This is a genomic window from Pseudomonadota bacterium, from assembly GCA_016195085.1.
Taxonomy (GTDB): Bacteria; Pseudomonadota; Alphaproteobacteria; order SHVZ01; family SHVZ01; genus JACQAG01.
In genome coordinates, this window is the sequence record JACQAG010000039.1 from 115,344 (window position 1) to 172,091 (window position 56,748).

The following is a 56,748-nucleotide window of genomic DNA, read 5'->3' on the forward strand; positions in this document are numbered from 1 at the left end:
AGGACGTGCCCGTCGTCTGGCTGCTCGAGCTCGAATTCCCGACCATCCACGACAAGCGCCTGAAGCACGTGGTGAGCGAAGGCGTCGGCACCAACGCCTCCTTCGAGGACGTGTATTTCGCGAAGTGAGAATCCAAGCCCCCACCCTAGCCCTCCCCCGCTGATGACAGCGAGGGAGGGGACAAGAGCGCATCTCGTGCTCCCTCCCCCGCGCGCGCGGGGGAGGGTCGGGGTGGGGGCACACGTTCTGCCAGAGATTGCTGCCCATGGGTAGGCTCGACTACCTCGCCAAGCGCGTGTTGAAGGCGCTGGTCATCCTCCTTGCCATCGCCGTCATGAATTTCTGCCTCATCCGCTTGGCCCCGGGGGATCCGGCCTCGGTCATCGCCGGCGAGGCCGGGGCAGCGGATGCGAAGTACATGGAGCAGCTCCGCCACCAGTTCGGCCTCGACCTACCGCTCTCGAGCCAGCTCTGGATCTATGTGAAAAACGTCGTCGCCCTCGATCTCGGCTTCTCCTATCGCAACCAGCGGACGGTGGCGGCGATGGTGTTCGAGCGCCTGCCGGCAACCTTGCTCCTGACCCTGACTGCCTTCGCGCTGGCGCTCGCCGGCGGGATATTTCTGGGTGTGCTCGCCGCCACCCATGCCGGCAGCTGGGCCGACAGCCTGATCACCGTCTTGGCGCTGGGATTCTATGCCACGCCGCTCTTCTGGGTCGGGCTCATGCTGATCCTCTTGTTCTCGGTCAATCTCGGCTGGGTTCCGGCCTTCGGCATGGAGCAGGTGGGCCAGGGCCTCGTCGGTATCGAGCGATCCCTCGACATCGCCCATCATCTGATCTTGCCGGCGATCACGCTCGGCCTCTTCTTCGTCGCCATCTATGCCAGGCTGACCCGCGCCTCGATGCTGGAGGTGCGCGACATGGACTTCGTGCGCACCGCTAGGGCGAAGGGCCTCTCCGAGCATCGGATCGTGCGCGTGCATATGCTGAAGAACGCCATCCTGCCGGTCATCACCTTTGCCGGCATCCAGGCGGGCCAGCTCGTCGGCGGCTCGATCGTGGTGGAGACGGTGTTCGCCTGGCCCGGCATCGGCCGGCTCGCTTTCGAGGCCTTGCTGCAGCGGGATTACAATCTGCTCTTGGGCGTGTTTTTCCTGACCTCGGTCATGGTGGTCGTCTTCAACCTCTTGACCGATCTCGTCTACAGCCTGGCCGATCCCCGCATCGAGGTCGCGGCATGAACGAGTTCTGGCGCCGCTATCGGCAGAACCGCGGCGGCGTCATCGGCCTTGCCGTGCTCATGATCGTGATCCTGGTGGCAGCGCTGGCGCCCATCGCCTACCCCGCGGGCCCGTGGGAGATGGCCGGCGCACCCTTCGAGCGTCCCTTCGGCCGGGAGTTTCCGCTCGGCACCGACATGCTCGGCCGCGACATCACCGCCGGCATCGTCCATGGCGCGCGTGTCTCCTTGATGCTGGGCGTGATCTCGACCTTGGTGGCGGTCAGCCTCGGCATCGTGCTCGGCGCCTTTGCCGGCTATTACGGCGGCGTGGTCGACGATGCCCTGATGCGCTTCACCGAATTCTTCCAGACCATTCCCAGCTTCGTCTTCTCGGTGGTTCTGGTGGCGATCTTCCGGCCCTCGATCCGCTCGATCATCGCCGCCATCGCCATCGTCAGCTGGCCGCCGGTCGCCCGCCTGGTGCGCGGCCAGTTCTTGAGCCTGCGGTCGCGGGAATTCGTCGAGGCGGCGATCATCATCGGCCAATCCAATCTCCGCATCATCTGGACGCAGATCCTGCCGAACGCGATCTCCCCCATCATCGTCACCGCCTCGCTCAATGTGGCCTCGGCGATCCTGCTCGAATCCGCCTTGAGCTTCCTCGGCCTGGGCGATCCCAATCTCATGAGCTGGGGCTACATGATCGGGGCGAGCCGCACCGTCATCCGCACGGCCTGGTGGATGAGCACGTTTCCCGGCATCGCCATTTTCCTCGCCGTGCTGGCCCTCAATCTGGTGGGCGAAGGCTTGAACGACGCGCTCAATCCGCGCCTGGCAAGGCAGAGCCGGCCATGACCCAGCCCCTCCTCGAAGTCGACGGCCTCACCGTCCGGCTGCCGCCGGGTGCCGACCGGCTCAATGCGGTCGAGGACGCGTCCTTTACGCTCTCGGCCAACGAGATCCTCTGCATCGTCGGCGAGTCGGGCTCGGGCAAGTCGCTGACCGCGGCCGCGGTCATGGGCCTCTTGCCGCGGCCGGGTGTCAGCGCGACCCAAGGCCGCATCCAATTCGAGGGCGAGGATCTGCTGGCGCTCTCCGAGTCCCGCATGCGCCAGATCCGCGGCCAACGCATCGCCATGATCTTCCAGGAGCCGATGAGCGCGCTCAACCCGGTCATGCGCATCGGCGAGCAGGTGGCCGAGGTCCTAGAGGCCCACGGAAATCCGAGTGCGGCCGAGGCCCATGCCCGCGTCCTCGAGCTCCTGGCGGCGGTCGGCTTACCGGACCCGACGCTGCTGGCGGAAACCTATCCCTTCCGCTTGTCCGGCGGGCAGCGGCAAAGGGTGATGATCGCCATCGCTCTCGCTCTCAATCCGGCGATCCTCATTGCCGACGAGCCGACCACGGCGCTCGACGTCACCACCCAGGCGCAGATCCTCGACCTCATCCGCAGCATCCAGGCCGAGCGGCAGATGGGCGTCCTGTTCATCACCCATGATTTCGGCGTGGTGGCCGACATCGCCCAGCGCGTGGCTGTCATGCAGCACGGGCGCATCGTCGAGCAGGGCGACAAGCGGACGGTCCTCGACCATCCGAGCCATGCCTATACGCGCTCGCTGATCGCCGCCGTGCCGCGCCTGAAGCCGCCGGCACCCCGCATGCTCGACGGCGCGCCCGTCGTCTTGTCCGCCCAGGGTTTGCGCAAGATCTACCGGTCCGGCGGCGGCTTCTTTCGCCCGCACCGGGTGGTGGAGGCGGTCAAGAATGTGAGCCTCACCATCCGCAAGGGCGAGACCTTGGGTCTGGTTGGCGAGTCGGGATCCGGCAAGACCACGGTCGGGCGCTGCCTGGTGCGGCTCATCGAGGCCGATGGCGGCGCCATCAGCTTCCATGGCGTCGATCTCCGCCGGCTCACGCGCCGGGCCCTTCGCCCCTATCGCCAGCGCATCCAGATGGTCTTCCAGGACCCCTATGCCTCGCTCAATCCACGGCACAAGGTCGGCCACATCATCATGGCCGGCCCCCGTGCCTTCGGCGCCACGCAAGCCGAAGCCTCGATCCGCGCGGCCGAGCTGTTGCGGCTGGTGGGCCTCGATCCGGCCTCCGCCGAGCGCTATCCCCACGAGTTCTCCGGCGGCCAGCGCCAGCGCATCGGTGTCGCCCGGGCATTGGCCCTGGATCCGGAGCTGTTGGTGGCGGACGAGCCCGTCTCCGCCCTCGACGTCTCGGTGCAGGCGCAGATCCTGGATCTCCTCGACGACATCCGCCGCCGGCTCGACCTCGCGATGCTGTTCATCACCCATGACCTCCGGGTGGCGGCCCAGATCTGCGACCGGGTGGCGGTCATGCACAAGGGCGAGATCGTCGAAGAGGGACCGACGGCCGGGATCTTCGGCGACCCGCGGCACGCTTACACGCAGACGCTGATCGCGTCCATTCCAGGCAAGGACTGGACGGCCTCGGCAGCGACGAATGGGTAAACTCACATTAGCCGAAATGAGCAAGCCGCGAGCCTTGCTCCCACCACGCCGCAAGGCGTATCAACCCAAAGAGCTCCAATCGCCGCTGGATGAAACGTCAGCGGCAAGTCAGCTTGATCGGACAAATCAGCGTTAGGAAAGACGATGGCCAGCGACGATAAGAAAGTTAAAACGGACACCGCTCCAAAAAATGAAGCCCCTGCGAAGATCGAGAGCACTTCAGGTGCAGACTCATCCAAGTCTGAAGGGGGCGGCGAGACAGCGTCCGCCCAACCCTCCGGCTATAGCAGGGGCGAGGGTCAGAAACCGGTTTCCGAAGCCTATAAGGGTAACTGGAACGCGATATTCTCGAAGAAGAAGAAGCGATGATTCGAGCAAGGGAGCGGGTGTAGCCCGCGTGAAGGCTCGTGCATGCTGCCTTCAGGTCAATCGCGTCGAAACCCTGACATTGCAGGTCTGTCCGCTTGACTCCTCATGGCGGGACAAGCGGCCCGCTGCGGCTCATGCCGCGAGCGAATATTTTGCGTGCCGGGCGATGCCCCGTGAACTGAGGGTTATCTAGTGTCCCGCCCCAGAAATTCGTCAGCGAATTTCTGGGACAAGCGGGCCACTAATCTATTGAATCTAGTGTGATTCAGATTCCGAAGTTCGGATACGAACTTCGGAATCATCACACTAGCCGCTATTGCGCAATCCGGCGGCAATTCCATTGATCGAGAGATGGATGCCCTGCACGACGCTCTCGTCGGATACGCCGGCGCGGTGGCGTTGGAGCAACTCGATCTGAACATGATTGAGTGGATCGATATAAGGAAATCGGTTGCGTATTGAACGCGCGAGCAAGGGGTTTCTCTCGAGCAATGTCTTTTGTTCCGTTATCTCCAGCACCCCCCGTATGGACTCATCCCACTCGGTGCGAAGGCGGTCGAAGATCCCCTCACGCAGGTCCGAATCCGACACCAACTCGGCATAGCGAGAGGCGACCGCGATATCGCTCTTGGCCAGAACCATGTCCATGTTCGATAACATGGTCGTGAAAAATGGCCAGTCGCGATACATAGCCTTGAGCGTCGCCATGCCGTCGTCTGGATGGCTATTGACCCAACTCCTGACCGCCGACCCAAAGCCATACCAGCCCGGAAGCATCAGGCGGCATTGCGACCAGCTAAATACCCAAGGAATCGCCCGCAAGTCCTCGATGCGCTTGGAACCCGTGCGCGACGCCGGGCGACTTCCGATATTGAGATTGGCGATCTCGCCAATGACCGTCGCCTCGCGGAAATAGCGCTCGAAGCCCTCCGTCTCATAAACCAAGCTGCGGTACTCTCGGAAGGCATGGTCCGAGAGCTCATCCATCGCCCTGAGGTATTCAGCTCGGGGACCGGGCCGCTGCGAGGCCAGCAGCGTCGCCTCCAGCGTGGCTGCGGCCAAAGTCTCCAAATTGCGTCGGCCGACCTCGGCATTCGAATATTTGGCGGCGATCACCTCACCTTGCTCGGTGATTCGGATGGCCCCCTGCATCGCACCGGCCGGCTGAGCGAGGATTGCCTGGTAGCTCGGCCCGCCGCCGCGTCCCACGGAGCCGCCGCGGCCATGAAACAGCCGCAGGCCGACGTTGTGGCGCCGATAGGTATCGATCAGCGCGAGCTCGGCCTTGTACAGCTCCCAGGTCGAGGTCAAATAGCCGCCATCCTTGTTGCTGTCCGAGTAGCCGAGCATGACCTCCTGGACGTTGCCGCGGGACGCAAGCAGCCGGCGATACTCCGGCTGCTGGAACAACGTCTCCATGACATCGCCGCACCTCCGGAGATCACCGATCGTTTCGAACAGCGGGACGACGTCGACATCCAGCCTGCCTTCACGGGGACGCAACAGCCCCACTTCCTTCAGCAGCACCGCCACTTCGAGAATGTCGGACGCGCTATCCGCTTTGGAAATGATGTAATGGGGAACCGACGCCCTTCCGTACAGAAGCTGCCCGTCGGCCGCGGCCCGAATAATCGCAAGTTCCGCCACCGTCTCATCCGAATAAGGCAGATGCGCCGACACGAGCGGCCGGGGAGACCCGATCTCCGCAAGCAGAAGCGGGACACGGTCGTCTTCGTCGAGCGCCCGATAGTTCGCGCTCAATCCAACCGTAGCGAAGAGCTCGCTTATCACGCGCTCGTGCACGTCGGAGTTCTGGCGCAGGTCGATAGGCGTGAGATGAAATCCAAAGACATCGACAGCGCGGCGCAGCAGCCGCAGCCGGCCCCGGGCTAAACTTGAAGAACCGTTGATGGTCAGCGAGTCAGAGAGGACATCCAGGTCCTCCAGAAGCTCCGCGGCGCTCGCATAAGCTGAGGCGACGCCGACGACGGGCCGGGTCGCCTCGATCCCGCCAAGCGCTCGGGCAGTTGGAGCCAAGCGGGCATAGATACCGGCGATGGCGCGTCGATAGGGCTCGTTCTGGCGATGTGGCGAGCGATCAGGAGATATTTCGGCCAACCGACGCACGGCGTCCGAGACCCGCACCATCCGGCCATCGAGCGACAGTTCCCCGCCTAACCGATGAACCTCCTCTAGATAGAACAGGAACACCCGTTCGCTCTGCATGCGCAGGGCTTGGCTCAGAACGTCGGCCGTCACGAACGGATTCCCGTCGCGATCGCCCCCGATCCAGCTGCCGACCCGCAGGAACGAGGGCACGTCGAGACCCTCCCACGCGGGATCGATCGCCCCGAATTGGTCTTCGAGGTCGGCATAAAAGCGCGGCAGCTCGCGAAGAAACGTGTGGTCATAATAGGCGAGGCCGTTCGCCACCTCGTCAAGGACCGCGAGGCGCGTCCCGCGTAGAATGCTGGTCTGCCACAGGCTGAGGACTGCCCGGCGCAGCGCCCGGCGGTTTGCCGTCAGCTCCTCCGGAGTGAATTGCACGCGATCACGCTCATCGAGCAGCTTCGCGATCTCCATTTCACGGTCGATGGAGCTTTGACGGCGAATTTCCGTTGGATGGGCCGTCAAGACCGGGCTGCAAAGAGCGGCCTTGAAGAATGCTTGCAACGCCGCCCGTGAGAGGCGCGTGTCCTTGGCGTGGGCGAGCGCGTATGCCATCGTGCCTTCGCGAGGCGCTGCGTTGGCCATCGCGTACGCCCGGCTCCGGCGGATGTGGTGCTGGTCTTCGGCGATGTTGGCCAAATGCGAGAAATAGCCGAACGCGCGGATGATCCGGATGGCTTGATCGTCCGGCAGGCTGCTGATGATCGTCTGGAGTTCCTTGCGCGCCGTGTCGTCGGCATCGCGGTGGAACCGAAGCGCGGTCTGGCGGATGCGCTCGATGAACTCGAATGTCTGCTCGCCTTCTTGGGCGCGCACCGTTTCGCCAAGGATACGGCCAAGGAGCCGTATATCGTACCGGAGCGGCGCATCCTTGTCCGACGTCTGAATCGACTGTTTCATAGTATGGGTAGTTGTAGCGTGGCGATCGGCGCAGGTCGATCCGAACCAATTCGCCCGTTGCGAGGCTGATGCCCGCCGAGGGTCAACCGCGTCGATTCACGGACTTTGCTGGTCTGGCCGCTCGCCTCTCAAAAGCGGAATGGTCGGCACGCTGCCGGTGCTGCAGCTTGGTGCTCGATGCAGACGGAACGGCCTGCTGCCGCAGATGTGCGGGTATTCGATTGGCGCAATAGGAAAAGGCTCGTCCGAGACCGACAGGGCTATTGCACGCCGTAACCGTGACCCCTGCGGCGCCGCAAATTGTCGTGGAAAAGCTGTCGGTTAGAAAGCATCATGTCGTCGGCGACCGGTGCGTGGAAGCACGGCGGTCTCATCGGGTGGTGAGGGGGGGACCCGGTGGCAGATTGGCAAAAATCGGAAGACGCCGCTCGTCACAAGGAGGCGCAGCTTCGCGAGATTCTCGCGGCGAGTCCGATCGGCGTAATGATTTCCGGGCGCGGCGGGCGCCACCTATTCTCAAACGCGCGCTGGCGCGAACTCGGCTGCGTTCCGGACCATCTGGTCGAAGACCTCGACGTGCGGGTGTTCTTCAAATCCGATGAGGATCGCAAGCGCATCGCCCGGATGCTTCGCGAGCAGGATCATGTGCGCGACGTTGAGATCGAAGTGCGGGCGCTTGATGGAACGCCGCGCTGGCTGCTGCTGACAATGGAGCGGGTCGCGTTCGAGGGCCAGCCGGCGATTCTGTCCTGGTATTATGACTACTCGGAACGCAAGCGCGTGGCGGAGGAGCTGCGGCTCGCAAAAGAGACCGCCGAGGCTCAAGGCGAAATCCTACGGGAGCGAACGCGGGCACTGTCCGCAGCGCTGGCGCAACAGACCGCGACGGGCGGGATCCTGCGCGCGATCGTCGCTTCCCCGACCGACAGCCGGCCGGTATTCGATACCATTCTCCTGAGCGCCGTCTCGCTTTGCGAAGCCGCCGCGGGCGCCCTATTCCTGTTCGATGGCGAACGTCTGCACCTGGCCGCGGACCGAAACTATCCTGCCGCGGCACGGGCGGCGATGCAGCGCACGTTCCCCGTCGTGCCGAATCGCACCTCGCCCTCCGGCCACGTCATTCTTGATGGCGCGATCCACAACATTCCCGACCTCACCCTGGAGGCCGGATACGCGATGTCATACGATCCGCAGACGCTCGGCGTGCGCGCCTGGCTCGGGGTGCCGATGATGCGCGACGGCGCACCCATGGGCGTGGTCGCCGTGCACCGCCCCCAGCCGGGTAGGTTTCCCGATACACAGGTGGATATGCTCCGAACCTTCTCCGACCAGGCGGTGATTGCGCTGGGTCATGCCCGCCTCTTCGAGGAGCTGCGCGTGGCCAAGGAGAAGGCCGAGGCGGCGACGCAGGCGAAATCTACTTTCCTTGCCACCATGAGCCATGAGATCCGCACGCCGATGAACGGCGTGCTCGGCATGCTCGAGCTCCTGCAACAGACGCCGCTCAACACCGAGCAGCGCGAGCTCGCCGATGTAGTCCGTGATTCCTCCTCGTCTCTCCTCAAGATCATCGACGATGTTCTCGACTTCTCGAAGATCGAAGCCGGCCGGATCGAGATCGAGCGTGTGCCTATGTCGCCGCTCGTCGCCGTCGAAGGCGTCGCGGACGCGCTGGCGCCCCATGCGCAAAAGAAAAAATTGCTGCTCATCACCTTCGTCGACGCCTCGGTGCCGCCGACGGTCGAAGGTGATCCGGTGCGCCTGCGACAAGTCCTTTTCAACCTTGTCGGCAATGCGATCAAGTTCACCGAGCAGGGTGAGGTCGTCGTAAGAGTATCGGTCGACTCGTCGGCGCCCGGTGGAATGATGCTGCGCGCGGAGATAAGTGACACCGGCGTGGGGCTCTCCCAGGAAGCCAGCGCGCGGCTGTTCCAGCCTTTTGTTCAAGCCGACGGCTCTACCACACGCCGGTACGGGGGCACCGGATTAGGGCTGTCCATCTGCCGGGGGCTGATCGAGCGCTTGGGTGGCGAGATTGGCGTCGACAGTATGCCGGGCGAGGGATCGACCTTCTGGTTCACGATGCTGGTCGGTGCAAGCACGGCCCCGGCTCCCGAAGAACCGGACCTCTCGGGCCTCACCATCCTGGTTATCGAAGACAATTGGACGGTTCAAGACGTGCTCAAGGCCTACCTGTCGATGGCCGGAGCACAAGTCGAAATCGCTCATAGCGCGGAGGCGGCACTCGACCTCCTCCGGCGCTATGCCGCGGCAGACATCGTGATCGATGCGCTCATCGCCGATCTGCGGCTTCCAGGCATGGACGCATTCGCCTTCCGTCGCGCCCTGGACGCAGAGCCCGGCCTGGGGCTGCGGCCTTGCCTCATGCTCACCGCATTCGACGAGCCCGGCCAGCGCGGTCGGGCGCTCGACTCCGGTTTCGCCGCTTACATGACAAAGCCGGTCAGGCGGGCAACGCTGCTTCGCGCCATAGCGGCGGCCTGCGGGCGTGGCCAAGGACTTGCCGACCACGGTCGTCTGGGTCTCGACCCAATAAAAATCGAGCCGCCGAGCCGGGACGAGGCTCTGGCATCGGGCGAGCTCATTCTGGTCGCCGAGGATAATCCGACTAATCAGTTGGTCATTACGCGCCAGCTCGCCCAGTTAGGCTGTGCTGCGGATCTAGCGGAGGACGGGATTGCGGCGCTCGCGCATTTCCAGGCGATCCGTTACGGCCTCGTGATCACGGACATTCACATGCCGAAGATGGACGGTATGGAGCTCACCGCTGCGATCCGCCGACATGAGCACGCCGAGGGCCGGTCGCGCGTGCCCATCCTTGCCCTCACCGCCGATGTGCTCGTCAGCGAAGCCGAACGATACCTGGCGGCCGGTATGGATGATCACCTCAGCAAGCCGATCTCGCTTGCTCAGCTCCAGGATGCGCTTGCTCGTTGGCTGCCTAGAGCCTTGCCGCCGGCGGCTGCCTCGCCGACGCTCCCCGGTCCGCGGGCGGTTCTGCCTGGCGACGCCAAGATCCTCAATCTCGAGCAGATGCGCCAGAACTTCGGGGTGATCGATGGCGCCGTGATTGCGTTGCTCCGTCGTTACGTCGAGACCACGGCATCACTCCTTGCAGAAATCGAGCGCGCACTGTCCACGCGCAGCGTCGCCGAGGTTCGACACGCGGCGCATTCGGCCCTTGGCGCATCGCGCACGGCAGGGGCTGACGAGCTCGCCGCCATCTGTCGCGATCTGGAGATCGCAGTGGATGGAGAGGCTTGGGACGACGCGCGGGCATTGCAAGCGCAGCTTCGACCGGCTCTCGCGCGGGTGAAGGAGGCGGTGGTGGGTCTCGGCGCCTGATCCGCAATGATCTCGCTCCGAATGAGAGGAGACTGAGTATGGGCGTTGCAGTAGGGTCGATTCGCGTGCTGTTGATCGATGACAATGACTTCATGCGGGAGACGGTTGCCTCCATGCTGCGCGATATCGGGTTCCGGGACATTTCACAGGCTCGGGACGGAGACGACGCGCTCCGCCAGCTCAAGCAGGCCAACCCCGGACTGATCATCTGCGACATCGCCATGCAGCCGATGGACGGCCTGCAATTCGTCGAGGCCCTCAGGAAGCACAGCTGGCCGAGAGCGGCAGAGATTCCCGTTATCCTTCTCACCGTCCACACCGAGGCGCCGATCGTCAAGCAAGCGGTGAAGCTCGGCGTCGAGGCTTACGTCGTCAAACCCGTGCAGAGGAAGGAGCTTGAGGCGCGCGTTGTGACCGTCTTGGAGAACGCCTTGGTGCGGCGCCGGTGAAACGCCCATCCCACGGTCCTTGCCAACATCGTGCGCGAGACCATGGGCCGTTTTCGGAGGCTATCGCAAGCGCGCGGCGCTGATGGCGCCGGCACGGACCTGACTTCATGCGCCCCGACCGCTTCATGCTGTTCATCACCCATGACCTGCGGGTGGCCGCCCAGATCTGCGACCGGGCGGCGGTCATGCACAAAGGCGAGATCGTCGAGGAAGAGCCGACGGCCAGGATCTTCGGCGAGCCGCAGCACCCCTATACGCAGACGCTGATTGCGTCGATCCCGGGCAAGAACTGGACGGCCTCGGCGGCACCGGATGCGTAGACTCACGCTTCGGGGCTGATGGCCGCGCGGACCGCGTTCGCTTCGGGACCGAGATCCGCCGCCGTCGCCTTCGACCCTTCCTACCGAGCCAGCCAGTTGTCGCCGGACTTGAGCGGCCAGCGGTATTGCTCCTTCGGAGCGACCTGGCGCGCCCATGCGGCGAGGAGCGCATGCTCCTCCCGTCGCTGCCTTTGTAGGCGGGCAATGGCCTCCGGATTCCAGTCCGCCAGCAGCTTCTCCAGGAGAGCGCCGCGGACCGCCGCATGCGATCCCCGCTCCGCCAGATCGGTCTCTTCCCGCGGATCGTCGACGAGATCGAACAGCTCGGGCCGGTGCCCATGGTGGTAGACCAGCTTCCAGCGGCCGCTGCGGATCATCCGCTGGACCACGACCCGGCCCCCGGACCATGAGGGGGCGCCGTCGCTGACATATTCGCTGAAGGTCTCATCCACCCAGGCTGCATTCGGATTAGTGAGCAAGGGGAGAAAACTTCGCCCTTGGCTATAGGGAATGGCCGGCGCCTCGAGCGCTTGCAAAAGCGTCGCCGTGAGATCGATGGAGTTGAGGATCTCAGGGCGCCGCTGGCCGCCGGCAAGACGGCTTGGCCAGCGGATGATGAGCGGAATCCGTGCGGATTCGTCGTACATCGTCGACTTCCACCAGAGGCCGCGATTGCCGAGATGGTCACCATGATCGGTCGTGTAGACGACGATCGTGTCCTCGGCGAGCCCGGCATCCTCCAGCGCCTTCAGAATGCGCCCGATCATGGCATCGAGGGTGGCGACCAGCCCGTAATAGGCGGCCCGCGCCCGCATCGTCTCGTCCATGCTCACATCGGCGATGCCGCGGTCTTCCCGCCACCATTTGAGGTAGGGATGCTCATCGCGCGGCACCGGAATGTGCGGCGGTGCCACCTTGTCCTTGAAGCGGTCGAAAGCGTCCAGTCGACAGACATAGGGCGGATGCGGCAGCAGCCAGCCGACCACCGCGGCGAACGGCGCCTTATCGCCACCCGCCCGGCGCCGCCCCAGCTCGGCCAGGAGCTCGCAGGCGGCCCGGGTCACATCGTGATCGTGCAGCTCGTAAGAGCATTGCCCAGGGCCGGAATTGCGCACGCTCTCGCGATAGGGATCATTCGCCTTCTCGAGGACGCCGAGATCGTGCATCCGCCCCCCGATCCAGTTGGTGCTGTGGTCGCCGACTTCCCGTTGCGCAAAGCCGCGCAGCTGATCGGGGCCGAGGGAATGCATGCGACCGATGAGAGTCGGCCGGAAGCCGACGCTGCCCAGAGAATGCGCCAGGGTGGGAATGCCCGAAGGCAGAATGTCCTGGTTCGTCCAGCAGGACTGCGCATAGGGATGCCGCGCCGTCAGCAGCGACATGCGCGAGGGCAGGCAGATCGGCGACGGGCAATAGGCCCCCTCGAAGGTGATCCCTTCGGCGGCGAGGCGATCGAGGTTGGGGGTCTCGGCAATGGCGTCGCCATAGCAGCCGGCAACCGACTGCGCATGCTGATCGGACCAAAGGAAAAGCAAGTTGGGAGGCACCGTCATGCTGTAATGGCCTCGGCGAAGGGGGATTGATGCCGCGCAGAACACCGGCGCGAGCAGTATTGACGTCGAGGTGTGGCGGGTAAAGGATATTGTATTTATCGTGTGTATTAAGTGATGACACTGGCTAAGCCCCACATTAAGGGCGTCAAGCCGCCGATCGAAACGCGAAAAACGGGAGGAACCCTCATGCAGACCAAACGGCGCGTCCTGGCGGCGCTCGTCGCCACGCTCCTGCTTCTCACCGCGGGGGCTGAGGCGCAGGAGAAGATGGATATCAAGATCGGCGCGGGTGTGGCCAGCGATCATGCGCCGGCCTTCGCAGCACTCGAGCGCGGCATCTTCGCCAAGCACGGCCTCAACGCCAAGCTCGTCATCTATCCAACCGGGGTCGAAGAGATCAACGGCATGCTCGCCGGCGCCCAGGAAGTCAGCGTCATGGGCACGATCCCCTTCCTCGCCGGCGTGTCCAACGGCCTTCCCTTGATCCTCATCGGCCATCTCCATAGCGATGCGACCCAGGATAACTACTCGACCGGCCACTCGATCGTCGTCGGCGCCGGAACCGGCATCAAGGACATCAAGGGGCTGAAGGGCAAGAAGGTCGGGCTCCCGCGCGGAACCGGTGCGGAGGCGTTCCTCATCGGGCATTTGCAGGCGAACGGGCTCAATGCCAGCGACGTGTCGCTCATCAACGTCAAGCCGGCCGATCTCGCGACGGGCCTGGTGAACAAGGACGTGGACGCGATCGCCATCTGGGAGCCGTGGCCGAGCGCTGCCGTCGTCAACATTCCGGGCACGGTCAGGATCGCGTCGGGCGGCTGCCCAACCTGCTACATCCCGGCGGCGTTGCTGACGACGAAGAAGATCGTCGCCGAGAAACCTGAGCTGCTGCGCCGATTCATGGCCGCCTTCGCCGAGGCCGAGCAGTGGGTCCGCAACAACTCCGACGCGGCGGCGGAGATCGACATGCGCTGGGTCCCGGGGATCGAGCTCGCGGTCATGAAGGAGGCGGTCAAGCAGGCCAACTACGATCTCCGCATGTCGAAATACACGGACGAGATGTTCAAGGCGAAGACCATTCCGAGCCTGGTCTCGGCCGGCAACGTGAAGGCGGCCTTCGATCCGGCACCGAACATCGATCCGCAATTCTATCTGGCGGCGGAATCGAAATATCCGCAGTTCTTCTCCGACCTGAAGCCGATTCCGGCCGAGAAGCGGCTGAAGTAACCGGCTTGCCGACGCAAGCTGTGGGCGCGCCCGCCAAGATCGAGATGCGGGGTCTGTCCATTGACTATGTCAATGAGGACCAGGGCACCCGCCACCAGGCCGTGGATGGTCTCGATCTCGACATCTACGCCCATGAATTCCTGTGCGTGGTGGGCCCCAGCGGCTGCGGCAAGTCCACCCTGATTTCGGCGATCTCCGGCTTTCTCCGGCCGACATCGGGCACGCTCCTCATGGACGGCGTGCCGATCCGGGGGCCCGGCGCCGATCGCGGGGTGGTCTTTCAGGAATACGCGCTTCTGCCTTGGAAGACCGTGCTGGACAATGTCGGCCTCGGCCTCAAGCTCCGCGGCATGCCGAAAGCCGAACGCAACCAAACGGCGCGCCGCTATCTCAAGCTCACCAACCTCGAAGCGGCCGAGGCGAAGTACCCCTACGAGCTCTCGGGCGGCATGAAGCAGCGCGCCGCGGTCGCCCGCACGCTTGCCAATCAGCCGCAAATCATGCTGATGGATGAGCCCTTCGCTGCCGTCGACGCGCAGACGCGAATGACGCTGCAGGAGGAGCTGCTGCGGATCTGCGCCAGCACCAAGGTCACCGTGCTGTTCGTCACCCATAGCGTCGAGGAGGCGGTTTTCCTAGCCGACCGCGTGGCGGTGCTCTCGCCCGGACCGGGACGGCTGCGCGAGGTGCTCACCGTCAATATTCCCAGGGCGAACCGCAGCTGGAACCAGCTCAACAACGATCCCGACTATGTCGCCATCCGCGACCGGGTCCTTGCTCTCGTCCGCACCCATTGAAGCGATCGGCATGACGGCAACGGCGCGGCGCTCCTGGCTCGGGCTTCCCGCCGTCTGGGTGACCGCGGTGTTGCTGGTTCTTTGGCTCGGGTTCGAGACCTGGTCGTCCTTCGAGGCCGAACGCAAGCTGCGTGCGGCCGGCCTTGCCGATGCCGGCGATCCGGTCAATGTCGAAGTCATCCTCGCCATCAGCGCCGAGCAATTCCACATGACCTTGCTGCAGGATGTCGGCCGTTTGGTCGGCGTGGATGCGCGCCATGTGCTGCTCATGGACGTCCCCCGCGAGGCCTTGCGCTCGCTTGCCCGTAACTATTGGGTCCTCGCCGTCCGACCCTGGGCCGGGCGGTAGCGCCATGACCCTTCCCGCTGTAGCGTCGTCGCAGCCGCCGCTCATGCTCTACCACGATAGGCTGAACCGAGCCCTGCGCCGGCACGCCCGACTGTTGAAGGGCATTGCCGGATTGGTCTTGTTCTTCGCGCTCTGGCAGCTCTCGGTGCCGCTCATCGGGCTCTCCGAATACTTCTATCCCTCGCCCAGGCGCGTCGCACAGAGCTTCGTCGAGCTCATCGAGAAGGGGATTCTACCCGTCTATGTCTTGGACAGCATCGGCCGCTACGCATCGTCCGTCGCCATCGGAACCCTGATCGGTGTGTCGCTCGGCCTGATGATCGGCCTCAGCCGCGCCGTATCCCGAGTCCTCGGACCGCTCATCAATTTCATGTATGCGATCGTCGAGGGGGCGTGGATCCCGCTCTTCGTCGTCTGGTGGGGCTATGGCTTCAAGGTGATCATCGTCCTTCTCATCTACATCATGGTCTTTCCGCTGCTCTACAACACGATTGTCGGCGTCCGCGCGATTCCGCAGATCTATATCAACGCTGTCCGCACCCTCGGCGCCTCGCCGTTCCAGATCCTCATCAACGTCATCCTGCCGGCGGCGCTGCCGAACATCATCACGGGATTTCGTGTCGGTGCCGGCTTCGCGTTCCGTGGCTTGATCTTCGCCGAGATGCTCGCCGCCAAGACCGGCATCGGCTACTTGATCTACGAGGGCGCCTCGGCGCAGAACACGGCACGCACCATCGTCGGCATGCTGTGCATGGGCGTCTTGTGGCTGGCCATCGATCGGATCTATCTCAGACCCTTCGAGCGGGCCACGGTCGAGCGCTGGGGAATCGTCGTGACCGCGGCCAGGCAGGGATAGCGCCATGAGCCGACGCAGCGTCAATGACGGGCTTCTGGGGGCACTCCCCTTCGCCGCCCTCATCCTCGCCTGGCTCGCAGCCCCGCATTTGATCGTCTATCCCCCCTACATGCTGCCCTCGATCGGTGCGATCGGTGAGCGGCTGCTGCAGGCGCTCGGCGACAACAGCCTCGTCAATCACACGATGACGAGCCTCGGCAGGCTGCTGCTCGGGTTCCTCATCGGCAATGCCATCGCCATCCCGCTCGGGATCGCCATCGCCCTCAATCGGCATGTCGCCGACCTCCTGATGCCGCTCCTCACCTTCCTGCAGTCGATCGCCGGCATCGCCTGGATTCCCCTGGCGATCATCTGGTTCGGAATCGGCAATGGCGCCATCGTGTTCGTGATCGCGAACATCATCTTCTTCAGCGTGATCTACAACACCGTCATCGGCGTCCAGACCATACCCGTTTCCCTCCGGCGCGCCGTCCTCAGCCATGGCGGCAGCGGGCTCCAGCTGCTGACCGAGCTGATCGTGCCGGGTGCCTTGATGCAGATCATCCTCGGGCTCAGAACCTCGGTCGCCCTGGGATGGCGGGCGCTGGTGGCAGGCGAGATGCTGGCCGGCGCCAGCGGCCTTGGCTACATGACCCTGGAAGCGGTGCAATGGTACAAGACCGACACGGTGATCCTGGGCATGCTGCTGATCGGCCTGCTGTGGCTGCTGATCGATCGCTTCGTATTCACCCCGCTCGAGCGGATCACGGTCATCCGCTGGGGTCTTGTCCAACGATGACGATCGTCGAGGAAGGACCGACGGCCAGGACTGGGCGGCGCCGGCGGCGCGGAGACCTCACGCGGGTCCGGGTGGCCCTTTGAGCTCGACCGTGTTGCCGTCGGGATCGGCGAGGTAGATCGAGGGGCCGTCGCCCTCGGCACCATAGCGGCGGACGACGGGGCCGGGCTCGACGCCATGGGATTTGAGATGCGCTTGGATCGCCGCCCCCTCGAAGGGCTCCACCCTGATGCAGAGGTGATCCATGTTCCGGCCTTCGGCGCCGGGTGCCGCGCCGCCCTCGCGGCCGAGCTTGCCCGCGATATCGACGAGGTCGATGAGCGAGCGTCCGGCGCGGAGCTGCACCAGGCCGATCGCCTCCTGGCACTTCTCCACATGGCAACCCAGGACATCGCAATAGAACGTGATGGCGCGGGTGACGTCGCCGACCCTGAGCACGACGTGGTCGAGGCCAATTGGATTTATGATCGTCAAAGCTGTCCTCCCCAGTCGTACGACACGTCTAAAAAAGCGTCTTCATAAGCTTCTCTGCACCGTCAATCAGCTCGGAGACTTCGTCCTCTCGTGGTTCTCGACCCTTGTTATGGGCGCAGACGTTTCGAATGTCTGCCCAGCGTTGGATTGATCTCCAGGTTGGAGTGTCGACAACGCTCACGTCCTTCAGGGCATTGTTCAGGTCAGCGACGGTGGGCGCCTTCTTTCGAATGACAATCTGATGAGCCACGCACACTTCGGCGAGATGCTTCTCAACTACAACGCCGGCAACGACCCCGGCCGCTCTGCCAAAGCCGTTCTTTAGAAGTTCACGCGCAACATCAATTTCCGAGTCGAACAGATCTGCCTGAACGATGCGCCGAATTTCAAATAGGCTGCTCTCGAATCGAGACTGGAGGGCACGCAGCATATGAATTTGTATCTGTAACCGCTTTGCAACAACCGTCGGCTCATCAAAGATTTTCTGACTGAATGGGTCTGTGGGCGATGCAAGCCCTAGAATCCAATCTTGGATCGTGTATGTGCCTGCATCGAAATCCCGCGTTCTACGTTTCGGGTCAGGGCGATAGTGGGACTCAAACTCATCGAGACGTTCCGGCATTATTTGACGAAATGCCGCACATCCTTCGCTGAACCATCCTTGATAAGTGCTCTCGAAATTGACCGCTGTTTTCGTAAGTTTCTTTATCCCAGGAGGCACTTTCTCCCCGGACTCTTTACGTGCCCGAGCAACGATGTCGAAGAACATCTTGCTCCCGATATCAATGAGCCGAGCTATGTCGTTCTTATGTCTATCGAGATTCGATGGCATGAGGTGCCATCCTAATTCTGTGTCATGTCTAGCCTAGAAACTTTCACCCTCGCGGCATCTTGAACGGGCGCGCCTCCTCGAAGGCATAGCTCGCACGCAAGACCAGATCCTCCCGGTGGAGCGGTCCGACGATCTGCATGCCGACCGGCAGTTCCTGGTCGTTGAAGCCGCAAGGGCAGGAGGCCGCCGGCTGCCGGGTCATGTTGAACGGCCAGGAGAACGGGCTCCAATCGTACCATTGCGGATACTTCTTGCGGTCGGGCACCAGGAGGCCGGCGTCGAAGGCGACGATGGGGAGCGTGGGCGTCACCAGGAGATCGTATTTCTGGTGGAAGACCTCCATCGCCTGGCCCATGCGGCCCTTCTCGTTCAAGGCGGCGAGATAGGTAATCGCGCTCACATCCATGCCCGAGCGGGCGCAGGCGAGGAGCTCGGGCTCGACCAGCTGCATCTGCTCCGGCGTCATCGTCATGAGGGTGCGAGCCAGGCCGGCGCGCCAGAGAATGTCGAGGGCCCAGCGCGGATTGTCGAAGCCGGGATCGGCCAGCTCGACATGGGCGCCCAGCCTTTCGAACACCTTGACCGCTTCTGCCACCTTGGCCGCCACCTGGCGGTCGACCTCGGCATAGCCGAGAGCGGGGCTGAAGCCGATCCGGAGCCCCTTCACGCCCTTTTTCAGGAGCGCCAGATAGTCGATGTCCTCCGGCGGCAGCGCATAGGGATCGCGGTGGTCGGGATAGGACAGCACCCTGAGCATGAGGGCGTTGTCGGCGACATGGCGGCCGATGGGGCCGGGCAAGGACATATTGTGCAGGAGCTGGCTCGGCATGTTCGGGACCCGGCCAAAGGTCGCCTTGATCCCGTAGACGCCGGTGTAACCCGAGGGCATGCGGATCGAGCCGCCGCCGTCTCCCCCCAGCGCCAAGGGCCCGATGCCGGTGGCGACCGCGACCACCGCACCGCCCGAGGAACCGCCTGAGGTCTTGGCCGGATTCCAGGGATTGCGGGTGATCCCGGTCAAGGGCGAGTCGGTGACGCCCTTCCAGCCGAACTCGGGCGTCGTGGTCTTGCCGAAGAAGACCGCGCCGTGCTCGCGCAGCCGTGCCACCGCCGGGTAGTCGTAGTCGGCCGGCTCCGGCGAGGTGGTGCGCGAGCCATAACGGAAAGGCCAGCCCTTGGCGGCATTGGTGTCCTTGATCGGGATCGGCACGCCGTCGACGAGGCCCTTGGGCTTGCCCTTCATCCAGCGCGCTTCCGAGGCCTTGGCCATCTTGCGGCCGGTCTCCTCGTCGATGTGGCAGAAGGCGTTCAGCTTCGGATTTTCGATGTGGAGCCGCCGCAGCACCGCCTCCAGAACCTCGACCGGCGACAAGGATTTGCGGCGATAGAGCTTGAGGAGATCGATCGCCGAGAGGAAAGCCGGGTTCGTGGCCATGGCTAGCACCAAGTCTCGGGGATCGGAGCATGCCCCCACCCCAACCCTCCCCCGCCGGTGACGGCGGGGGAGGGAGCATGAGGCGCGTGCTCCCTCCCCCGCGAATGCGGGGGAGGGTTGGGGTGGGGGCACGCGAAGGTTCGAGTTCTCACCATGTCTAAACCGCCCGCGGGATGCGGCCTTCGATCGGATAGGCCGGGTCGTTGTAGCCCGGAGTCGAGGGATGTCCGGGCGGCACCAGCTTGTCGACCAGCGCCTCGTCTTCCGGGGTGAAGCGATAGTCGAGCGCGGCCAGGTAATCGACCCATTGCTCCATGGTGCGCGGGCCGGCGATGGAGCCGGTGATGAGCTTGTTGTTCAAGACCCAGCCCAGCGCCAGGGCGGTGGTGGTGATTCCCTTCGTCTCGCAATGGCGCTTCAGCTCCTGGGCGATCACCAGGGATTCGTGCCGCCATTCCGTCTGCATCAGGCGCTGGTCCTGGCGGGCGGCGCGCGTGCCCTCGCCGGGCTTGACGTTGGGGGCGTATTTGCCGGTGAGCACGCCGCGCGCCAGCGGGCTATAGGGCACCACCCCCAGCCCGTAGAAGCCGCAGGCCGGCAGATGCTCGACCTCGGGCATGCGGTTCATCGCGTTGTAGTAAGGCTGGCTCACCACCGGCCGATCGATGCCGAGGCGGTCAGCGATGTTGCAAATCTCCGCGACGCGCCAGGCACGGAAGTTAGAGAGGCCGAAATAGCGGATCTTGCCCTGGCGGCAGAGATCGGCGAGCGCGCGCACGGTCTCATCCAAGGGCGTGTCGTGGTCCTCGCGATGCAGGTAGTAGATGTCGATGACGTCGGTCCCGAGCCGCCGCAAGCTCCCTTCCGCCGCGCGAAACACATAGCCCCTGGACAGACCGCGGTCATTGGGCCCGGTGCCGGTCGGATTGGAGAGCTTGGTCGCCACGATCCAGCGGGAGCGTTCGGATTTGATCGCGCGGCCCACCACCTCCTCGGACCCGCCGGCATTGTAGGCATCTGCCGTGTCGAGGAAGTTGACGCCGGCGTCGCGGGCATGCGCCACGATGCGCGCCGCACTCGGCTCGTCGGTGGGGCCGCCGAACATCATGGTGCCGAGGCAGAGAGGCGAAACCTTGAGGCCGCTCCGGCCGAGCTTGCGGTATTCCACTTGCGTTCTCTCCGGCTCATCCAGACTGGGTTTGGGGGTTGACTTGCTAGCCCCGGTGTAGCGCAAATGCCGGCCCATGAGCAGCCCCTATCATCCTGGACCGGGCGCGGATTGGGCCAAGGCCGATCCAGCATCCGCCGGCTTCGATCCTGAAGGACTCGAGGCCGCCATCGACTACGCCAAGACCCACGAGACGTCCTGGTCGCGCGACATCAGAAGCCAGCTGATAGCGGGGCTGTTCGAGCCGCCGCCCTATAACGAGATCATCGGCCCGGTCGAGCCCAGGGGCGGGCCCAACGGCATCGTGCTCAAGGGTGGGCGCATCGTCGCCGAATGGGGCGAAACGAATCGCGCCGACATGACCTTCAGCGCGGCCAAGAGCTACATCTCGCTGACAGCCGGGCTTGCCGTCGATCGTGGCCTAATCCCTTCGATCGATGCCCCGGTCCGCGATCTGGTCCGGGATGGCGGCTTCGAGCCGCCGCACAACCACGCCATCACCTGGCGGCACCTGCTCACGCTCACCAGCGAATGGGAGGGTACGCTCTGGGACAAGCCCGACCTCATCGACCGCAACCGCAACCTCGCGACCGAAGGCGGCAGCGCGCTCAAGGGCAAGCATCGCGACCTGAAGCCCCCCGGGCGCTACTGGGAATACAACGACGTGCGCGTGAACCGGCTGGCCCTGGCCTTGCTCCGGGTGTGGCGGCGGCCGCTGCCCGAGGTGCTGAAGGAGAAGGTGATGGACCCGATCGGCGCCTCATCCGATTGGCGCTGGCACGGCTACCGCAACTCCACCGTCGAGATCGACGGCCAACCGATGCAGTCGGTTTCCGGCGGCGGCCACTGGGGTGGCGGCATGTTCATCTCCAGCCGCGACCACGCGCGCGTCGGCTTGCTCATGGCTCGGAGCGGCCTCTGGCAGGGACGGCGCTTGATTTCCGATGCCTGGATCCAGAGCTCGCTCGAGCCCTCTCCGCTCAATCCGAGCTACGGCCTGATGTGGTGGCTGAACGGCCCGGGCCAGCAATGGCCGAGCGCGCCGAGGTCGAGCTTCGCTGCGGTCGGCGCCGGCCAGAATCTCCTCTGGGTCGATCCCGAGCATGATCTGGTCGCGGTCGTGCGCTGGATCGACAAGGCCCATGCCGACGGCTTCCTCGCCCGCCTCCTCGGTGCGCTTCGCCTCAGCGCCGTGGGCCGCGTCAGCGCGGCTTGACGACGACGTCCCGTCGTCCTTAGCGTTCGACTGTCAACGCGGCGCCGACAAGAGCCCACGATCGGAGGAAGCGATGCTGGGGTGCCAAGCCAAGGGCAAGCCGGTCCCCGACCAGATGGTGCAGGCGCTCGCGGACAGCTCCGGCCTCATCGCCGATCCGCCGGCGCTCCGGCAGCGCTTCCAGGATGACGGCTATCTCTTTCTCAAAGGCGCCCTCGACCGCGACGAGGTGCTGGCGGCCAGGGCGGAGATTCTGGCGCGGCTGACCGAGGTGGGCGAGGTCGTGCCCGGCAGCGACGGCGTCTTCACCGGCACCAGCCGGCGCAAGGAGATCGTGGGCGATCTCGGCCGGTTCTGGAAATCGGTCAGCGAGGGCGAGAATCTGCGACGCGTCAGCCATGGCCCGGGCCTGAAGCGCGTGCTCGAGCGGTTGATCGGCGCCCCGGCGCGGCCGCAGGACTATCTCTTCCTGCGCGCCGGCGTCGTCGGCCGCGCCACCGGCCTCCATTACGACTACCCCTTTTTCACCCGCGCCCATGACCAGGTCTATACCGTATGGGTTCCCATCGGCGACGTGCCGGTCGCCGATGGTCCTCTGGTGGTGGTCGAAGGCTCCAACCGCTTCCGCGATCTCATCGATCCGATGATCGGCTTCGATGTGGTCAAGGACACCTCGCGCAAGGCCGATCTCGGCGAGGACCCCGTCGCCTTGGCGATGAGCCGCGGCACACGCCTCCGAACGGCGGATTTCGAGGCGGGCGACATCGCCCTATTCGGAATGTTCACCGCCCATGGCTCCTTCGACAATCATTCGCCGGAGAACCGGGTGAGACTCTCCTGCGACGTGCGCTGGCAGCCCGCCGACCTGCCGGTGGATGCCCGCTATTTCGGCCCCGACCCGGCCGGCACCACCGGCGCCGGCTACGCCGAGCTCAATGGCGCCAAACCGCTGGATCAGCCCTGGCATATCAGGTGAGCGAGCTATTTGTCGTCACCCGCGGGCTTGACCGCGGGTCCACGTCGTGAGGATGCGCCGGTGAGGACGTGGATGCCCGGATCAAGCTGGGGGTGGACTTTAGGAGGGGGTGAGGATCACCCCCTCCTAGAACCTCCCCGGGCATGACGAGTAAAGAAGCGTGACCGCGGAGAGCGCGGAGGAGCGCAGAGACCGCGGAGACGAAGAGAACTCATTAGCGCGAAGCGCGCCTTCTTTGCGCTCTCTGCGCTCCTCCGCGGCCTCTGCGGTTGCCTCCTAAAATCTTCTCACCGTCCTCCCGACACATCGATGATGGCGCCGTGCACGTAGGAGGCGGCGTCCGAGCAGAGCCAGATCGCGGCCTCGCCGATCTCTTCGGGAGTGCCGGCGCGGCCGAGAGGAACGAACGGCGCGATCTGTGCGATCAGCTTGTCGCCGCCTATGGGACCCAGGATGTCGGTCTTGATCATGCCCGGGCGGATGGCGTTCACCCGAATGCCCTCCTTGCCGACCTCCTTCGCCAGCCCGATGGTGAAGCTGTCGACGGCCCCCTTGCTGGCGGCATAGGCGACGAGCTTCGGAAGGCCCCCCAGCCTGGCGGCGGCGGACGAGATGGTGACGATGGCCCCACCCTTGCCGCCCTGCTTCCTCGACATCCGCCGGATCGCCTCGGCGGCGCAATAGAAGCAGCCGAAAGTGTTGGTGGCGAAGAGCCGGGAGAGACTCTTCTCGTCATGCTCATCCACCCGCTTTAGCGGGCCGCCGATGCCGGCATTGTTGACGAGGGCGGTCACCGGCCCAAGCGTGCGGTCGACGGTGGCGAAGAGCCGCGCCACCTCCTTGGGCTTCGCCACGTCGGCCTTGACCGCGATCGCCCGGCCGCCGGCCTTTTCGATGGCGCGGACCACGCTCAAGGCTGCGTTCTTGGCCTTGGCGTAGTTGACGCAGACGGCATAGCCCTCCCTGGCGCCGATCCGCGCGGTGGCGGCCCCGATGCCGCGGCTGCCGCCGGTGACGATGAGCACTCCTGGCATCGATCAGCTCCCCTGGTTCCTAGCGTCGCTTCTTCGGCCTAGCGCCTGTCCGCCGCTCGTTCACCGTCGAGGCCGCAGTCTTCAGGGTCTGAATGCCCTGGCGGAGTGCTCCTTGGAAGAGCGTGATGTCCATGCCATAGCCCATCAGCCGGAACCCCCTTGCGGTGTAGTCGCGGGCCCAGGTGTCGTCCAAGGCAAGGAAACCCGGCGTTTTGCCGTGCTTGTCGCAGGCGGCGACGATGCGGCTGACCGCATCCAGATAGCGTGGATGCTCGAACTCGGCCGGAATCCCCATGAAGTTGGTGAGATCGAAGTGGCCGAGCCAGCAGACATCGACGCCGTCCACGGCAGCGATGCGATCGACGTTCTCCACGCCCTTCGGCGTCTCGATGAGGCAGATCACCAGGGTGCGTTCATTGGCCTTGGCGATCTTGCCGACCACCGAGCCGCCTTGATAGTCGTCATGGGCGACGCCGAAGGCGGCACCGCGGCGGCCCGCGGGCGGGTAGCGGGTGGAGGAGACGATCAGCTCCGCCTGCTCCACCGTCTCCACCATGGGCACCATGATGCCCATGGCGCCCGCATCCAGGAGCCGGGCGATGAAGTGGTATTGGGTGGCTGGTACGCGCACCATGGGTACCAGATCGATGCCGCGGCAAGCGGCGATCTGTGCCTTCATCGTGTGGATGTCGACGCCGGAATGCTCCATGTCGAAGATCACGAACTCCGCACCAGTCGCCTTGATGATCTGCGGCAGGCCGGGGGTGAAGAACTCGAAGGCCATGGTGCCGTAGGCGCGACCGCCCTCGGCAATCCGGCGCTTGATTGGGTTGTCGCGCATGAGCCTCTCCCTTAGCCGCGGAGCGCCGCCAGCCGCTTATGGCCGAGCGCGTCCCTGTTGACGAGATGCGGCGGCACCTTGCCGTGGGCAACATCGAGTGCTGCCCCGAAGGCACTGCGGGCGAGACCGGCGAGGCACTCATCGGTGAAGCAGATGCCGTGCGGCGTGACGATGACGTTTTCCATGCCGAGGAGAGGATTCGAGGACGGCGTCGGCTCCGTCTCGAACACATCGAGCCCGGCTCCGGCGATGCGCTTGTCGCCGAGCGCTTCAATCAGCGCCGTCTCGTCCACGATCGGCCCGCGGGCGATGTTGACCAGATAAGCGCTGGGCTTCATCAGCGCCAGCGCTCGGGCATCGACGATTCCGCGCGTGCGCTCGTTCAGGGGACAGGCGACCACCAGGAAATCGGCCCGGCGGAAGAGCATGTCGAATTCCACCAGCTCGGCGCCGAGCAAAGCGGCATGGGACGGCGTGGCAAAGGGATCGTGCGCGATCGGCGTCATGTCGAAGGGGCGGATGAGGCGCAGCACCTCGGCCCCGATATTGCCGATGCCGAGCATGCCGAGAACGCGGCCGGAGAGCCCGGTGCCGATATGGTCGAGCTTGTCCTGCCACCGGCCGGCGCGGGTCAAGCGATCCTTGATCAGCAGCTTCTGCGCCAGCGCCAGCACGAAGGTGACGGCGGCCATGGCGACCGGCCGGCGCACCCCGTCGGGAGCGATGGTCAGGAGAACGCCGGCCTCGGTCAAGGCCGGCACGTCGATGCTGTCGTAGCCGACGCCGAAGCGCGCGATGAGCTTCAGGCGCTGATTGCCGGCGAGCGATTTCCGCGTGATGCGGGTCAGCATGGCGCAGATGGCGTCATAGCGCTGGGCATCACCCGGCGAGACTTCCATCTCAGGGCTCTCCATGAATTCCCATTCGACGATCGGGTCCGCCAGCATGTCGAGCACGGAGGCATCGAAGATCGGCTTGCCGTCGGCGCGGAGATTGTCGCGGGTGATGCCGATGCGGAACTTGTTCCCGCCCATACAGGTGCGTCCGTTCTTTGTTTTGCGTCACCCCGGCGTCAAGCACGGCAATGACGAATGAGATGCACCACAGAGGCACAGAGGACACGGAGAAGATCAGAAAATCTTGTGCGCTTTGCGCGCGCGAGCGTCATCTCTTCTCTGTGTCCTCCGTGTCTCCGTGGTAAATCTTTCCTTTCCTGAGGCTAGGGCTAGCTTGCCCCAACCGTCAAAGGCTTTCATCCCTATTGGGCTTCGCCTTAGTCTCGGGACAGAAGCAATCGGGTCATGGGAGGCCGCGCGATGGTTGAGACGTTTTCCTTGGCGGGCAAGGTCGTGTTGTTGACCGGCGCGTCCCGCGGACTCGGCTGGGAGATGGCGGAGGCCATGGCCGAGGCCGGCGCCACGGTGGTGCTGAACGGCCGGCAGGAGGCGACGTTGCGGCCCCGGGCCGAGGCGCTCGTCAAGGCCGGGCACAAGGCCGATGTCGCCGCCTTCGACGTGTCGGAGGAAAAGACCGCCCGCGACGGAGTCGATGCCGTGGCCAAGCGCCATGGCCAGCTCGACGTGCTGGTGAGCAATGCCGGCATCCAGCACAGGAAACCGCTCGTCGAATGGGAGCTCGCCGACTGGAACCGGGTGATCAACACCAATCTCAGCGCCTGCTTCGTCCTGGCCCAGCAGGCCGCCCGCCACATGCTGCCCCGGCGCTCGGGCCGCATCATCATGACCGCATCGGTCATGTCGCTGTTGGCGCGGCCGACGGTGCATGCCTATGTCGCCGCTAAAAGCGGGCTGTGGGGGCTCACCCGCTCGCTCGCCGCCGAGCTCGGCCAGCACAACATCACCGTGAACGCGATCGCGCCGGGCTTCTTCGCAACCGAGATGAACACCGCCCTCCTCAAGAACCAGGAGTTCATGGCCTGGAGCACCGGCCGCATCCCGATGCAGCGCTGGGGCGAGCCGAAGGAGATCGGGGGTGCGGCCATCTTCCTCGCGTCGGCCGCCGGCGCCTATGTCAACGGCCACCTCTTGACCGTCGATGGCGGGCTGGTCTCGGTCATGTGAAGGAGATGCACCACGGAGGCACGGAGAACACGGGGAAGAGTCGGATCGTGGCGCGCTTTGCGCGTAGAAGATTTCTCGTCGCTCCGTGCCCTCCGTGTCTCCGTGGTGAATCCTTGAAAACCTACCGCAGCTGATGCGGCAGCCAGAGCGCCAGGATCGGCACATAGGCGACCAAGAGGATGAGCGTGCACCACACGCCGACGAAGGGCAGCAGCATGGTGAAGACCCGGGCATAGGCGATGCCGCCGATGCGGCAGCAGATCATGGCGACGATGCCGACCGGCGGCATCACGGCACCCACCACCAGGATCATCAGCACCAGACAGCCGAAATGCACGGGGTCGTAGCCGAGGGTCTTGACGATCGGCTGCAGCACCGGCGCGCTCAAGATGAGCGCCGGCACGGTTTCCACCAACGAGCCAAGGAACAACAGGAAGGCGAGGATGATCAGGAGCGCCAGCTGGGGATCGGTGGTGACGGTGGCGAGTGCCTTGATCGCGACCTCCGCGGTGCCGGCCCGCGCCAACACCCAGCTGAAGAGCCCGGCGCCGGCCAAGGTGATGAGCGCGCTGGCCGAGACCAAGGCGGCATTGGAGAAGATGTCGTAGAGGCTCTCGCGGGTGAAGCGCCGGCTGATCAGGCCGAAGACCAGCCCGTAGAAGGCCGCAACCGCCGCCGCCTCGGTCGGCGTGAAGGCGCCGGTGACGATGCCGCCCAGAATGATCGTCGGCATGACCGCTGCCGGCAGCACGCGAAGCGTGGCATGGACCAGCTCCTTGAGCGTGGCGCGCTTGGAGGCGCGCCCACCGACCCGGTCGGCCATGAGCCAGGCGACCAGCATCATCAAGAAGCCGGCGATCACCCCCGGCACCGCGCCGGCCAGGAGTAGCGCGCCGATGGAGATGCCGGTGATCGAACCATAGATCACCGCCACGATCGAGGGCGGGATGATCGGGCCCATGAGTGCCGCCGAGGCGGTGACGGCGACGGCGAAATCCGTGCGGTAGCCGTCGCGCTTCATCGCCGGGATCATCATCGAGCCGATCGCGGCGGCATCGGCGGCGGCCGAGCCGGAGATCGCCGCCATGAACATGTTGGTGAGGATATTGGCGTGGGCGAGACCGCCCTTGATATGACCCAACAGACTTCGGGTGAAGCCGACCAGGCGCTCGGTGATGCCGCCGACATTCATGAGCTCGCCGGCGAGGATGAACAGCGGCACCGCCAAGAGCGCGAAGTTGTCGAGGGAGCTGTAGAACTGCTGGGCCAGCAGAAGTGGGGGAATCTGCCCCTCGACCAGGAGGGTGACGATCGCCGACAGCCCCATGCAATAGGCGATCGGCAAGCCGAGGGCGAGGAAGGTGAAGAACAGCACGACCATGAGACCGACGGGCAAATCATCGCCTCCGGAGCGGCCGCGGCCGGCCGGCCGCGCCACCACGCGGAAAGCGTGAAGATCGTCTCCAGCGCGGCAGCGGTCGGCACCGCGCCGTAAACCGCCCACATCGGCGCGCCGAGCGAGGCCGAATGCTGGAAGATGGTGCGCTCGACGAATTGAATACCGGTCACCATCAGGATCAAGATGAAAGCGAGCGTCAGCGCATCGGAGAGAAAGTGCACGACGCGCCGGGCTGCCGGCGGCAGCAGCAGCTCCAAGAGCTCGATGCGGATATGAGCGCGCTGATAGGCGACGACCGCGGAACCCAGGAGCACGCTCCACACCAGGCTGTAGCGCACCACCTCCTCGGCCCAGAACAGGGACTCGTTCAGCACATAGCGGAAGAACACCTGGGTCAGCACGAGGGCGAAGTAGAAGGCGAGCAGCAGCACCAGGAGCGTGCGCAGCCCTTGATGCAGGCGGTCGCAGAAGGCGAGCGCCCTATCGATGTGCGTCGAGCTCATGATGCCCCCACCCCTGCCCTCCCCCGCCGATTACGGCGGAGGAGGGTGTCAACATAAGTCTGAGCTCCCTCCCCCATGCCTCGCATGGGGGAGGGTTGGGGTGGGGGCATTCGCATGCCAGGAAGGCGACGAATGACGCGGTCTGCCGCCTCACTTGCCGGCGGCGAGCACGGCGTCGACGTATTCGCGGCCCTTCGGGCCGACCTTGGCGACGAAGCTGTCGATGACCGGGCCCATCTTGGCGCGGAAGGAGGCGATGTCGGGCTTCTCGTCCATCTTCAGCTTCCCTCTCAGGATCTGCATCGACGATTCCTGGGCCTTCAGATTCTCCTGCTTGTACCAACCCTGCACCACCTCGACCGCGGCATCGCGCACCGCCTTCTGATGGGCCGGCGGCAAGGCGCCGAGCCGCTTGGCGCTCGCCATCAGCGAGACCTCGGTCATGATGTGGTAGGTGCGGGTCGCATAGCCGCCGACCTCGAAGAGCTTGCCGGTCTCGACGAAGTCCGGCGGGCCTTCCATGCCATCGACCACGCCGGTCTGCAAGGCGGTGTAGATCTCGCCCGCCGGGATCGGCGTGGGGTTGGTGCCGAGTGCCCTCGCCATGTCGACATAGACCGGGATCTCCGGCACGCGCAGCTTCATCCCCTTCAAATCGTCGGCCATGTGCACCGGCTTCTTCAAGACGAAGATGCGGAAGCCCGAGGCGCCGAGGGAGAGGATGTCGATGCCGAGCTTCTCCAGCACCTCCTTGCGCACCTGCTCGCCGATCGGGCCGTAGAGCACCTTGAAGGCGTGATCGAAATCGTTGAACAGGAACGGCACCGAGGTGAAGCCGAGATAGGGCTGCCAGTTGGCGAGCGAGCCCAGATCGGTCCAAGCGAAATCCAGGGTGCCGAGCTGGAGGGCTTCCGCCGAGGTCCTGAGATTGAACAGCTGCGAGGCCGGGCGAACCTCGACCGTCACCTGGCCTTGGGTCAGCTCGGAGACCCGTTTGGCGAACCGCTCGGCGGCTTCGTGCAGGATGTGGTTCGTCGGCACGTGATGCGAGAACGTGAGCTTGGTTTGGGCTCTGGCTCCCTCAATGCCGCCGATGAGCACCAATGCGAGCACCGCCGTCCAAGCCAGGACAAAACGGCCGCAACCCCGTGCGATCGACATAGCTCCCCCCTTCGGTTGTGCGGCCACCGTTCACCTCGATAGCGTGGCGGCCGTGCGCGACCGGTTCGTGACCGGTCGCGCCTTGCTGTTGTTCGCATCGTAAACAGGCGGCCCAGCCCGACGCAACCCATGACCATGAAGGGGCGGGCGAATAACCCGGAATACGGCTCACGGCACACGCGAACACACCTCCGCGTCCTGCCGAGCCGGGGAGCGTGAGCGGCATTTCGATTTGGAAACCGTCACGCCGGGGTTGGCCGCGGGTCCAACCGCCCCGGCGGTCGGGTGCGACGTCCCGACGCCTTGCCTTTTCGCATGCGAAAACCTACGCTTCGGACAAAGGCGCGGGGCCTGATCGGGCCGCAATCCGGAGGGTGGAGATGTTGACCCAGAGGGACATTCAGAAATATCGCCGTCAGGGCTACATCGTCGTGCCCAACGTGCTGTCGGCCGAAGAGGTCGACGCGCTCCGGGGCGCGACGGACGAGGTCATCGCCGGCGCCGCCAAGGTCACCCAGCATAACGAGGTCTACGACCTCGAAGATGGGCACACCCCCGAGCGGCCCCGGGTCAGGCGGATCAAGACCCCGCATCAGTGGCACCCCACCTATACGAGCATGGTCAAGCATCCGGGCATCGTCGCCTGCCTGGTGGCGCTCTGGGGCCCGAATGTCCGCTTCGATCTTTCCAAGCTCAACATGAAGTCGCCCGGCTTCGGCTCGCCGGTGGAGTGGCACCAGGATTGGGCCTTCTACCCCCACACCAATGACGATCTCGCCGCCGTCGGCATCATGATCGACGATGTCGGCATGGATAACGGGCCGATGCTGGTGATCCCCGGCAGCCACAAGGGGCCGATCTGCGACCACCACGTCAACGGGCACTTCGTCGGCGGCATCGATCCGATCCGGGCCAATATCGACTTCAAGAAGGCCCAGCCTTGCATCGGCAAGGCCGGCTCCATCACCATCCACCATGTCCGCACCGTGCATGGCTCGGCGCCCAATACCTCGACCCGGCCCCGGCGGTTCCTCTTGCACCAGTATCGCTCCGCCGATGCCTGGCCGCTCATCCATCCGCCCAGCAATTTCGATATCTATCGCTCGCTCCTGGTCGCCGGCGAGGAGACCTTGGAGCCGCGGATGGAGCGGTGTCCGATCCGGCTTCCCTATCCGCCGGCGCCGAACCAGGGCTCGATCTACGAGAACCAGCGCGAGCTCGAGCACCGCTACTTCACGCCCAAAGACGAAGATCGCCTGGTCCCGGCGCGCTAGCGGAGCGCGCGCCCCTACTCCGCCGCCTTGACGCTCGGCGCCTCGGCTTCGATGCGGGCCCAGAGGTCGCGGATCATGTCCTTCATCATCAGCGCCTCCTGCCAGCGATCCGACAGATCGGCGTCGTTCGCATCGGTGATCGCATAGGGCTTGGGGCCGAGCTCGCAGAGGAAGGTCAAGGTCGCGTCCCCGGGTGCCCGCCGCCGCCAGGAGCGGAAGCCGTATTCCCACCAGCCCATGAACAGGTCGACCCAGGGCTTGTTGTGCTTGAAGCTGATCGGGACCTGCACCTGCTCGCGGCTCGCCACCCGCCCGTGGAAGCCCCAGCAATTGTCGATGATGCGGTGCATGAGGCGATGATTCTCTTCCGCCACCGGCCAAGCGAACTCGCGGCCGACGAGATAGTGGGAGAGATCGCCGGTCAACTTCAAATCGGGGAAGCAGTCGAGGAGATGGAGGGTGAAGAAGAGGTCGGTGGTCATGCGGTCCCGGTGGGTCTCGACATGCAGGCGCACGCCGGCCTCCTCGGCGAGACGCCGCCAACCCTCGAGATAGGGAATGCACCCCGGCGCCGTCGAAGCCGGCGTTGCGGATCTTCGTCAGCTTCTCTTCCAGCGACCACTCCTTGCCGTCGGGGTGGCGACGCTCCATCGCCCACATCGACTGGTAGACCAAGAGTCTCTGCATGGCGCTCCTCCCGATCGGGCTTGGCTTAGAGGGCGAGCCCCCTTGCATGATGCCGCAGATGATCCTCGACGAAGCTGGCGATGAAATAATAGCTGTGATCGTAGCCGGGCTGGCGGCGGAGGATCAGGCTCTGCCCCGCCTCCTGGCATGCCGCCTCGAAGAGCTCCGGACGGAGCTGCTCGATGAGGAACTTGTCGGCCGTGCCCTGGTCGATGAGGATCGGCCAGCCAAGGGTCTGATGGCGCACCAGCTCGCTCGCGTCATAGCCGCGCCAAGCATTGCGGTCGGTCCCGAGATAGAAGGTGAAGGCCTTCTGGCCCCAGGGCACCTGCATGGGGGCGACGATCGGGGCGAAGGCGGAGACCGTGCGAAAGCGATCGGGATTGCGCAGCGCGCAAACCAGCGCGCCATGACCGCCCATGGAATGGCCGAAGATGCCCCGGCGGTCGCCACGGGCGGGGAAATGTGCCTCGATCAGCGCCGGCAGCTCCTGGGTGACGTAGCTGTACATGCGGTAGGCCTGAGCCCAAGGCTCGAGCGTAGCATCCACATAGAACCCGGCCCCTTGGCCGAAATCCCAGGACTCGGCATCGCCGGGAAACCGCGCCGTACGCGGGCTGGTGTCGGGCGCCACCAGCATGAGGCCGAGCTCGGCGGCAACGCGCTGGGCGCCGGCCTTCGCCGGGAAGTTTTCCTCCGTGCAGGTGAGCCCGGCCAGGTAGTAGAGGACCGGGACCGGACCGTTCCCGGCCTGAGGCGGCCGATAGACCGAGAACCGCATGGGTCCGCCGCAGAGGCGCGACTCATGGCTGTAGAAGCCTTGCCAGCCGCCGTAGCTCTTGTTCTCGGAGATGGTGGTGACGTCGCTCATCGCGGCGGTTCCGAACCCGGCTCGGCGGCGGCCTCATCCTTCGACGAGCTCAGGATGAGGCCAACTCCCAAGCCCTCATGCTGCGCGGTCTTTTCGCTTATCGAAGGGCGAAGCATGAGGACGGCCGCAGCGATGAGCATGAGGCTCAATAGACCACCACCGTGCGGATCGATTTGCCGGCATGCATGAGCTCGAAGCCCTCGTTGATGCGATCGAGCGGCAGGGTGTGGGTGATGAGATCGTCGATGTTGATCTTCTTCTCCATGTACCAGTCGACGATCTTGGGCACATCGGTGCGGCCGCGGGCGCCGCCGAAGGCGGTCCCCTTCCACACCCGGCCGGTGACCAGCTGGAAGGGCCTGGTCGAGATCTCCTTGCCGGCGCCGGCGACGCCGATGATGACGCTCATCCCCCAGCCGCGGTGGCAGCATTCCAAGGCCTGGCGCATGAGATCGGTGTTGCCGACGCATTCGAAGCTGTAGTCGGCTCCGCCCTTGGTCAGCTCGACCAGATGCGGCACCAGATCGCCCTTCACCTCCTTCGGATTGACGAAATGCGTCATGCCGAATTTGCGCGCCAGCGCCGCCCGCGCCGGGTTGATGTCGACGCCGATGATCATGTCGGCGCCGGCCATGCGGGCCCCCTGCACCACATTGAGGCCGATGCCGCCCAGGCCGAAGATGACCACGTTCGCTCCCGGCTCGACCCGTGCGGTGTTGATGACGGCGCCGATGCCGGTGGTGACCCCGCAGCCGATGTAGCAGACCTTGTCGAAGGGCGCGTCCGCGCGGATCTTGGCGAGCGCGATCTCCGGCAAGACCGTGTAGTTGGCGAAGGTGGAGCAGCCCATGTAGTGGTGCACCAGCTTGCCGCCGAGCTGGAAGCGGCTGGTTCCGTCCGGCATCACGCCTTTGCCCTGGGTGGCGCGGATGGCGGTGCAGAGATTGGTCTTGCGGCTCAAGCAGGATTTGCACTGGCGGCATTCCGGCGTGTAAAGCGGGATCACGTGGTCGCCCTTCTTCAGGCTCGCGACCCCGGGACCCACCTCGACCACCACACCCGCCCCCTCATGGCCGAGGATGGCCGGAAACAGCCCCTCGGGATCCGCACCCGAGAGCGTGAACTCGTCCGTGTGGCAGATGCCGGTCGCCTTCACCTCGACCATGACCTCGCCCGCCTTCGGGCCGTCGAGGTCGACCGTTTCCACCGTGAGGGGCGCACCAGCCTTATGAGCAACGGCCGCTTTGATCTTCATGTTCCGCTTCCTGTCCTGAGATCGAATACATCGCCGAACCGCTGATGAGGGTGCGCCCGTGGGAACTCCGCTCCGAGCGCACCACCCATCCTGATCAGCTCTTGAGGACGCCCGATGCCTTGGCGGTGTGGGTGGCGATCGCATCCATCAGAGCCGGCGACAGGCAATCATAGGGCTCGAGCCCGATCTCCTTGATGCGCGCCCGAACCGCCCCCATCCGGCTTGGATCCGCGCCCGACTCGATGATCGACGACACGAAGGCCGCGAACTGGGGCTCCTGCCAGCCGGTCTCCTTGGAAAGCTCCGGATGGACGAAATCGAACCCGTAGAACGGATGCTTTTTGTTCTCGATGCGGCCATACATGTGCACGCCGCAGCTCTTGCAGGCATGGCGTTGGATCGTCGCCGCAGGATCGACGGTTGCGAGTTTGTCCGCGTTCTCGGTCACGCTCAACTGGTCGCGCGGAATGACGGCGACGACCGAGAACACCGCTCCTTTCGGCTTCCAGCATTTGGTGCAGCCGCAGGCATGGTTGTGCGCGACCTGCCCTTTGATCGCCACCTTGACCGGCTTCTCAGCGCATTTGCAGACGAGCGTTCCGCCCGTAAAGCTCTTAGAGCCGGGTTTGAGGCCGCCATCAATCAATGGATGAATCGAATTCGTAGGTGCCATGGACGTTCTCCCTCATCGTGAATCGGCGTGGTCGCCAAGAGCCCCCGCGTCTCATCCGCGCGAGTTCAGGCTACGGTATTGGTCTCCGGCCGCGGGATCAATGGCGCTTGGCTCACCCCCGTTCCTTGCGCCAGATCTCTTGCAGGCGATCCAAGGGCAACGCATGGGCGATGCGGCCGTCGATGCCCCGCATGGTCTCGGCCCGGCAGAGCGCGTTCAAGATCGCCTCCTCGGTCGCCTCGGCGGTCGCCACCATCAACGGGTTCATCTCGCCATTGGGCAGCATGGCCACATGGATCGGCGGCCGCGCCGGTCCGTGGGTCAGGAAATCGTCGCCCTTGGTCTCCAGGCGATTGCCGGTCGAAAACGCGATGAAGAGATCGCCGGAGCCGTTGTGGCCGAAGCCGCCGGTGCGCCCCAGGCCCGAGGCGGCGCGCTGCGCCAGCCTGCGGCATTGCATGGGGAGAAGCGGCGCGTCGGTCGCGACCACGATCAGGATCGAGCCGCCGGCATCCAACGGCTTGTCCCTGGGGCTCGGCACCTGGTCCTTGCCGATGGCGCGGCCCACGGGGACGCCGTCGACGCGGAGATCCTCGCGGGCACCGTAATTCGCCTGCACCAGCACGCCCAAGGTGAGGCGTCCGCCACCGCATTCGACCAGGCGGCTCGCGGTGCCGATGCCGCCCTTGAACTCGTGGCAGATCATGCCGGTGCCGCCGCCGACGGCGCCCTCGGCGACCGGCCCGGAGCGAGCGGCATCGATCGCCGCTTCAACCTCGCGGCGGGTCACCGCCATGGCATAGCCATCATTGAGCCAGCCATCATGGGTCTCGCCCACCAGGCCCAGATGCCAGTGCCGGCGATGGCCGCGGTCGCCGGCGATGCTGATGAGCGCGTCGCGCACCGCCCCCACCGAATAGGTCGAGGTGAGGCAGATGGGCGAGGTGAGGCAGCCGGATTCCTCGAGCCAGATCCAGCCGGTGAATTCGCCGCAGCCGTTGAAGGAGTGCACGCCGGCGAAGAATTCGTGGCTCCAGGGGTCGGCTTCCGGCATCACCACGGTCACACCCGTGCGCAGCACATGGGGATGGTCGGCGATGATGGTGGCGTGGCCGACGGCGACACCGGGCACGTCGGTGATGGCGTTGAGCGGACCGGGCTCGAGCTTGCCGACGGTGATGCCGAGCTCGCGAAGACGGGGACGGGTCGTGGCCATGGCAGTTATGCGACTCTCTCATTGGGTTGCGAGGGATCATGCCGTCTCGGTTGGGGGCCCGTCGAGATGCTTCCGGCGCCACCGAGAATCATGGGTTCCTCCCGGAACCGTTATCCCGGTAGTGTGCGGCCCCATGCAACGAGTTCAAGCGAGCTGGGTCAGCGGCTTCGCGCCGCTCTTGACCGAAGCGCGCGCCACCTTGCGGCTGGCGGCGCCGATTGCGCTGGCGCAGCTTTCCTTCATCGCCATGAACACCACCGACGTGATACTGCTGGCTTGGCTTGGCTCGGAGTCGCTGGCGGCGGCATCGCTCGGCATGAATCTCTATTTCATCATGTTCGTGTCCGCGCTTGGGATCGCCATTGCCGTGGCGCCGATGGCGGCCCAGGCGCGCGGACGCGGCGACGACGACGCCATGGCGGATGCGCTGCATCAGGGCTTGTGGGCCAGCACCCTCGTCGCCGCACCGCTTGCCGGCTCGCTGTGGTTCGGCGGGGATTTCCTACGCTTCATCGGCGAAGACGCGGCGATCTCGGCGCAATCGGAGATCTTCCTGCGCGCGCTGCTCTGGGGCCTGGCGCCGGCGATGTGGTTCACTGTGCTCCGGTCCTTCATCGCTGTCCTCGACCGGGTCAACGTCGTGCTCGCCATCGGCATGTTCGGCGTCCTCTTCAACGCAATCTTCAATTACGGCCTCATCTTCGGGCATTTCGGCCTACCGGCGCTCGGCATCATCGGCTCCGGCATCGCCAGCAGCACGGTGAACGCCGTGATGTTCGTCTTGCTAGCGGCCTATGTCCTCCTCCACCCCCGCTTGAGGCGGCTCGGGCTGTGGCATGGACTCGCGCGCTTCAAGCCCAGGCGGCTCATCGAGCTGTTTCGGCTCGGCTTGCCGATCAGCGGCGCCTTCATGCTCGAGGTCGGCCTGTTCTCGGCAGCGGGATTGCTGATGGGCTATGTCGGCACGGCCGCGCTGGCCGCGCACCAGATCGCCCTCCAGGTCGCCGGCACCACCTTCATGGTACCACTCGGCATCTCGCAAGCTGCCACCATCCGGGTCGGCTACCATATCGGCGCCGGCGATCACCCTGCGGCCGGCCGGGCCGGGTGGCTCGCGTTCGCGCTCGGCGCCGGCTTCATGAGCACGATGGCGGTCACGATCTGGATAGTGCCGCGTTCGATCGTTCGGCTCTTTCTGGACGAATCCCTGCCCGGCAACGAGACCGTGGCTGCCATCGCCGTCACCTTTCTCGCCGTGGCGGCCCTCTTCCAGGTTTTCGACGGCACCCAGACCATCGGCACCGGAGTGCTGCGCGGCCTCAAGGACACGCAGGTACCCATGCTGCTGGCCGCCATCGGCTATTGGGGCGTCGGCTTCCCACTCGCCGCCGCGCTCGGCTTCGGCTTCGACCTTGGCGGCATCGGCGTCTGGATCGGCCTTGCCGCCAGCCTCGCCACCGTGGCCGGCCTCATGCTCTGGCGCTGGAGCCGGCGCGGGCGGCTTCTCTCTAAAGCTTCGAGCGCTGGATGATCGCGTCCTTGCGCTTCAGGACCTCGGGCTTGAGCTTGGTGCCGAGGCCCGGGCCGGTCATCGGATAGATGTAGCCCTTCTCGATCCGCGGCATCACCGTCACCAGTTCCCGGTACCAATCGGAATAATAGGCGCGCACCGATTCCTGGATGAGCGCGTTCGGTGCGTTCAGCGACAGATGGATGGAGGCGACGAAGGTGATGGGGCCGGTGCAATCGTGCGGCGCCACCGGCAGATGGTGCGCTTCCGCCATGGTCGCCACCTTCTTCGCCTCCGAGATTCCGCCGACCCAGGAGAGGTCCGGCATGATGATGCCCGCCGCCTTGCGGGCCATGAGATCGCGGAAGGCAAAGCGCGTGGCCAAGGTCTCGCTGGCGGTGATCGGGACCCGGGTGGTGGCGGCAAGCTCGGCCAGCGCATCGAAGTTGTTCATCTTGATCGGGTCTTCGAACCAGAAGGGATTGAACTCCTCGAGCGCGGCGAAGATCTTCTTGGCGGTCGGCAGGTTCCACAGGAGATGCAGCTCGACCATGATGTCCATCTTGTCGCCGACCGCCTTGCGGATCTTGGCGAAGGGCTCGAGCGCTTTCTTCAAGTCGCCGGCGGAGATGTAGAGCCCGCCCGAGGCTTCGGCGGCGAAGTCGAAGGGCCAGATCTTCATGCCGGTGATACCCTCCTCGAGAAGCGAGTGGGCGAGCTCGTCGGCACGGTTGAGGAACGCATCCAGGTCCTCATACGGCCGCGCCTTCGACTTCTTGCCGACGGCGAAGGTGGCCACCCCCTGGCGCCCGGCGGAGCGCACATACTGGTATCCCGCGCAGGTGTTGTAGGTGCGCACGCGCTCGCGGGTAAGCCCGCCCAGGAGCTGATGGATGGGCTGCCCCGTCACCTGTCCCAGGAGATCCCAGAGTGCAATGTCGATGGCGGAGGCCGCGCGCACTTCCGCACCCGAGCTGGAATAGCCCACGTAGTAGTTGAGGAGCGCCTTCGAATGCTTGTCGATCGCCAGCGCGTCCTGGCCGAGGAGCCGGGGTGCGGCGGTCTCGTGGATGAAGCCGGCCACCGCCTTGGCGCCGAAAAAAGTCTCGCCCAAGCCCACCAGCCCCTGATCGGTGTGCACATGGACGAAGAGGATGTTCGGAAACTCCTCGAGCTGGATGGTCTCGAACTCGGTGATCTTCATCGTCTCCCCCGGTGATTTGCCAACAGCCGCCCGCGATCGGCAGAGACTAGCAGAGCGGGGCCGCGGAATTGCAGGTACTATTCCGGCGGCCACCGACGGATTCCCGCCGCCCATGCTCGCCCGACGCCGTGCCGCCCAGTCGCTCCGCTGGATTCCGCCGGGGGTGCTGGCCGCACTCCTGATCGCCGTGGCCGCCGCATCGGGCGCGCTCATGAATGCCTTGGTCCGGCTCCTCGCGGCCGATCTGCATCCCTTCGAGATCGCGTTTTTCCGCAACTTCTTCGGGCTCATCGCCGTCCTGCCGCTCTTGGGCAGCATGGGGTTCGTCCGGCTCCGGCTGAGGAATTCCGGACGCCTGGTGCTGTCGAGCCTGGGGCATGTCGTCGCCATGCTGACCTTCTTCACCGCGCTGACATCCATGCCGCTCACCGATGCCGCGGCCCTCAGCTTCACCACCCCGCTCTTTGCCACCGCCGGCGCCGCCTTGTTCCTGGGCGAGATCGTGCGGGCGCGGCGCTGGACCGCGGTCGGCGTCGGCTTCCTCGGCGTCATCATCGTCATGCGACCGGGAGTCGCGGGCTTCACCTGGGCGGCCGGCCTCGCTCTCTTCTCCTCGATGGTGTTCGCCGCGGTGGCGCTGGTGATCAAGCAAATGACCCAGCACGAGCGAACGGTGTCGATCGTTTTCTATCAATCCTTGTTCACCACTTGCCTCGCGGCGCTGCCGGCGGCGATTGTCTGGCGTCTGCCCGTTGGGAGCGATTGGGCGCTGTTGGCGCTGTTGGGCGCGCTCGGCACCTTCGGCTGGCTGCTGTTCACCCAAGCCTATGTCCTCGCCGAAGCCTCGGCGCTCACCCCCTATGACTTCACCCGCCTGCCCTTCACCGCGCTCGTCGCTTATGCGCTTTTCGATGAGGTGCCGGATCGCTGGACCTGGATCGGCGGCGCCGTCATCTTCGCTTCCACCGTCTACATCGCCCACCGCGAGGCGGCGGTGGCCCGAATGAGGCGGACGGCGGCAGCGAGCGAGACTCGTATGTTGGAATAGTGCCCCCACCCTCACCCTCCCCCGCCTTCGGCGAGGGAGGGGACGGTACCATTCGAGCTCCCTCCCCCAACGTGTTGGGGGAGGGTTGGGGTGGGGGCGCCGAGCGGACGGCAAAGCGTCTACCGTGGCTTGACCACCGGTCCAGAACCAATACCATCCGCTTCTGGATCGCTCGTCGAGACGGGGGGAGATTTCTGCGATGGACGCATCGGCGATGCACCTCGTCCGCGACTTCGTCGGCTACGGAGCGAACCCGCCCGATCCGAAATGGCCGAACGGGGCCCGGCTCGCCCTCAATATCGTCATCAATTACGAGGAAGGCTCCGAGCCTTCGGTGCCCGACGGCGACAAGGCCTCCGAGGTGGGTTTGACCGAGGGCGGCAGCGGCGACTTCTCCGGCCGCGATCTCGCCGCCGAGTCGATGTTCGAATATGGCAGCCGGGTCGGCATCTGGCGGGTGCTCCGCCTCCTTGAGGAGCGGAAGCTCGCCGCCACGGTCTTCGGCTGCGCCTTGGCCCTCGAGCGCAATCCCGCGGTCGCCCAGGCGGTCCGCGCGTCGGGCTTCGATGTGTGCTGCCATGGCTGGCGCTGGGCGCGGCACCAGCAGATGAGCATCGATGCGGAGCGCGCCGAAATCGCCCGCGCCGTCGCCTCGATCCAGCGAACGATCGGCCAGCGGCCTGAAGGCTGGTATTGCCGCTACGGCCCCAGCATCAACACCCGCCGGCTCCTGGTCGAGGAAGGCGGCTTCCGCTACGACTCGGACGCCTACAATGATGAGCTGCCCTATTGGGTCAAGGTCGACGGCAAGGATCATCTGATCCTGCCCTACGGCCTCGTCAACAACGACGCCAAGTTCATCCGCGGCGGGCTCATCACCGGCGGCGAGTTCTTCGAGCTGCTCAAGGATGCCTTCGACATGCTCTATCGCGAAGGGGTGAGCCATCCGAAGATGATGTCAGTCGGCCTGCATCTCCGCCTGGTGGGACATCCCGGCCGGGCCGCAGGGCTGGAGCGCTTCCTCGACTATGTAGCCCGCCACGCCGGGGTCTGGATCTGCCGGCGCATCGACATTGCCCGGCACTGGCATTCCCAGCACCCGGCCCCGCCATGAGCGAAGCCCCATCATGAGCCAAGAGGGGCGACTCCAAGGCAAGATCGCGCTCATCACCGGCGCCGCCTCTGGCATCGGCCGCGCCATCGCGCGCGCCTATGCGAGCGAAGGGGCTGCGATCGTCATCGTCGACATCGCCACGAAGCCGCGCGAGGGCGGTGAGCCCACCCACGAGTTGCTGGCACGCGAGGGCTTCCAGGTGCGCTTCATCGAGGCCGACATCGCCGAGGAAGCGGCAAGCGAAGCGGCCGTGGCGGCGACGGTCAGGGAATTTGGGCGCCTCGACGTGCTGGTCAACGACGCCGCCATCTCCGGCGACAAGACCCTGACCGAGACCTCGCTCGCCGAATGGAACCGGGTGATGGCGGTCAACGTGACCGGCGTCTTTCTCATGTGCCGGGCCGCGATCAAGCAGATGCTGACCCAGGAGCCGCGCGCCGAGGCGCGCGGACGCATCGTCAACATCTCTTCCCAGCACGGCATGATCGCGGCACCGGGCAATTGCGCCTACGGCACCTCCAAGAGCGCCGTTGCGTATCTGACCCGGCAGATCGCCACCGACTATGCCAAGCAAGGGATCATCTGCAACGCCGTCGCGCCCGGAAAGATCCTGACCGGCCGGAGCGGCAGCTCTGTCGATCCCCAGCGCCTCGCCTACTCCCATGCGCGCACGCCCTTGCCGCGGCTAGGCAAGCCCGAGGACGTGGCGCGCGCCGCCGTCTTCCTCGCCTCCGACGAGGCGAGCTTCATCACGGGCGTGAATCTGATGGTCGACGGCGGATGGATGGCGGCCTGAGAACAGATTTGCCAATTCAGCGCGGATCATCCTTGCACGGGGAGTTCGATGCCAGCATTAAGCGACGGCGAACTTGAGACACTGCTCCATGGGGGAGAGAGCGACCGCAACGAGCGGAAGCGAAATGCTGCGGACTTAGACAAAATTCGGGAAGCCGTCTGTGCGTTTTCGAACGATCTGCCAGATCGTCGCCAGCCAGGTGTCGTGTTTGTCGGCGTTGAGGATGATGGCACTTGTAGCAACCTTACGATCGACGATGATCTATTGAGGCTTCTGGGGAATGTACGAGATGATGGCGCTCTGACTCCGTTCCCGGTGATGGAGGTGCGCCAAGCAACCATTAGAGGGTGTAGCCTAGCTGTCATAATTGTGCAGCCGACTCTGAACCCGCCAGTCCGTTTTAGAGGTCGCGCTTGGGTTCGCGTTGGTCCACGACGTGCAATAGCAAGTCCTGAAGAAGAGCGGCGTCTCGTAGAGAAACGTCGCTGGGGAAATTTACCGTTTGATGCGCAGCCCGTCGCCGGATCCAACCTCTCCGATTTAGACCTTAATCGATTTAACCTAGAGTATTTGCCTGCTATGGTTTCGCGAGACACGATTGCTCAAAATCAGCGTGCGGTAGTCGATCAATTGCGCGCTTTGCGCCTTATCGATCAAGATGAAACTCCTACGTTCACTGCTATCGCTATGCTTGGAAAATCAACTCAGCACTGGTTTCCAGGAGCATCTATTGCTTGGCGCCGTGTTGGAGGAGAAAACCTAACCGATAACACCATCGATGAGCGCGTGCTGACAGGTACGATTCCAGATCAGCTACGTCGTATAGACGAGATAATTGACGCGGCGAACATCTCTCCGGTCGAGATGGGGACCACGGTGCACACGAGAGCGGCTGAATATCCAATGGCAGCGCTCCAGCAGCTCGTGCGAAATGCCTTAATGCACCGCACATACGAAGGCACTACCTCACCTGTTCGCGTTACGTGGTACTCTGATCGCGTAGAGATTCTCAGTCCTGGAGGTCCTTTCGGTGTTGTAACACCCCTAACGCTCGGTCTGCCGGGCTATACGGATTATCGTAATCCGACGCTGGCGGAAGCATTGAAGGGATATGGATTTGTTGAAAGATTTGGCCAAGGCATAGAGATTGCCCGAATGGCCCTTGCACAGAGTGGAAGTCCGGCACCTCAATTCCGCTGTGAGCCAGAGGAAGCACCTGTTTGGGTCCACGTGACGGTCAGGAAGCGTCCATGAAAACGGTGGCATTTTTCAACAATAAAGGCGGCGTGGGGAAAACATCGCTTCTGTATCACTTGGCCTGGATGTTCGCTTTGCGAGGAAAGCGTGTTGTCGCTGCGGATTTGGATCCCCAGGCGAATCTGTCGGCGATGTTCCTTCAAGATGATCGTATCGACGCTCTTTGGGCAGCTGGTGGCGCGGCGACCGTGTATTCCGCAATGCGGCCCCTAATGGAAGGAACCGGGGACCTCCTCCAAGTGACGCCACAAATCGTGGGGGAACGTATCGCCTTGATTCCGGGAGATCTCACTCTCTCGGAGATCGAGGACGAACTCTCAACTCAGTGGCCACGCTGTCTCAATAGTGAAGCTCGCGCCTTCAGAGTCATTGCAGCGTTTGATCGCATGCTTCGTTCAATCGGAGCTGCGCAAGATGCGGATTATGGCCTCATAGACGTTGGTCCCAATCTCGGGGCTATCAACAGATGCGCACTTATTTCTGCAGACTACGTAGTGGTTCCCATTGGAGCTGATCTTTTTTCGATCCGCGGCTTGCAGAATGTCGGTCCGAAGCTCAGAGCTTGGAGGCGTGAATGGGAAGATCGCCTCAAGCGTGCCCCAGAAAGCCTGGGCTTTCGGTTGCCAAATGGAGCCATGGAACCTCTGGGTTACATTATCTCCCGCTATTCTGCTTATGGCCGAGGGGCAGCGAAAGCGTTTCAGCGGTGGCTTGACCGTGCACCGCGGATCTACGTTGAGTATGTACTCAATCTGCAATGGGATGACTCTGCGCTCGATGTTGATGGAAACCGGCTAGCGCAACTCAAGGACTATCGCTCTCTCCTGCCGATGGCTCAGGAGGCGCGAAAGCCGATGTTTTTACTAAAGCCTGCCGATGGTGCGATTGGTGGGCACCAAGCAGCAGTTCAGGAGTGTTACGCAGATTTTGAAGCCTTGGCGACAGAGATTGAAGAACGCATTGCGCTAAGCTCACCAACACTCGGCGATGCCAAGATCGACTCTGTGGAAGCTCGCGCGAAGCGCTAGACGACAGCAGCGCACGCCGATGCCGCGGCTCTGCCGGCTCGAGGACGTGGCGAACGTCGCCCTCTTTCTTGCTTCCGACGAAGCCAGTTTCTTCACCGGCGAGAACCTGCTGGTCGATGGCGGCTGGATGGCGGCATGAGACCCACGGGCAAAGTCCTCGGCGTTCTGATCCTGGCGCTGCTGGCGCTCCCGGGCGCGGCGCGCGGCGCAGATGGCTCCCTAGCGCCGACCGGCACTCTGCGCGCCGCCTATCTCGCCGGCAATCCGGCGCAAGCGACCCGGAACCCCGCCACCGGCGAGGTCGTCGGCGTCGCCGCCGATCTCACGGCCGAGCTCGCCCGCCGCCTGGGCGTGCCCTTCCTCATGACCGGTCTGGTCGGCGTGCCGCAGGTGATGCAGGCCGTGGTCGACGGCAAAGCCGATATCGGCTATCTCGCGACCGATCCGTCCCGCCGCGGCGCCATCGAGTTCACCCAGACCTATCTCCGCAACCCCCAGAGCCTGGTGGTGCCGGAGGCCTCGCCCATCCGCTCCTTCGCCGATATCGACCGGGCGGGTTTGCGCATCGCCGCTCTCAAGGGCGACTCGATCGCCCTCTATCTCGCGCGCACGCTGAAATCGGCCGCCCTCGTCGAGCTCGAGCGCGACGCGACCGAAGACATCGGCCGGCTGTTCGCGTCCGGGTCGATCGACGCCTTCGGCCGAAACCGTCTGCGTCTCGTGCGGATCGTGGCGGAGACGCCGGGCTTGCGAGTGTTGCCCGGCAGCATCTTCGGCGTGCCCCAGGCGATCATCGTTCCGGCCGACCAGCCGCAGAATCTGGCCGCCCTCAACGCATTCCTCACCGACATGCGCCGGAGCGGCTTCCTCGAAGCCTCGATCAGCCATGCCGACAACGGCACCGAAATGGAGCCGGCACCGTGACCAGCCTCAGCAACCGCTTCGCCTCGACCTATGCCGCAGCGCGCCGGCAAATCGGCAACCCCGCCGCAGCAGGGTTTGAGCTCCGAGCTCTGGGAGCATTACTGCGGCCGGCATTCCGCCTATGTCAGCTTCGAATACGGCACCTTGCCGACCCCGGAGGTGATCGAGTCCCTGCGCCAGGAGCACATTCTGCATCGCCAGGGCAAGAACGACTGGCACGATGCCGGCGTGCAGAGGGTGAAGCAGCGCCTGCTGCACACCTTCGCGCCCGAGCGCCCGGAATGGCACGAGATGGTCATCCTCCAGGCCCGCCTGCTGACGGGTCGCGTCGCCAGCGGGCTGGCGGCGGAGGCCTAGCCCCTGGCCTCTGCCAGCTGCAACAGCATTTGGACGACCAAGCCCTTGAAGCTGTCGTGGCGGTCCCGGGGCATCTCCCGGAATTGGCGACGCAGCTCGGCCAGCGTGTCTACGGCAGTGAGCGGATCCCCACCCAAGACGAAGCGCTGAAGCGCTTTCGTGCCCGTGTCCCGACGTGCCTGCATGTCCTGGCTCCTGCGGCTTCCGGCCGATGGGATCCAGTCTGCGGTCTCGCCGCGCCCGGACGCCATCCATCGAAAGTATGAGACGCACTGGCCGGCCTCAAGCCGGGGTCGGGGTCTCCGCTTCGGCGCTGCGGCGCTTGGCGCCGCGCTCGGCGGCGATGCGTCTGATCTCATTCTCGAGATCCGGCGAGCCCGCCAGCAGGTGGCGAAAATCGGCAGCCTGCAGCATGAGGAGATCGCAGTTGCTGCGCGCGGTCACCGTGGCGCTGCGCTTGCCGCTCTCCAACAGCGCCATCTCGCCAAAGAACTCGCCGGAGCCGAGCGCGACCGGACCGCCCGGCGTCTCCACCTCGAGCTCGCCCGCGGTGATGAAATACATCGCATCGGCCGCATCGCCCTGGCGCACCACCTGGACTCCGGTTTCGACCCGGACCGGCTTCAGGATCGAAGCGACGGCGGCGATGCGCGCCGCCGAGAGGAGTTGGAACAAGGGCACCTTCGCCACCAGATGCCAGGTCACAATGAAATCGCGTCGGCGCAGCTCCTCGATGAAGCCGGAGGCCAGGATGCCGGCCGGCAGCGCGAAGCACAGAACACCCAAGACGACGGTGAAGCCGGCAAGCGCCCGCCCCCAGGGCGTGATCGGCGTCAAATCGCCATAGCCCACGGTCGAGAGTGTCACAATGCCCCAATACATCGCCGCGGGGATGCTGCCGAACTTGTCGGGCTGGGCGTCGTGCTCGAGCATGTAGGCGAGGGTCGAGACCATCAGGAGGGCGACCGACACCACGGTGCCGGCGGCCACCAGCGGGCGGCGCTCATTGCGCAAGACCTCGCCTAAGAGATCGAAGGCGCCGGTGAAGCGGAGCAGCTTGAACAGCCGGAGCGCCCGCAGCAAGACCGCGACCGACGGATCGATCGGCATCCAAAAGAGGTGCAGATAGAACGGCAGGATGGCCACGATGTCGATCACCGCCAGGGGCGACACGGCATAGTGGAGCCGCCCCCAGACCGGGTGCCGGTAGGCGCGCCTTGGATCCTCGATGGCGGCCCACAGGCGCAGTCCGTATTCGAGGGTGAAGGCGAGGACCGCTGCGGTCTCGATCAGATCGAAGACCTGATGCCAGCTGGGCGGCAAGCCCTCGACCGTACCCAGCACGATGGCCGTCACGTTGACGAGGATGATGGCCACCAGCAGGAGATCGAAGGCGCGGCCCAAGGGATAGCCCCGCTGCCCCCCCTCGACCAAGGCATAGACCGCATGTCGCCAGCGCTGCATCACGGGGGCTAGTTTCCTTGCTCGGCGCCGGCGCCGCAATGCTTCATAGACTGAGTTCCGTTCAGACCGGCCATTGCCCCTCAGTCGAGGTCCCGGATTTTGGCGCCGACGAGCTCGGCCAGGATGCCGGGAAAGACCGAGATGAAGCGCTCGCCATGGCCGCGGGTCTGCGCCAGCTGGAGGGATTGGTTGACCGCCTGGGCGATGAAGGCGAGGGATTGCGCCTCTTCGGCGAGCTTGCCGTAATAGCGGATGTCCTTGCTGGCGATGCGAACCGGGCCCTTCAGATGGCCGTCATCGCCCTCCAGGACCCAGGGCATCACCATCTGGAACATGCGGCTGTTGGCGCCGCCGGCGGAGACGACGTCATAGAGCTTCTTCATGTCGACCCCGAGCTTGGCCGCGGTCGTCAAGGCCTCGGAGATGACCGCGCAGGTGCCGATCGAGATGAAGTTGTTGATGAGCTTGAGCGTGGTGCCGGATCCCAGCGTCCCGGCCTCGATGATGGTATCGGCATAGCATTCCACCACCGGACGCACGCGGGCCACGATCGCCGGAGCGCCGCCGAGAAATGTCGAGAGCTTGCCCTCCTCCGCCTCCTTGGGCGTGCGGCCCAAGGGCGAGTCGACCATGCCGACGCCCAGCGCCTCCAAGTCGCGGCCGATCTTGCGGGTGGAGTTGGGATCGGCGGTGGTGGAGTCGACCAGCACCATGGCGGAGCGGCAGCCCTCCAGAAACCCGTTGGCACCGTAGACGGCGGCTTCGACCTCGACCGAGGAGGGCAGGCAGAGAAAGACGATGTCGGAGACCCGGGCCACCTCGGCCGGCGTCTTTGCCTCGCCGGCGCCCAGCTTCAGGAGATCGTCCACCGGTTGCCGGTTGCGGTGGCCCATGACGGTGAGCTTGTAGCCCTTCGCCAGGATGCTCTTGGCCGCACCATGGCCCATGAGGCCGACGCCGATATAGCCGATGCGTTCCTTCTCCGCCATCTCGTCCGCTCCTTGTTCAGATTGCGATGGTCCGTTCGGCGAGAGCGCCGCTGGTGACGCGCCTCAGATCCATGCGCCGCTCCAGCCGGCGGCTGGCCAATGACAGGGGCCAGCACACAAGAAAGTAAAAGACCGCGACCAGGGGGTAGATCGTCATCGGCTGGAAGGTGACGTTGGTCATGAGCTGCCCCGCGCGGGTGAGCTCGACGAAGCCGATGATGGATGCGATCGCGGTGCTCTTGATGAGCTGCACCAGGAACCCCACCGTGGGCGGGATGGCGATGCGGACTGCCTGCGGCAGCACCACGAGACGCATGACCTGCCAGTAGCCGAGCGCCAGCGCTTTTGCGCCTTCCCATTGCTCACGCGGCACCGCCTCGATCGCGCCGCGCCAGATCTCGCCCAGGAAGGCGCTGGCATAGAGCGCGAAGCCCACGGTGACCGCCGTCCAGGGATCGAGCCTCAAGCCGAAGAAGACGCCGAGGCCGTAATAGACGAGGAAGAGCTGCATCAGCACCGGCGTTCCCTGGAAGAGCTGGATGTAGCCGGACGTGATCAGCCGGACCGCCCGCTGCGGGGCCACGCGGAGAAGCGCTATGGCAAACCCGAAGGCGCCACCCACCGCGAGAGCGATCAGGGAGAGCACGATGGTCCATTGCAGCCCCTTCAAGAGAAAGAAGAACTCGGGCGTGGAGAATTGCCTCACGTCGCCCTCCGCCCGCGCTCGAAGACGTACCAGTAGAGGCCGCCCAGGCCCGCGCGAAAGCCGAGCGTCATCAGGAGATAGAGGCCGGTTGCCGCAAAATAGAATTCGAAGGCACGGAAGGTGGTGGATTGCAGCGTGTTGGTGATCGCGGTCAGCTCCTCGGCCGAAATCGCCGCCACCACGCTCGAGCCCAGCATCAACAGCACGAACTGGCTCGCCAGCGCCGGGTAGACGATCCGGATCGCTTGAAACAAGATGATGCGTCGAAACACCTGCACGCGCCCGAGGCCGAGCGCGCGCCCGGCCTCGATCTGCCCCTCGGGCACGGCCTCCACGCCGGCGCGCAGAATCTCGCTCGCATAGGCGCCGAAATTGATCGCCATGCCGATGAGCGCTGCCTGGTTTGCCTCCAGCCGGAGCCCCAGGCTCGGCAGCGAGAAGTAGAGGATGAAGAGCTGCACCAGAAACGGCGTGTTGCGGAACACCTCGATGTAGACAGCAACCGCCCAGGCGAGGGCGCGTGGGCCATTGGTGCGGAGATAAGCGCCGAGAATGCCGATCGCCAGGCCGAGGACCGTCGCCGCCGCCGCGAGCTTCACGGTGAGCGCGGCCCCCGCCAAGAGGCGCGGCAGATTGTCGACGACGATGCCGAACTGGAAGACGTAGTTCAATGGGCACCCCGACGCAGACGCATCAGCAAGAACCCTCACCCTCCCGCGAGGACGCGGGTCCCTCCCTCTCCCGCGGTGCGGGAGAGGGGCCGAGAAAGTGATGCACATGAACCCCTCTCCCGCACCGCGGGAGAGGGAGGGACCCACGCGCTAGCGTGGGAGGGTGAGGGCGCGTGCGTAACGTCGAAAGGATCAGAAGGTCGGCAGCTCCGGCAGCTTCACGCCCGTGTGCTTCTCGTAGATCTGGGCCAGCACGCCGTTCTGCTTGTTCAAGAACACCCAGGTATTGACCCAGCGCAGGAGGTCGAACTCGCCGGGCCGTACCGCGATTGCATAATAGGCGGTGCGGATGGTGAATTTCGGCTCGATCTGCTTGTCGGGGTTGCGGTCGGCGATGGACTTGACGGCGAAGGCCGACATGCCGATCGCATCCACCTGGCCCGAGAGCAGCGCCTGGATGGTGGCGGCTGCCTCATCGAAATAGACGAGGTTGGTGCCCGGCGGAGCGATCTTCGGCGTCTCGGCCTCTTCGAGGGTGGCCCGGGTCAAGCCGATGCGCTTGCCGGCGAGATCGGCCGGGCCCTTGATGGCGGTTCCCTTGGGCGCGCCGATGACGATGCTAAGCGCGCCATGGGGGCTGGCGAACATCACCGTCTTCGCCCGCTCGAAGGTGATGCTGAGCGAGGAGATGGCGAGATCGGCGCGGCCGGAGAGGAGGGCCGGAATCCGGTTCGGGCCGGTCACCTGCACCAGCTCGAGCTCGACCCCCAGATCTTTGGCGAGCTGGCGCGATGTGGCGATCTCCGAGCCGTCGGGCTCGCCCTTTTGGTCGAGGATGCCGAAGGGCGGCGAGGTCACCTCGGCGGTGATGCGGATCTTCTTGTCCTTGATGATGCGATCGAGCGATTGCGCCTGGCCCGGGCCAGCGAAGATCGTGCAAACGAATAGGGCGAGCGCAGCCAGCAGCAGCCGGCGCATGAGATCGGTCACGGTTTCCCCCTTGGTCGCGGTTTTGGAGGCGTGGTTCGAGCCACGCTTGAGCTCGAACGATAGCCTGAAGCCGCCCGGGCGAAAACCCCGGGAGAGGATCGGTGGGTCAGCTCCGGGCCGAGACCCGCTCGATGGCGCCGCCGCAGGCCGCGAGCTTGGCCTCCAGCCGCTCATAGCCGCGGTCGAGGTGGTAGACCCGGTCGATCACCGTCTCGCCCTCGGCCACCAGCCCTGCCAGCACCAGAGAGACCGAGGCGCGGAGATCGGTTGCCATGACCTCCGCACCGGTCAGCGCCTTCACCCCCCTGACCACCGCCGAGGCGCCATGCACATTGATATTGGCGCCGAGGCGGCAGAGCTCCGGCACATGCATGAAGCGGTTCTCGAAGATGGTCTCGGTGATCATCGCCGCCCCCTCGGCGGTGGTCATGAGCGCCATCATCTGCGCCTGCAAGTCCGTGGGGAATCCCGGGAATGGCTCGGTCATCACATCGACGCCCGAGAGGCGCTGGTTGCGGCGCTGGACGCGGATGCCGCGCTCGGTCTCGGTCACCCGGACGCCGGCGATCTCCAGGATCTCGGCGACGGCGGCGAGCGGCGTCAAAGTCGTATCGGTCAGTTCGACGTCGCCGCCGGTAATTGCGGCCGCCATCAGATAGGTGCCGGCCTCGATGCGGTCGGCAACGACCCGGTGCGCGGCACCCATGAGCCGGTCCTTGCCGCGGATCAGGATGCGCGGGCTGCCCGCACCCTCGATCTCCGCACCCATGGCGGCGAGGCAGCAGGCGAGATCGACGATCTCCGGCTCACGGGCGGCATTGACGAGGACGGTCTCGCCCCGGGCGAGGCACGCCGCCATCATCAAATTCTCGGTGGCGCCGACGGAGACGAAGGGGAACTGGATCTCGGCGCCGACCAGGCCGCCGGGGGCGCGGGCCTCGATATAGCCGTTCTCGACCTCCACCTCGGCGCCGAGTTGCTTCAATCCCTTGATGTGCAGGTCGACCGGCCTGGTGCCGATGGCGCAGCCGCCGGGCAGCGACACCCGGGCCTGGCCGCAGCGGGCGACCAAGGGCCCCAGCACCAAGACCGAGGCCCGCATCTTCTTGACGAGGTCATAAGGAGCGGTGGTGGAGGCGATGCGCCGGGCGGTCAGGCTCAAGACCCGCGTGCCGTTGCTGCCGGCATTGGAGAGGCAGACCCCGTGCTGGGCCAGGAGCTCGGCCATGGTCTGGATGTCGGCGAGCTCGGGAACATTGGCGAGTGCCAGGGTCTCGTCGGTCAACAAGCTGGCGGCCATCAAGGGGAGGGCTGCGTTTTTCGCACCACCGATCGCAATCGAGCCCACGAGCGGATGACCACCCTTGATACGAATCTGCTGCATAGAAGCCTCTAGTGCGATCGATTCGCGAACATACCACATCCTGTAGGGCGATTCGACGACTAAGGGGCGGTTTTTGTGACTAAATTGGCGGCGGCGCGGCGAACAGGACGAAGTCGTAGACCGTGCCGGCGAACGCGCGCTGATAGGAGCGGCTCAAGCGCCAGCCGGTGCGCTCGTAGAAGGTGCGCGCGCCCTCATTGGCGGCAAAGCACTCCAACGTAGCCGCTCCGTCCGTCTCGGCCCGGCGCAGCAAGGCCAGGCCGACGCCGCTCCCCTGGTCCTTCGGGTCGACGAACAGCATCTCGACGTGACGATCGCGCAAGAGCGAGAAGCCGGCGATGCGGCGGCCGATGAGGGCCACCGTCACTGCCGGCCAGTCGCGGCCGAATTTCCGGCGGAAGAAGTCCATGGATCTGGTGGCCAGGCCCGCCGGCGCCATGATCGGGGCGAACGCCGCATGGAACGAGGCATAGGCCACCAGCGAGAGCGCTTCCGTGTCGCCCGCACGGGCCGGACGCAGCCGAACCGGACGGGTTGCGCCCGCCATCAAGGGGCGCCGCGCAGCCTGGGATCGAGGCTGTCGCGGAGCGCGTCGCCCAGGAGATTGAAGCCGAAGGAGGCGAGCAGGATGGCGAACCCGGAGAAGACTGAAGTCCAGGGAGAGAGCAGGAGGAAGCTGCGGCCCTCCGACAGCATGAGGCCGAGGGACGGCGTGGGCGGCTGGGTCCCGATGCCGAGGAAGGAGAGCGAGGCCTCGACCAGGATCGCCGTCGACAAGGACAGGCTCGCCTGCACCAGGATGACGCTGGCGAGATTGGGCACGATGTGGACCAAGAGGATGCGCCCGTCACCGGCACCCAAGGAGCGGGCCGCCAAGACGAACTCGCTCTCGGCGATGACCAGGGCGGGCCCGCGCAAGAGGCGGGCAAATGTCGGCACATAGACGATGCCGATGGCGATCGCCGTGGTCCAGGCCTGGGGGCCCAGGATGGAGATGATGCCGATGGCGAGCAGAATGATCGGAAAGGCGAAGATGAGGTCCATGATCCGCATGATCACCCGCTCGGTCCAGCCGCGGTAATAGGCCGCGATCACGCCGAGGCTGCCGCCCAGCCCCAGCGCCAGCACCACCGAGCCAAGCGAGATCAGGAACGAGGCGCGATAGCCCCAGAGGATGCGCGAGAGCGTGTCGCGGCCGAACTGATCGGTGCCGAGCCAGAAACTGAGGCTCGGACCCTGCAGGCGGTCGAGCACGCTCTGTGCCGTTGGATCATAGGGGGCGATCAGCGGCGCCAGGAAAGCGAGAGCCACCTGGGCCGCCACCAGAACCCCACCGATCAGCAGCAGAGGGTGCTCGGGCAGAAACTTCGGCCGGGGGCGCGGGGCGGCGGTGGCGAAGGATGCGGTCATGATCCCTGCACCCTCATTCTCCCTGCACGCGGGGATCGATCGCCGCATAGAGGAGGTCGACCAGGAAGTTGATGACGACGAAGCCCGAGGTCACCAAGAGGATCGCCGCCTGGATCAGGGGATAGTTGCGCTCGGCGATGGCGCCGATGATGAGGCGGCCCAAGCCCGGCAGAGCAAAGACCTGCTCGACCACGATGGTGCCGCCGAAGAGATAGCCGGCGATGATGCCGACCGCGGTCACGAACGGGATGAGGGCGTTGCGCAAGGCGTGGCGGAAGACCACGCCCGCCTCGCTGACACCCTTGCCGCGAGCGGTGCGCACATAGTCCTGGCCGAGGGCATCCAGCATGGCCGTGCGCAAGATCCGGCTCAAGGCCGCGAGGATCGGCAGCGAGAGGGCAATGGTCGGCAGCAGCAGCCGTGACAGATTGCCCACGGGGTCGTCGCGGAAGGGGACATAGCCCACCGCCTGGAAGTTTGGAGCCAGATTGTAGAAGACGTAGATGAGGACGATGCCGAGCCAGAACGACGGCACGGTGATGCCGGCGATGGTGACGAGACGGATCGCATAGTCCCCGGCCGAGCGCCGGACATAGGCCATGAGGCAACCCGCCGGGATTGCCAGCACGACGGCCAACGTGAGCGAGGTTGCCATCAGCTCCGCGGTGACGCCGATGCGGGCGATGATCTCCTCGGCGACCGGCGCCCCCGTCCACACGCTGCGGCCGAGATCGCCCTGGAGCACGCCCGCCAGCCAGAGGAAATACTGCTCCAGGATCGGTCGGTCGATGCCGAGCCGGTGATAGAGGGCGGCCAGGCGCTCGGGCGTGATCTCGGTGTTGGCGCCCAGCATGATCTGCACGGCGTCGCCCGGAATGAGCCGGATCATCAGGAAGACGATGATCGAAACCCCGAACAGCACCGTCAGAAGATCGATGAGGCGGGCGAGGATTAATCGACGCATAGCAAGTCACTCGCGCCGGGCGCAGACAAGACCCTCACCCGCCTCGCTAAGCTCGGCACCCTCTCCCGCGGTGCGGGAGAGGGTTGCAGAGTGACGCACTAAGCCCCTCTCCCGCACCGCGGGAGAGGGAGGGGCCCACGCGATCGCGTGGGAGGGTGAGGGCTCTGCAGCGCCTTACTTGTCGAGCGAGGTTTCGCGGAGGTAACGGGTGGAGCGGGTGGCGATCAGCTCGTAGCCTTTGACGTTGCTGCGCACCGCGGTGAACAGCGTGCCATAGGCCACATGCGAGATCGGACCCTGGCAGGCGAGCACCTGCTGCGCCTCGGTGTAGATCTTCTGGCGCTGTGCCTTGTCGGTGGTGCGCCGTCCATCGTCCAAGAGCTTGTCCAAGCCGGCGTTCGAATATTTGAACACGTTGGTCGAACCGCCGGTGCGGAAGGTGCGATTGAGATAGTCGTCGGGATCGACATTGCCGCCATTTGTGGAGGCGAAGGCCTCGAAGGCGGAATTGCGCCAATCCTGGATGAACTTGCCCTGCTCCTGCACGTTGAGGCTGGCCTTGAAGCCGGCCTGGTTGAGCTCGGCCTGCACCACCTGGGCCACGTCCTTGACCACCTGGATCGAGCCCAAGACGTTGATGGTGACCGCGAGCTCGCCGGCGATTCCGGCGTCCTTGAGGAGCGCCTTCGCCTTCGCCGCATCGGGCTTGTAGCAGGAGAACTTGTCGACCGGTGTCGCCCAGTCGGTCAAGGCCGGGGACAACGGGCCGCCCGCGACACCTTGGCCGAAATAGGCCGCCTGCACCACCTTGCCGCGATCGATCGCGACGTTGACCGCTTCGCGCACCTTGGCATTGTCGAAGGGCGGCTTCGAGACGTTGAGGCCGATCAGCGTGTAGGCGAGATCCTGGGCCTGGATCAGCCGCACATTGGCATTGCCCTTGAGCGTGAGCGCGGTCTGGGCATCGAGGGTCGGGATCATGTGATAGGTGCCGCTGGCGATGCCGACCTGCCTGGTGGAAGCCTCGGGCACGATGTTGATCTTGAGCGCCGCCAGCTTCGGCAAGCCCTTCTCCCAGTATTGATCGTGCTTGGCGAGGCGGAGATAGGTGTCGGGGACCCATTCGACCAGCTTGAACGGTCCGGTGCCGACGGCGGTCCGGGCGAGATCGCCATGCGTCGCGGGAAGGATGGCCAGGCCCGAGAGCTGCGCCAGGAACGGGGCCGAAGGCTCAGTGAGCTTGATGACGAAGCCCGATGCGTCCGCAGCACTGGAGGCGATCATGTTGAAGCGGCTGGCGATCGGCGAGCCCGTGGCCTTGTCCAGGACCCGGTCGATCGAGGCGGTCACGTCCTTCGCGGTCATGGTCTGGCCGTCATGGAAAATGACGCCCGCGCGCAGCTTGAAGGTGTAGGTGAGCTGGTCCGGGCTCACCGACCAGGACTCGGCGAGCGAGGGGACGACCCGGAGGTCCTTGTCGATCGCGGTCAGACCCTCATAGAGGTTGCCGTTGACGAGGATGGTCGCAAACGCGGTCGCCACATGCGGGTCGAGCCCGCTGGGCGAGGCATCGGTTGCGATCTCCAAGGTCTGGGCCGAGGCCCCGAGCGGCGCCGCCGCCAATGCAATCGCCAAGACCGCCTTGCGTAAGCTCACCCGCATCCGACTCTCCCTGGTTCTTTCCGCCGGCCCGCTGGATTTCCCATGCTCCGGGCGGCCGATCGCCGGATATCATACCGTTGCCGGCGGGGCGTCAATCGGGCATTGATCAGCCGAGGACGCGCCCAAGGGCGCCCAGGGGAAACGAGATGGCCAACCGCATTCTAACCGCAATCGGGCTCATGAGCGGCACCTCGATGGACGGCATCGACGTCGCCATCATCGAGACCGACGGCGAGCACATCGCCAGCCGCGGCAAATGGGCGACATATCCCTATAAAACCGCGCTCCGGCATGCTCTGGGCGAGGTGGTGGCCGACCCCAAGCGGGCGGAAACCGACCCGCTCAAGACCCTGGAGGCCGAGCTCACCCGCGCCAATGGCGATGCGCTCGAAGCCTTCCTCGCGGCGAACGCGATCCCGGCGCGTAGGGTGGACGTGGTGGGCTATCACGGCCAGACCGTGCTGCACCGCCCGGAGCGGCACTGGACCAGGCAATTGGGCGACGGCGCGGCCTTATCCGAGCGCCTCGGCATTGCGGTCGTCAACGACTTCCGCTCCGCCGACCTCGCCGCCGGCGGCGAAGGGGCACCCCTGGCGCCGCTCTACCACAAAGCGCTCGCCGCCGATCTGCCGCAGCCCCTGGCCGTGCTCAATCTGGGTGGGGTCGGCAACGTGACCTTTCTCGACGGCGAGACGGTGATCGCCTTCGACACCGGCCCCGCCAACGCCATGATCGATGATTGGGCCGAGCGCCACACCGGAACGGCGTGCGACGTCGACGGCAAGCTTGCCGCCGCCGGAACCATCGACGAGGCGGTCCTCGCCCGCCTCATGGCCAATCCTTATTTCGAGCGGAAGCCGCCGAAATCCCTCGACCGCAACGATTTCTCGGCCGAGCCGGTCAAGGGCCTGACGAAAGCGGACGGGGCCGCCACCTTGACCGCCTTCACCGCCGCTTCCGTCACCCGGGCCCGGGCGCTGTTGCCGGCCCCGCCCCGGCGCTTTCTGGTGACCGGCGGGGGCCGGCATAATCCCGTCCTCATGGCGATGCTGCGCCAACGCCTGGGCGTGCCGGTCGAACCGGTGGAGGCTGCCGGCTGGCAGGGCGACGGGCTCGAGGCCCAGGCCTTCGCCTTCCTCGCCGTGCGCTCGCTCTACCATCTGCCCTTGAGCGTTCCCGGCACCACCGGCGTGCCCAAGCCGATCTCCGGCGGTCGCCTGCACCGGCCGAGCAAGAACGCGGCATGAGCCTCGCCGGCGCCCTCGAGTCCGCCTTCGAGCCCGCTTCTGCCGCCGTCGCCGCTGGTTCCATTCCCGGAGCGGTGCTCGGCGTCTTCA

55 protein-coding genes and 1 pseudogene (2 of these 56 running past the window's edge) are annotated in these 56,748 nt (G+C 65.1%); 28 read left to right on the top strand and 28 right to left on the bottom strand.

Features of this window, described 5'->3' with window-relative positions; all coding sequences use genetic code 11:
• The 5 genes from HY058_12200 to HY058_12220 form a co-directional block, all read left to right on the top strand.
• Positions 1-128 carry the 3' end of an ABC transporter substrate-binding protein gene (locus HY058_12200; protein ID MBI3498058.1) on the top strand. 1,450 nt of this gene lie to the left of the window's left edge, so 128 of the gene's 1,578 nt are visible here — the last part of the coding sequence; its start codon lies off the left edge, out of view; the stop codon is at positions 126-128.
• Positions 129-265: 137 nt separating this feature from the next.
• The gene (locus tag HY058_12205; protein ID MBI3498059.1) at positions 266-1,243 is read left to right on the top strand and encodes an ABC transporter permease; all 978 of its coding nucleotides are present in this window, start codon (positions 266-268) and stop codon (positions 1,241-1,243) included.
• Positions 1,240-2,079, top strand: coding sequence for an ABC transporter permease (locus HY058_12210; protein ID MBI3498060.1), 840 nt, complete (start codon positions 1,240-1,242; stop codon positions 2,077-2,079). The genes HY058_12205 and HY058_12210 overlap by 4 nt, the downstream gene beginning before the upstream one ends.
• Positions 2,076-3,704, top strand: a complete 1,629-nt coding sequence (locus tag HY058_12215) for an ABC transporter ATP-binding protein (protein ID MBI3498061.1) — start codon at positions 2,076-2,078, stop codon at positions 3,702-3,704. Before HY058_12210 ends, HY058_12215 begins: the two co-directional genes overlap by 4 nt.
• A gap of 144 nt (positions 3,705-3,848) precedes the next feature.
• Entirely contained in the window at positions 3,849-4,073 is a 225-nt protein-coding gene (locus tag HY058_12220) for a hypothetical protein (protein MBI3498062.1), read from the top strand.
• 306 nt (positions 4,074-4,379) lie between these two features.
• On the opposite strand, the gene ppc is transcribed toward HY058_12220, so the two are convergent.
• Positions 4,380-7,142: a phosphoenolpyruvate carboxylase gene (gene ppc / locus HY058_12225; GenBank protein ID MBI3498063.1), complete on the bottom strand. Its 2,763-nt coding sequence runs from the start codon at positions 7,140-7,142 to the stop codon at positions 4,380-4,382.
• A gap of 396 nt (positions 7,143-7,538) precedes the next feature.
• Between ppc and HY058_12230 the strand changes: the two genes are divergently transcribed.
• The 3 genes from HY058_12230 (at position 7,539) to HY058_12240 (ending at position 11,277) form a co-directional block, all read left to right on the top strand.
• Positions 7,539-10,508, top strand: coding sequence for a response regulator (locus HY058_12230; GenBank protein MBI3498064.1), 2,970 nt, complete (start codon positions 7,539-7,541; stop codon positions 10,506-10,508).
• Positions 10,509-10,546: 38 nt separating this feature from the next.
• Positions 10,547-10,957, top strand: a complete 411-nt coding sequence (locus tag HY058_12235; GenBank protein ID MBI3498065.1) for a response regulator — start codon at positions 10,547-10,549, stop codon at positions 10,955-10,957.
• Between the two features lie 107 nt (positions 10,958-11,064).
• The gene (locus HY058_12240) at positions 11,065-11,277 is read left to right on the top strand and encodes a hypothetical protein (protein ID MBI3498066.1); all 213 of its coding nucleotides are present in this window, start codon (positions 11,065-11,067) and stop codon (positions 11,275-11,277) included.
• An 80-nt stretch (positions 11,278-11,357) separates the two neighbouring features.
• Here the strand turns inward: HY058_12240 and HY058_12245 are convergent, their stop codons facing one another.
• Positions 11,358-12,830 carry a sulfatase-like hydrolase/transferase gene (locus tag HY058_12245; GenBank protein ID MBI3498067.1) on the bottom strand — a complete coding sequence of 491 codons (1,473 nt, stop codon included), beginning with the start codon at positions 12,828-12,830 and terminating at the stop codon, positions 11,358-11,360.
• A gap of 186 nt (positions 12,831-13,016) precedes the next feature.
• Here HY058_12245 and HY058_12250 point away from each other — a divergent pair, with 186 nt between their 5' ends.
• From HY058_12250 to HY058_12270, 5 genes are read left to right on the top strand one after another with little or no spacing between them, the layout of a single operon-like run.
• A complete protein-coding gene (locus HY058_12250) occupies positions 13,017-14,057 on the top strand; it encodes an ABC transporter substrate-binding protein (protein ID MBI3498068.1) in 1,041 nt (346 codons plus the stop codon).
• 44 nt (positions 14,058-14,101) lie between these two features.
• Entirely contained in the window at positions 14,102-14,854 is a 753-nt protein-coding gene (locus HY058_12255) for an ABC transporter ATP-binding protein (protein ID MBI3498069.1), read from the top strand.
• 10 nt (positions 14,855-14,864) lie between these two features.
• Positions 14,865-15,203: a hypothetical protein gene (locus HY058_12260; protein ID MBI3498070.1), complete on the top strand. Its 339-nt coding sequence runs from the start codon at positions 14,865-14,867 to the stop codon at positions 15,201-15,203.
• 43 nt (positions 15,204-15,246) lie between these two features.
• The gene (locus HY058_12265) at positions 15,247-16,059 is read left to right on the top strand and encodes an ABC transporter permease (protein ID MBI3498071.1); all 813 of its coding nucleotides are present in this window, start codon (positions 15,247-15,249) and stop codon (positions 16,057-16,059) included.
• Between the two features lie 4 nt (positions 16,060-16,063).
• Entirely contained in the window at positions 16,064-16,837 is a 774-nt protein-coding gene (locus tag HY058_12270; GenBank protein MBI3498072.1) for an ABC transporter permease, read from the top strand.
• Positions 16,838-16,894: 57 nt separating this feature from the next.
• Here the strand turns inward: HY058_12270 and HY058_12275 are convergent, their stop codons facing one another.
• The 4 genes from HY058_12275 to HY058_12290 all read right to left on the bottom strand — a co-directional run bounded on the left by HY058_12275 (position 16,895) and on the right by HY058_12290 (position 20,746).
• On the bottom strand, positions 16,895-17,305 hold the full coding sequence (locus HY058_12275; protein ID MBI3498073.1) for a VOC family protein: 411 nt from the start codon (positions 17,303-17,305) through the stop codon (positions 16,895-16,897).
• A 34-nt stretch (positions 17,306-17,339) separates the two neighbouring features.
• Positions 17,340-18,143: a hypothetical protein gene (locus HY058_12280; GenBank protein MBI3498074.1), complete on the bottom strand. Its 804-nt coding sequence runs from the start codon at positions 18,141-18,143 to the stop codon at positions 17,340-17,342.
• A 43-nt stretch (positions 18,144-18,186) separates the two neighbouring features.
• Entirely contained in the window at positions 18,187-19,578 is a 1,392-nt protein-coding gene (locus HY058_12285; protein ID MBI3498075.1) for an amidase, read from the bottom strand.
• Between the two features lie 157 nt (positions 19,579-19,735).
• Positions 19,736-20,746 carry an aldo/keto reductase gene (locus HY058_12290; GenBank protein ID MBI3498076.1) on the bottom strand — a complete coding sequence of 337 codons (1,011 nt, stop codon included), beginning with the start codon at positions 20,744-20,746 and terminating at the stop codon, positions 19,736-19,738.
• 76 nt (positions 20,747-20,822) lie between these two features.
• Here HY058_12290 and HY058_12295 point away from each other — a divergent pair, with 76 nt between their 5' ends.
• Together HY058_12295 and HY058_12300 are read left to right on the top strand one after the other, a co-directional pair.
• On the top strand, positions 20,823-21,962 hold the full coding sequence (locus HY058_12295; GenBank protein MBI3498077.1) for a serine hydrolase: 1,140 nt from the start codon (positions 20,823-20,825) through the stop codon (positions 21,960-21,962).
• Positions 21,963-22,035: 73 nt separating this feature from the next.
• On the top strand, positions 22,036-22,938 hold the full coding sequence (locus HY058_12300; protein MBI3498078.1) for a phytanoyl-CoA dioxygenase family protein: 903 nt from the start codon (positions 22,036-22,038) through the stop codon (positions 22,936-22,938).
• Positions 22,939-23,225: 287 nt separating this feature from the next.
• Here HY058_12300 and HY058_12305 read toward each other — a convergent pair whose 3' ends face one another.
• The 3 genes from HY058_12305 to HY058_12315 are packed head-to-tail and all read right to left on the bottom strand — an operon-like array spanning position 23,226 to position 25,847.
• Entirely contained in the window at positions 23,226-23,972 is a 747-nt protein-coding gene (locus HY058_12305) for an SDR family oxidoreductase (GenBank protein ID MBI3498079.1), read from the bottom strand.
• Between the two features lie 19 nt (positions 23,973-23,991).
• Positions 23,992-24,813, bottom strand: a complete 822-nt coding sequence (locus tag HY058_12310; GenBank protein MBI3498080.1) for an aldolase — start codon at positions 24,811-24,813, stop codon at positions 23,992-23,994.
• A gap of 11 nt (positions 24,814-24,824) precedes the next feature.
• Entirely contained in the window at positions 24,825-25,847 is a 1,023-nt protein-coding gene (locus HY058_12315) for a dehydrogenase (GenBank protein MBI3498081.1), read from the bottom strand.
• Positions 25,848-26,129: 282 nt separating this feature from the next.
• On the opposite strand from HY058_12315, the gene HY058_12320 reads away from it, so the two are divergent.
• Positions 26,130-26,894 (top strand): glucose 1-dehydrogenase, encoded by a 765-nt coding sequence (locus tag HY058_12320; GenBank protein ID MBI3498082.1) that lies wholly within the window; start codon positions 26,130-26,132, stop codon positions 26,892-26,894.
• A gap of 121 nt (positions 26,895-27,015) precedes the next feature.
• Here HY058_12320 and HY058_12325 read toward each other — a convergent pair whose 3' ends face one another.
• Complete coding sequence (locus HY058_12325) at positions 27,016-28,290, bottom strand: TRAP transporter large permease (protein ID MBI3498083.1); 1,275 nt, start codon at positions 28,288-28,290, stop codon at positions 27,016-27,018.
• 656 nt (positions 28,291-28,946) lie between these two features.
• The gene (locus HY058_12330) at positions 28,947-29,957 is read right to left on the bottom strand and encodes a TRAP transporter substrate-binding protein (GenBank protein MBI3498084.1); all 1,011 of its coding nucleotides are present in this window, start codon (positions 29,955-29,957) and stop codon (positions 28,947-28,949) included.
• Between the two features lie 380 nt (positions 29,958-30,337).
• Here HY058_12330 and HY058_12335 point away from each other — a divergent pair, with 380 nt between their 5' ends.
• On the top strand, positions 30,338-31,231 hold the full coding sequence (locus HY058_12335) for a phytanoyl-CoA dioxygenase family protein (GenBank protein MBI3498085.1): 894 nt from the start codon (positions 30,338-30,340) through the stop codon (positions 31,229-31,231).
• Positions 31,232-31,245: 14 nt separating this feature from the next.
• Here the strand turns inward: HY058_12335 and HY058_12340 are convergent.
• The 5 genes and pseudogenes from HY058_12340 to HY058_12360 form a co-directional block, all read right to left on the bottom strand.
• A pseudogene (locus tag HY058_12340) lies at positions 31,246-31,918 on the bottom strand (sugar phosphate isomerase/epimerase).
• Between the two features lie 25 nt (positions 31,919-31,943).
• Entirely contained in the window at positions 31,944-32,789 is an 846-nt protein-coding gene (gene fghA, locus HY058_12345; GenBank protein ID MBI3498086.1) for an S-formylglutathione hydrolase, read from the bottom strand.
• Positions 32,790-32,934: 145 nt separating this feature from the next.
• Entirely contained in the window at positions 32,935-34,044 is a 1,110-nt protein-coding gene (locus tag HY058_12350; GenBank protein MBI3498087.1) for an S-(hydroxymethyl)glutathione dehydrogenase/class III alcohol dehydrogenase, read from the bottom strand.
• A gap of 94 nt (positions 34,045-34,138) precedes the next feature.
• Entirely contained in the window at positions 34,139-34,717 is a 579-nt protein-coding gene (gene gfa, locus HY058_12355; protein ID MBI3498088.1) for an S-(hydroxymethyl)glutathione synthase, read from the bottom strand.
• A gap of 112 nt (positions 34,718-34,829) precedes the next feature.
• Positions 34,830-35,933, bottom strand: a complete 1,104-nt coding sequence (locus tag HY058_12360; GenBank protein ID MBI3498089.1) for a P1 family peptidase — start codon at positions 35,931-35,933, stop codon at positions 34,830-34,832.
• Between the two features lie 133 nt (positions 35,934-36,066).
• Here HY058_12360 and HY058_12365 point away from each other — a divergent pair, with 133 nt between their 5' ends.
• Positions 36,067-37,464, top strand: coding sequence for an MATE family efflux transporter (locus HY058_12365; protein ID MBI3498090.1), 1,398 nt, complete (start codon positions 36,067-36,069; stop codon positions 37,462-37,464).
• On the opposite strand, the gene HY058_12370 is transcribed toward HY058_12365, so the two are convergent.
• Positions 37,442-38,647, bottom strand: a complete 1,206-nt coding sequence (locus tag HY058_12370; protein ID MBI3498091.1) for a mandelate racemase/muconate lactonizing enzyme family protein — start codon at positions 38,645-38,647, stop codon at positions 37,442-37,444. The genes HY058_12365 and HY058_12370 overlap by 23 nt on opposite strands.
• 112 nt (positions 38,648-38,759) lie before the next feature.
• On the opposite strand from HY058_12370, the gene HY058_12375 reads away from it, so the two are divergent.
• From HY058_12375 to HY058_12410, 8 genes are all read left to right on the top strand, one after another.
• A complete protein-coding gene (locus tag HY058_12375) occupies positions 38,760-39,695 on the top strand; it encodes a DMT family transporter (GenBank protein MBI3498092.1) in 936 nt (311 codons plus the stop codon).
• Positions 39,696-39,909: 214 nt separating this feature from the next.
• On the top strand, positions 39,910-40,809 hold the full coding sequence (locus tag HY058_12380; GenBank protein MBI3498093.1) for an allantoinase PuuE: 900 nt from the start codon (positions 39,910-39,912) through the stop codon (positions 40,807-40,809).
• Positions 40,810-40,822: 13 nt separating this feature from the next.
• Positions 40,823-41,605 (top strand): glucose 1-dehydrogenase, encoded by a 783-nt coding sequence (locus HY058_12385; GenBank protein ID MBI3498094.1) that lies wholly within the window; start codon positions 40,823-40,825, stop codon positions 41,603-41,605.
• Positions 41,606-41,653: 48 nt separating this feature from the next.
• On the top strand, positions 41,654-42,859 hold the full coding sequence (locus HY058_12390) for a putative DNA binding domain-containing protein (GenBank protein MBI3498095.1): 1,206 nt from the start codon (positions 41,654-41,656) through the stop codon (positions 42,857-42,859).
• Positions 42,856-43,890, top strand: a complete 1,035-nt coding sequence (locus HY058_12395) for an AAA family ATPase (GenBank protein ID MBI3498096.1) — start codon at positions 42,856-42,858, stop codon at positions 43,888-43,890. The genes HY058_12390 and HY058_12395 overlap by 4 nt, the downstream gene beginning before the upstream one ends.
• Positions 43,850-44,029 (top strand): SDR family oxidoreductase, encoded by a 180-nt coding sequence (locus HY058_12400; GenBank protein MBI3498097.1) that lies wholly within the window; start codon positions 43,850-43,852, stop codon positions 44,027-44,029. Before HY058_12395 ends, HY058_12400 begins: the two co-directional genes overlap by 41 nt.
• The gene (locus HY058_12405) at positions 44,026-44,814 is read left to right on the top strand and encodes a transporter substrate-binding domain-containing protein (GenBank protein MBI3498098.1); all 789 of its coding nucleotides are present in this window, start codon (positions 44,026-44,028) and stop codon (positions 44,812-44,814) included. The genes HY058_12400 and HY058_12405 overlap by 4 nt, the downstream gene beginning before the upstream one ends.
• A 75-nt stretch (positions 44,815-44,889) precedes the next feature.
• Positions 44,890-45,171: a DUF2817 domain-containing protein gene (locus tag HY058_12410; protein MBI3498099.1), complete on the top strand. Its 282-nt coding sequence runs from the start codon at positions 44,890-44,892 to the stop codon at positions 45,169-45,171.
• Here the strand turns inward: HY058_12410 and HY058_12415 are convergent.
• The 11 genes from HY058_12415 to HY058_12465 all read right to left on the bottom strand — a co-directional run bounded on the left by HY058_12415 (position 45,168) and on the right by HY058_12465 (position 55,411).
• A complete protein-coding gene (locus HY058_12415) occupies positions 45,168-45,356 on the bottom strand; it encodes a hypothetical protein (GenBank protein ID MBI3498100.1) in 189 nt (62 codons plus the stop codon). The genes HY058_12410 and HY058_12415 overlap by 4 nt on opposite strands.
• Positions 45,357-45,453: 97 nt before the next feature.
• On the bottom strand, positions 45,454-46,635 hold the full coding sequence (locus tag HY058_12420) for an ion transporter (GenBank protein ID MBI3498101.1): 1,182 nt from the start codon (positions 46,633-46,635) through the stop codon (positions 45,454-45,456).
• Between the two features lie 80 nt (positions 46,636-46,715).
• Entirely contained in the window at positions 46,716-47,624 is a 909-nt protein-coding gene (locus HY058_12425; protein ID MBI3498102.1) for an NAD(P)-dependent oxidoreductase, read from the bottom strand.
• A 16-nt stretch (positions 47,625-47,640) separates the two neighbouring features.
• The gene (locus HY058_12430) at positions 47,641-48,330 is read right to left on the bottom strand and encodes an amino acid ABC transporter permease (GenBank protein ID MBI3498103.1); all 690 of its coding nucleotides are present in this window, start codon (positions 48,328-48,330) and stop codon (positions 47,641-47,643) included.
• Positions 48,327-49,001 (bottom strand): amino acid ABC transporter permease, encoded by a 675-nt coding sequence (locus HY058_12435; GenBank protein MBI3498104.1) that lies wholly within the window; start codon positions 48,999-49,001, stop codon positions 48,327-48,329. Before HY058_12435 ends, HY058_12430 begins: the two co-directional genes overlap by 4 nt.
• A 192-nt stretch (positions 49,002-49,193) precedes the next feature.
• Complete coding sequence (locus HY058_12440; GenBank protein ID MBI3498105.1) at positions 49,194-49,991, bottom strand: transporter substrate-binding domain-containing protein; 798 nt, start codon at positions 49,989-49,991, stop codon at positions 49,194-49,196.
• A 106-nt stretch (positions 49,992-50,097) separates the two neighbouring features.
• Entirely contained in the window at positions 50,098-51,375 is a 1,278-nt protein-coding gene (murA, locus tag HY058_12445; GenBank protein ID MBI3498106.1) for a UDP-N-acetylglucosamine 1-carboxyvinyltransferase, read from the bottom strand.
• 79 nt (positions 51,376-51,454) lie between these two features.
• The gene (locus tag HY058_12450) at positions 51,455-51,922 is read right to left on the bottom strand and encodes a GNAT family N-acetyltransferase (protein ID MBI3498107.1); all 468 of its coding nucleotides are present in this window, start codon (positions 51,920-51,922) and stop codon (positions 51,455-51,457) included.
• Positions 51,922-52,785: an ABC transporter permease gene (locus HY058_12455; GenBank protein MBI3498108.1), complete on the bottom strand. Its 864-nt coding sequence runs from the start codon at positions 52,783-52,785 to the stop codon at positions 51,922-51,924. The genes HY058_12450 and HY058_12455 overlap by 1 nt, the downstream gene beginning before the upstream one ends.
• Positions 52,786-52,798: 13 nt before the next feature.
• Entirely contained in the window at positions 52,799-53,749 is a 951-nt protein-coding gene (locus tag HY058_12460; GenBank protein MBI3498109.1) for an ABC transporter permease, read from the bottom strand.
• Between the two features lie 174 nt (positions 53,750-53,923).
• Positions 53,924-55,411 carry an ABC transporter substrate-binding protein gene (locus HY058_12465; protein ID MBI3498110.1) on the bottom strand — a complete coding sequence of 496 codons (1,488 nt, stop codon included), beginning with the start codon at positions 55,409-55,411 and terminating at the stop codon, positions 53,924-53,926.
• A 146-nt stretch (positions 55,412-55,557) separates the two neighbouring features.
• Between HY058_12465 and HY058_12470 the strand changes: the two genes are divergently transcribed.
• The gene (locus HY058_12470; GenBank protein ID MBI3498111.1) at positions 55,558-56,658 is read left to right on the top strand and encodes an anhydro-N-acetylmuramic acid kinase; all 1,101 of its coding nucleotides are present in this window, start codon (positions 55,558-55,560) and stop codon (positions 56,656-56,658) included.
• Positions 56,655-56,748, top strand: the beginning of a protein-coding gene (locus HY058_12475) for a serine hydrolase (GenBank protein MBI3498112.1). It continues 929 nt past the right edge of the window; the window shows 94 of its 1,023 coding nt (coding positions 1-94); it begins with the start codon at positions 56,655-56,657; its stop codon lies off the right edge, out of view. Before HY058_12470 ends, HY058_12475 begins: the two co-directional genes overlap by 4 nt.

Bases quoted from the DNA above. Each gene is read 5' to 3' on its own strand.
- HY058_12470 (MBI3498111.1), top strand. From the start codon at position 55,558: ATGGCCAACCGCATTCTAACCGCAATCGGGCTCATGAGCGGCACCTCG.
- HY058_12405 (MBI3498098.1), top strand. From the start codon at position 44,026: ATGAGACCCACGGGCAAAGTCCTCGGCGTTCTGATCCTGGCGCTGCTG.
- HY058_12375 (MBI3498092.1), top strand. From the start codon at position 38,760: ATGCTCGCCCGACGCCGTGCCGCCCAGTCGCTCCGCTGGATTCCGCCG.
- HY058_12450 (MBI3498107.1), bottom strand. From the start codon at position 51,922: ATGGCGGGCGCAACCCGTCCGGTTCGGCTGCGTCCGGCCCGTGCGGGC.
- HY058_12370 (MBI3498091.1), bottom strand. From the start codon at position 38,647: ATGAAGATCACCGAGTTCGAGACCATCCAGCTCGAGGAGTTTCCGAAC.
- HY058_12460 (MBI3498109.1), bottom strand. From the start codon at position 53,749: ATGCGTCGATTAATCCTCGCCCGCCTCATCGATCTTCTGACGGTGCTG.
- HY058_12365 (MBI3498090.1), top strand. From the start codon at position 36,067: ATGCAACGAGTTCAAGCGAGCTGGGTCAGCGGCTTCGCGCCGCTCTTG.
- HY058_12265 (MBI3498071.1), top strand. From the start codon at position 15,247: ATGCTCTACCACGATAGGCTGAACCGAGCCCTGCGCCGGCACGCCCGA.
- ppc (MBI3498063.1), bottom strand. From the start codon at position 7,142: ATGAAACAGTCGATTCAGACGTCGGACAAGGATGCGCCGCTCCGGTAC.
- HY058_12210 (MBI3498060.1), top strand. From the start codon at position 1,240: ATGAACGAGTTCTGGCGCCGCTATCGGCAGAACCGCGGCGGCGTCATC.
- HY058_12360 (MBI3498089.1), bottom strand. From the start codon at position 35,933: ATGGCCACGACCCGTCCCCGTCTTCGCGAGCTCGGCATCACCGTCGGC.
- HY058_12335 (MBI3498085.1), top strand. From the start codon at position 30,338: ATGTTGACCCAGAGGGACATTCAGAAATATCGCCGTCAGGGCTACATC.
- HY058_12395 (MBI3498096.1), top strand. From the start codon at position 42,856: ATGAAAACGGTGGCATTTTTCAACAATAAAGGCGGCGTGGGGAAAACA.
- HY058_12220 (MBI3498062.1), top strand. From the start codon at position 3,849: ATGGCCAGCGACGATAAGAAAGTTAAAACGGACACCGCTCCAAAAAAT.
- HY058_12455 (MBI3498108.1), bottom strand. From the start codon at position 52,785: ATGACCGCATCCTTCGCCACCGCCGCCCCGCGCCCCCGGCCGAAGTTT.
- HY058_12390 (MBI3498095.1), top strand. From the start codon at position 41,654: ATGCCAGCATTAAGCGACGGCGAACTTGAGACACTGCTCCATGGGGGA.
- HY058_12400 (MBI3498097.1), top strand. From the start codon at position 43,850: ATGCCAAGATCGACTCTGTGGAAGCTCGCGCGAAGCGCTAGACGACAG.
- HY058_12385 (MBI3498094.1), top strand. From the start codon at position 40,823: ATGAGCCAAGAGGGGCGACTCCAAGGCAAGATCGCGCTCATCACCGGC.
- HY058_12420 (MBI3498101.1), bottom strand. From the start codon at position 46,635: ATGCAGCGCTGGCGACATGCGGTCTATGCCTTGGTCGAGGGGGGGCAG.
- gfa (MBI3498088.1), bottom strand. From the start codon at position 34,717: ATGGCACCTACGAATTCGATTCATCCATTGATTGATGGCGGCCTCAAA.
- HY058_12285 (MBI3498075.1), bottom strand. From the start codon at position 19,578: ATGGCCACGAACCCGGCTTTCCTCTCGGCGATCGATCTCCTCAAGCTC.
- HY058_12280 (MBI3498074.1), bottom strand. From the start codon at position 18,143: ATGCCATCGAATCTCGATAGACATAAGAACGACATAGCTCGGCTCATT.
- HY058_12350 (MBI3498087.1), bottom strand. From the start codon at position 34,044: ATGAAGATCAAAGCGGCCGTTGCTCATAAGGCTGGTGCGCCCCTCACG.
- HY058_12380 (MBI3498093.1), top strand. From the start codon at position 39,910: ATGCACCTCGTCCGCGACTTCGTCGGCTACGGAGCGAACCCGCCCGAT.
- HY058_12260 (MBI3498070.1), top strand. From the start codon at position 14,865: ATGACGGCAACGGCGCGGCGCTCCTGGCTCGGGCTTCCCGCCGTCTGG.
- HY058_12250 (MBI3498068.1), top strand. From the start codon at position 13,017: ATGCAGACCAAACGGCGCGTCCTGGCGGCGCTCGTCGCCACGCTCCTG.
- HY058_12235 (MBI3498065.1), top strand. From the start codon at position 10,547: ATGGGCGTTGCAGTAGGGTCGATTCGCGTGCTGTTGATCGATGACAAT.
- HY058_12295 (MBI3498077.1), top strand. From the start codon at position 20,823: ATGAGCAGCCCCTATCATCCTGGACCGGGCGCGGATTGGGCCAAGGCC.
- HY058_12245 (MBI3498067.1), bottom strand. From the start codon at position 12,830: ATGACGGTGCCTCCCAACTTGCTTTTCCTTTGGTCCGATCAGCATGCG.
- HY058_12300 (MBI3498078.1), top strand. From the start codon at position 22,036: ATGCTGGGGTGCCAAGCCAAGGGCAAGCCGGTCCCCGACCAGATGGTG.
- HY058_12255 (MBI3498069.1), top strand. From the start codon at position 14,102: ATGCGGGGTCTGTCCATTGACTATGTCAATGAGGACCAGGGCACCCGC.
- HY058_12320 (MBI3498082.1), top strand. From the start codon at position 26,130: ATGGTTGAGACGTTTTCCTTGGCGGGCAAGGTCGTGTTGTTGACCGGC.
- HY058_12315 (MBI3498081.1), bottom strand. From the start codon at position 25,847: ATGGGCGGGAACAAGTTCCGCATCGGCATCACCCGCGACAATCTCCGC.
- HY058_12415 (MBI3498100.1), bottom strand. From the start codon at position 45,356: ATGCAGGCACGTCGGGACACGGGCACGAAAGCGCTTCAGCGCTTCGTC.
- HY058_12305 (MBI3498079.1), bottom strand. From the start codon at position 23,972: ATGCCAGGAGTGCTCATCGTCACCGGCGGCAGCCGCGGCATCGGGGCC.
- HY058_12310 (MBI3498080.1), bottom strand. From the start codon at position 24,813: ATGCGCGACAACCCAATCAAGCGCCGGATTGCCGAGGGCGGTCGCGCC.
- HY058_12240 (MBI3498066.1), top strand. From the start codon at position 11,065: ATGCGCCCCGACCGCTTCATGCTGTTCATCACCCATGACCTGCGGGTG.
- HY058_12330 (MBI3498084.1), bottom strand. From the start codon at position 29,957: ATGTCGATCGCACGGGGTTGCGGCCGTTTTGTCCTGGCTTGGACGGCG.
- HY058_12465 (MBI3498110.1), bottom strand. From the start codon at position 55,411: ATGCGGGTGAGCTTACGCAAGGCGGTCTTGGCGATTGCATTGGCGGCG.
- HY058_12205 (MBI3498059.1), top strand. From the start codon at position 266: ATGGGTAGGCTCGACTACCTCGCCAAGCGCGTGTTGAAGGCGCTGGTC.
- HY058_12270 (MBI3498072.1), top strand. From the start codon at position 16,064: ATGAGCCGACGCAGCGTCAATGACGGGCTTCTGGGGGCACTCCCCTTC.
- fghA (MBI3498086.1), bottom strand. From the start codon at position 32,789: ATGAGCGACGTCACCACCATCTCCGAGAACAAGAGCTACGGCGGCTGG.
- HY058_12215 (MBI3498061.1), top strand. From the start codon at position 2,076: ATGACCCAGCCCCTCCTCGAAGTCGACGGCCTCACCGTCCGGCTGCCG.
- HY058_12425 (MBI3498102.1), bottom strand. From the start codon at position 47,624: ATGGCGGAGAAGGAACGCATCGGCTATATCGGCGTCGGCCTCATGGGC.
- murA (MBI3498106.1), bottom strand. From the start codon at position 51,375: ATGCAGCAGATTCGTATCAAGGGTGGTCATCCGCTCGTGGGCTCGATT.